The following is a 55,220-nucleotide window of genomic DNA, read 5'->3' on the forward strand; positions in this document are numbered from 1 at the left end:
TCTCCTACAGCCAGTCGTACGTGCAGACGCTGGTCATCCTGGGCATGCTGATCTCGCTCATCATGCTGGTCGTCGGCTCGAACATCGCCCGCGCCTTCGCCCTGGTCGGCGCCCTGTCGGTGGTGCGTTTCCGCAACGCCATCAAGGAGACCCGCGACGTCGGGTTCATCTTCCTGGTGATGGGCGTCGGCATGGCCGTCGGCACCCGCTTCTACCTGCTGGCCATCGTCGCCGCCGTGGCCATCTCGCTGATCATCATGGCCATGAGCCGGTTCAACTGGTTCGCGCTGAACGTTCAGCGCCAGGTGGTCAAGGTGCAGGTGCCGTCGGACGAGGACTTCACCGCCCAGATCCAGGACGTGCTGATCCGGCACACCGACGAGTTCGAGCTGGTCAGCATGGAGTCGATCCGGGCCGGCGCGCTCACGGAGCTGATGTACACGGTCAAGATCAAGAAGGGCAGCGAGCCCGGCGAACTGATCGCCGCGCTGCGCGAGCGCAACCACGGTCAGTCGGTCACCGTCCTGACCGGGTACGACCAGACCGACCTGTAGGCGGTCATGACGTCTCTCAAGCATCGCATCCCGGTCAAACTCCGGCACAACTGGAAGCTGGTCGCGCTGTGCGCGGCGTTCCTGGCGGTGTGCTGGGGGGTGTTCGGCAGCGGGACGATCCGCCCGTACGTCACCAGCGCCCAGGTCAACGAGGCCGAGGTCCCCATCACGAACCTGACAGGGACGAAGGACCTGTTCGACACCTCGGTGGCGCACGACGTGAAGATCACCTTCACCGACGCGGCGTACGAGGACATGCTGACGGAGTACTTCAAGGACGGCGAGAAGAACTACGTCGAAGCCGACCTGACCATCGACGGCACCCGTATCCCCAGCGTGGGCGTCCGGCTCAAGGGCAACTCGACGCTGGGGTCGCTGACCTGGAAGGGGAAGTCCAAGCAGCGCTCCATGCCCGGTGGCGGCCAGCGGCCCGAAGGGATGCCGGAGGGCTTCCAGCCCCCCGAAGGCTTCCAACCTCCCGGCAATGGGCAGGCTCAGAACGGGCAGGCTCAGAACGGGCAGGCTCAGAACGGGCAGCAGCAGGGGCAGGGAGGCCCGCCCGGCGGCGGCATGTTCGGTGCGGAGCTGAAGGCCGAAGAGCCGGAGAACCTGCCGTGGCTGATCAGCTTCGACGAGTTCGTGGAGGGACGCCGCTACCAGGGCCACAGCCAGGTGGCCGTGCGACCGGCCGCGATGGGCTCGACGACGATGCTGAACGAGGCGCTGGGCATCTCGCTGGTCGGCGCCGCCGACGAGCCGACCCAGAGCGCCGCCTACAGCTCCTTCACCGTCAACGGCCGTTCCTCGAAGCCGCGCCTGGTGGTGGAGTACCTGGACGAGGGGTACGCGGAAAGCCTCGGCGACGGCGTCCTGTACAAGTCGCTGGCCTCGGGCTCCTTCACCTACAAGGGCGAGGACCAGACCGAGTACACCACCGACCTCAAACAGATCAACAAGGTCGGCGGCAAGGACCTGCAACCGGTCATCGACCTGGTCAAATGGGTGAACGAGGCGTCCGACGCCGAGTTCGCGGAAGGCCTGGCCGACCGCCTGGACGTGGAGTCGTTCGCCCGCTACCTGGCCTTGCAGCACATCATGGTCAACTTCGACGACATGGCCGGGCCCGGTAAGAACTACTACCTCTGGTACGACCAGGACACCAAGAAGTTCAAGGTCATCACCTGGGACCTCAACCTCGCCTTCAGCGGCGACGCCACGAGCGGCGTCAACGACACGATCGGCATGGGCGGCATGGGCGGCTTCGGCGGCCGAGGGCGGGGCCAGCAGAACCAGCAGGGACAGACCCAGCAGACGCAGCCCCAGCAGCAGACGCAGCAGCCTCAGGGCGACACCCCGCCCGAGGCCGGTGACCGGGGAGGCCCAGGGGGTGGTGGCATGATGCGCATGAGCCACCCCTTGAAGGAGAAGTTCCTCAAGAACGCCACCTTCAAGAAGATGTACGAGGAGCAGTACCGCGCCCTGTACACCAAGCTCCTGGCCAACGGCACCGCCACCGGCCTGCTGGACGACCTCGTCGCCGCCTACAAGCTGAACGACAAGGCCGACACCGCCAAGGTCGAGGCCGAGGCGAAGACGCTCCGTACGTTCCTGCAGACCCGGACCAAGACGCTGGGCTCGGACAAGGCGATCAGCGGCGCCTGATGCTCACGCGGTGATGGGTTCCGCAGGGACCCATCACCGCTGGTGGAGAGAGACCATGGGACTACATCGCCTGACCGGCGTCACCATCGGCGTGCCGAACCTCGCGGCGACCGCCCGCTACTACACCGACTTCGGCCTGACTCCCCTCGCCGGCCTGCCCGGTGACCGCAGGACCTTCTCGACCGTGGACGGAGGAGAGCAGCTCACTCTGGTCACCACGTCCCGCCGCCGCCTGCTGGAGCTGGGCATCGGCGTGGACCACGAGAGCGACCTGGACCACATCGCGGCCTCCCTGACGCGACTGGACCTCGCGTTCCACCGTGAGGAGGCCGCGCTCACGGCGCTCGCGCCGGGCGTGGGCGTCGAGGTACGGCTGTCGATCGCGAAGCGATCGATACCGGACCCGGCCCCCGTTCCCGCCTACAACGCGCCCGGGGTGAACGCCCGTGCTGACGAGCGCGCACCGGCGCTTCTTCGCGAGTCCCCCGTACGCCCGCGCAAGCTCGGCAACGTGACCATCGGCTCCCCCGTCCACGAGGCCGGCGTGCGGTTCTTCGTCGAGGGGCTCGGCTTCAGGGTGAGCGACCGCGTCCCCGGCATGACGACCTTCCTGCGCTGTTCGGCCGATCACCACAACCTGACGATCCAGAAAACCCCCGTGGCCATGCTCCACCACACGTCCTGGCAGGTGGACGACGTGGACGAGATCGGCCGCGGCGCGACGGCGATGCTGGCCGGGGACCCGGCCAGGCACGTGTGGGGGCTCGGCCGCCATCACATCGGATCCAGCTTCTTCTGGTACCTGAAGGATCCGGCGGGCAATTTCACCGAGTACTACGCGGACATGGACCGCATCGCCGACGACCGACGCTGGACGCCGCGGGACTGGACCGGCGCCCGCGGGCTGTACAGCTGGGGGCCGCCGACACCTGCCTGCTTCCTCAGCCCGGACGACCTCGCCGAGCTGCTGAGCACGGCGGACGCCGTCAGTGGTTGAACCCGGCTCCTCTTCGTCGACGGCTCCGGCCGGCAGGGCGTCTACGACCGTCTGACGGCCGACGGCTACCGGGTGGCCGTCGTGCAGAACCCCACCCAGTCCCTGGCCGGCGACGTGGCCGCCCTGGCGTACATCGCGGCTTTCGCCCCCGACAAGAGAGAGTCGGTCAACACCCTCATCGCCGACCCGCCGCCCGGCGCGACGCTCTCGCCGGCGCACCGGACGCCGTAATCAGGCACGAGTCAGGGCCGGCGCACCCGGACCCCGGCCGGATCCCAGCGATGACGGCACCGACCACCCATGTCCAGACGCTTGCCGGCCTTGAGGGCGTTACTCCCATTTGCGCCAGTACGTCGTCTCCAGCACGCCGACGACCGAGCCACCCCGTGATAGCGGGTGCGGGCATCCCGATGTTCTCCGGGGAGTTCCGGCCGACAACGACCTCGCCATGCTCGTCGTGCGCGCCCCCGAAGAACACCCGCGGGTCAAGAGCGCCCCGCCGAGCCCGGCCGGCTCACGATGCGTACCGGACGATGACTCGTTCGGAACGGCCCTGGCCGGGTAGGGCTTGAATGATCGTGGCCATCGGGGGAGGTCACTGTGGAGGCTGTCGGCGCTTCGAGTGACAGCGGGCTGCCGTTCGAGATGCTGGATCCCGCGCCGGTAGGGGTGGCGGTGACGCGGGGCCCGGAGCACCGGCTGATCTACAGCAACGCCATGTACCGGTCGGTGGTCAGCGCTCCCCGGGGCGGGATGCCGGTGGAGGAGGCGTTCGCGTCCTTCGTGCTGCCGCACTACCGCGCGCGCTTCGACCGCGTGTACGCCACGGGCGAGCCGGTCATCAGCGCGGCCGAGCCGGCGGTGCCGATACCCCGGGTCCGAGCGCCGGGGGAGCAGTTCTTCACCTTCAGCCTGTCGCGGGTCACCTTCCCCCACGGCGAGCACGGCGTGCTGGTGATGCTGATGGACGTGAGCGAGCAGACCTGCGCCGCGCGCCAGCTGTCGGCCGTCGCCGAGGAGCGCCGCCGCTTCCTGCGGCGCTACGAGAGCCTGATGCGGCTCAGCGCCGACGTCTTCTGGGTGACCAGCAGGGACGGGTACGTCTCTGAGCCGAGTCCGAGCTGGGAGCGGGTGACCGGGCAGCCGTGGGAGGAGTACCGGGGGCAGGGCTGGCTGCGGATGGTTCACCCGGACGACCGCCGGGCCACGATCGAATCCTGGTCACGGGCCGTCGGCAGGGCCACGGAGCTGTGGGAGCACGTCTACCGGCTGTGCACCCGCGACGGCTACCGGCATTTCCAGCTCCGCGCGGTGCCGGTCTGCGAGCACGGGGAGGTGGTGGAGTGGGTGGGCAGCTGCACCGACGTCGAGCAGCAGTGGCGGGAGCAGCGCCGCCAGCGGCTGCTGGACCGGGCCGCCCACGCCACGGCGCAGCTGGGGAGCCTGGAGGTGATGCTGGGCGCGCTGGCGGACGTGATCGTGCCGGAGCTGGCCGACGGCTGCGGTGTCTATCTCGTCACCGACCTGACCGGCGAGCAGCACGGTGGCGCGCCGTTCGTCGTGGAGCGGGTGGCCACCGCCGCGCGTCCCGGCGTGCGGCGGCTGCCGCCCTACAGCGAGGAGCAGCTTCCCGCCGGCAACGCCTTCGTCACGGCCGCACGACGCCGGCGGCCCGTGCGGAAGACGTTCCCCGCCGGCTCTCCCCCGCCGCACGTCGCTCCCGCCGGCACGCTGCCCTGGCTGACGGCCAACGGCGCCAACGGCATGCTGATCCTGCCGGTGGTGGTGGACGGCGCGGTGCCGGCCGTGGTCAACGTGGTGACGTGCGGGGACCGTCCGCCGGTCAGCCAGGACGACATCTCCCTGCTGAGACGCATGTTCGAGCACGCCCACGACGCCCTGAGCAGGGCCATCCGCTTCCAGCGCGCGCAACAGATCGCGCTCGCCCTGCAGTACAGCCTGCTCGCCGAGCCGCCGCGGCTGCCCGGCCTGCGGATCGTCGCCCGCTACCGGGCCAGCCCTGCCGCGGCGGAGGTGGGCGGCGACTGGTACGACTCGTTCGTGCTGCCCGACGGCGTGCCCGCGCTGGTCATCGGGGACGTGTCCGGCCACGACCTGAACGCCGCCGTCGCGATGAGCCAGTTGCGCAACATGCTGCGCGCGCTGGCGATGGACCGCCGCGAACCGCCGGGCGACATCCTGGCCCGGTTGAACGTGGCGATGGGGTCGCTGTCGGGCGAGGTCACCGCCACCTGCGTGTACGCCCGCGTGGAGGGGTTCGACGGCGGCTATCGGCTGAACTACGCCACGGCCGGTCACCCGCCTGCGCTGCTGGTCACCCAGGATGGCCGGAGCCGCTTCCTGGAGGACGCCGTCAGCCCGCTGCTCGGTTTCCCGCATGAGGAGGCACGCCCGTCGAAGACGGAGCCGCTGCCGCCGGGCAGCACGGTCCTGCTGTACACCGACGGCCTCGTCGAGCGGCCGGGCGAGCACCTCGACCTCGGCTTGCAGCGGCTGCGCCGTCTGGCGGAGCAGCTCGCGGACGAGCCCGTGGACAAGTTCTGCGACCAACTGCTCAGTGCCATGCCCATCACCGGCTTGGACGACATCGCCGTCATGGCGCTGCGGCTGCCCGTTCAGGGTTGAGACCCGCACCAGACCTCATACGGATCCTGCGGGCCGATCGCACCGCTTCCGGCCCCGGGGGCCGGAGGCTCACGAAGGCGTCACGGAGATCCGCGGGGCGGGAGAAGGCGTGGAAGGCTGCGGCCGGGATTCGCTCAGCAGGAGGCCGGGGGCGACGATGATGAGCAGGTCGGCGGTGTGGCCGGGGGCGGCGGCGAAGGCGTGGGGCGTCATCGGGGGGCACCGCGCCTCCACGTCACCCGCCGCCAGCGTCGCGATCTCCGTCCCCCACAGGACGCGGGCCTTGCCCTCCAGCACGTAGAACAGCTCGGTCGAGGTGGCGTCGTGGTGCGGCACGGCGCCGTCCGCCCCCTCGGCGAGGGTCATCCTGATGGTGCTCAGCGCGCCGCCGGTGTCGCTGGAGTCGAGCAGCAGGCGGCCCGTGGCGGTGGGTGAGACGATGGTCTCGGCGCCGGCCTCGCGGACGACGGCCTTGTCTGCGATCAAGGACATGTCAGGCTCCCTTCGAGCGCGGACGACACCAGCCGCTCCGCGTAGGCGCGGCCGACCGGCGCGCCCGTGATCATCACTCGGTAGTAGAGGGCGCCGGCCACCTGGTCGAACAGCGCCTCGGCGTCCAGGTCGGCGCGCAGGCGCGCTCGTTCGATGAGGGCGAGCGCGAGGGCGTTGCGCTTGGCGTACTGCTCGCGGGTCAGCCGGCCGATGTCCTCGTGCCTGGCCGTGGCGGCCACCAGCTCGCCGGCCACTCCCGCCGACGGGCCCGCACGGCCGCCCGCCGCGCGCATGCGGTTGAGTGCGGCGGCGATCTTCTCCAGATAGTTGACGAGGTCGGCGCGGATGTCGCCGGTATCGGTGATCTCGTCGTCCTCCTGCAGCTCCGGGTGGCCGGCATGACCGGCCGAAAGTACTGGCGGGGACAGCGCTTTCGGTCGATGCCGCCGGCGGGCACGGCTCCGCAGACTTGGATCTCGTGTCAGAGAGAAGACAGCGCAGGCTGCCGGTGATCGGCCTGGCGCACCTGTTCCTGATCTGGCCGGGTGACGTGCTCGCCATCTACGCGGTCCGGGCTGGTGTCCCTGCTGCCGTCGCCCTGGCCGCCAAGGCGGGCGGTTGCCGGGATGCTGATCGGCGGGGTGTGCGTGCTGCTGCTCCTGCTCAGGACGCCGCCGGTCCGCTGGAGTGGCTGTGGCGCTGGGCCACATGGGGGGCGCCGCCCGGTCCTGCGGCACGCGGTGTACGCCGGTGACGGTTCGCGTTCGAAGCTTCGCGCTTAGAAAGGAAGAGATCTGATGACGCTCGGCCACCAGCCGACCGATGACCCACCCCGTACGAGCAGGCGCTCGCGAACGTTGACCGCGGTCGTGGCCGCGGGGATGCTCGCCCTCACCTGCGCCGCGCCGGTGCACGCCTCCAGCGCGCCTGCCGTCCCCGAACTGCGCTGGAGCCCGTGCCACGAGGGGTTCCAGTGTGCGACGGCAAAGCTGCCGCTGGACTACCGGCAGCCGGACGGCAAGAAGATCGATATCGCCGTCGTCCGGCGTCCGGCGACCGATCCCACCCACCGGATCGGCACCCTCTTCGTCAACGGCGGCGGCCCCTCCGCGCAGATCGACCCCACCGTCGCGCAGTACGCGACCCTTCCCGCCGATTGGCGGGCGAGATTCGACGTCGTCACCTTCGATCCGCGCGGGTTCGGTTACAGCACCCCGGTGCAGTGTTTTCCGGACACCGCCGCCGAGGACCGACTCCTGGCCGATCTGCCCGTCCCCTTCCCGGCCGGCGCGAAGGAGATCGCGGCGACGCGAGAGATCTGGGCCCGGTTCGACCGGGAATGCGTCCAGCACGCCGACCTTGACCTGCTCGCCCACAACAGCACCGCGAACGCGGCCCGCGACATGGACCTGCTGCGGCAGGCCACCGGTGATCGCGTGCTGAACTACCTGGGATTGTCGTACGGCACCGTGCTCGGCACGATCTACGCCAACCTCTTCCCCGGCAAGGTCGGGCGGATGATCCTGGACAGCACCATCGACCCGGTCCGGTACACGACCGCCCAGGACGATCTGCCGACGTACCTGCGGCTGGGGAGCGACCGAGCGTCCGCGTCGGCCCTCAATTCCTTCCTCGACCTGTGCGGGAAGGCGTCCACCGCCGCGTGCGCGTTCTCCGCGGGCACACCGGCCAGAACGAGAGCGAAGTTCGACACCTTGCTGGCGCGGTTGCGCCGGCAGGGGGTGACCGTCGAAGGCCCGCTGGGCACCTGCGGGTACGCGTGCGCGCTCGCCGCCGTGCCGCTCCGCCGGGTGGCCCAGTGGCCGGCCGGAGCGAGCCAGTTGCAGCAACTGTGGACGGCCACGGCCAAGGTGGGCGCCGCGACCGCCGGACCGGCCCCGAAGGCCGAGCCGGAGCCTGGTGCCGGGCCCAGCTACTACACGGGTCAGGAGCAGACTCTCGCCGTCCTCTGCTCCGACAGCCCGAACCCTCGTGACCCGCGGGCGTACGAGGCCGGGGCGCGACTGGCCCGAGCCCGGTCGGGCCCGATCGGGCTGACCTGGGCCTGGCCGACCGCGCCGTGCGCAGGATGGCCGCGGAGCCAGGACCGCTACGAGGGGCCGTGGAACGCCCGTACGGCCAATCCCATCATGCTCGTCGGCATCACCGGCGACCCCGCCACCCCGTACCAGAACTCGGTCGCGCTGTCGCACCGCCTGGCCGACGCCCGGCTGCTGACGGTCGACGGCTACGGGCACACCGCGCTCGCGAACCGGAGCGCGTGCGCTTCGGCGTACGAGACCGACTACCTGCTGACCGGCGCGCTGCCACCGGCGGGCACCGTCTGCAAGCAGGACGATGCGCCGTTCCCCGAACCTGCGGCGCGCTGACCCTGCCATGGCTTCAGCGGTGAGCTGGATGCTCTACGCGCCGCACCTGCGAGGGCAACAGCGGCTCGACCGCGTCGCGGGCGACGAGCCGCAGCTCTCCTGGACACGCTTCCGTCGTGCCAGAACAACCCACCTACGCTGATCTTTGTGAGGACGCGCCGAATGACGACATGGATTCGCATCATCTTAAGCCGCGGCAGCCGGACGGCCCCGGCCGCCATCTCGCTGCTCGCAGTGCTCGCGCTCGTACCGGCGTCCGCGAACGCCGCCACGAGTGGCGGGCAGAGCGCGGCCGATCCTGCGACCGCGACGTACAAGATCTGGCACTGGAACATGGCCGGGCATCATCAGCACCTGGGCTCGACGACGAACGGCATCATCCAGGCGATCGCCGGCTCGATCAGCTATCGCCAGCCGGACTTCGTATCGATCAACGAGATCTGCCGCAACCAGTACAGCGCCGTGATCGACGCCCTGCAGAACATGGGCTGGCCGCAGAGTCCCACGAACTTCGCCCGCTACGAGCCGATGACGGCGGCGGGCGATTCCGGCTACTGCGCCGGGCACGGGATCGGCATCGCGATCTTCAGCCGCTACGCGCTGGGCGACACGTTGCGGGAGACCCTGCCCTACGACGGGTCGGGCAAGCAGCGCAAACTCCTCTGCGCGCCCGTCGCGGCGCGCCCCTGGACCAGGTTCTGCACCACCCACCTGACGACCGTCGCCGCCAGCAGGTCCGGCCAGCTCGCCGCCGTACACGAAGTCCTGGAGTCCTACCGCTCCCGCGGGGACGTCCCGATCGTCGCGGGCGACTTCAACGTGCAGCCGCACTCGCCGCTGCTGAACATCTGGTACGACGCCTCGGTGGACACCGCCGCCAACCGCGGCAACGTCGGCCACTACCACGAGCTCGACGACGGCGAGACCGTGTGCCCAGGCTGGGGCGAGCAGACCACCGAGAGCAACCAGCTGGGCGCCTGCGGCCAGTCGGGGAAGGTCGACCTGATCTTCGCCCCCGCCGACCGGCTGGTCAGTTACCGAGCGGACGCCCACCCCATCGGGCACGTCTGCGGCGCCAACCGCGACAAACCCTGCTCCGACCACCGCATCGTCGACGCCACCGTCTCGGTCGTGGCCGGGCAGTGACGCCCGAGCCGGCTGAGCTTCCGAAGGCGATCGCGTGGCCACCCGGCCCGTCAGCTCGTGGGAACGCGCCGGCTCCTGGACCCCGGCTTCCAGTGTTCGCACCGGCGACCCCGAGACATGAAACCGACTCACCGATCAACGCATGTGCCGGACGGCTCGTGCTCAGGATGTGAAAAGTGTCAGTGCTCCCTCCCAACCGTCCCTCGCGGCCCCCTGTACCGGCCATCTGGTGGAAGATCTACCTGACGCTCGCGGCGGCCTCTCTCGTCGTGGCGATCTACGCGGCGATCGTGGAACAGCCGAAGGCCATGACGGCTCTGGCCACGGCCTCCGCCGGCTTCCTCGTCATGTTCATCCGGGCCTACGTCCGCCGGAGCCGCTGAGGCCGCTGCCAGGCATCAAAGGCACTGATCAAGCGGTGGCCGTCGTCGCGGTGCGCCGTCGTTTCCCAGCGGCATGTCGGTGGAAGCCCGGCACGGCCCATACGCCTACAGATATCGACCCATCGGCCAGTGCGTCTTGGACATATCACCCCTGGTCCTCCTAGCGTTCGTCGGGTGACGGAGCGACGCGCGATCGACGACTCAACCACGATCAGGGAACTCCATACGAACGAGGAGTTCCAGCAGGTCGACGAGTTGTTCGAGCGGATCTGGGAGTTCGAGCCGGACGGCCGGCCGCTCAGCCCCGGGCTGATGCGGGCGCTGACCCACGCGGGCAACTACGTCTCCGGCGCCTTCGACGGCGACCTGATGGTCGGGGCGTCGGTGGGCTTCTTCGGACGGGACTCGACCCTGCACTCGAACACCACGGGCGCGACGGCAGGACGGGGCATCGGCTTCGAGCTGAAGCTGCACCAGCGGCTGTGGGCGCTGGAGCGCGGAATCTCCCGGATCACCTGGACCTACGACCCGCTGGTCCGCCGCAACGCGCACTTCAACCTGGCCAAGCTGGGCGCGCGGCCGACGGAGTACCTGCCGGACTTCTACGGGGTGATGCCCGATGCCATCAACCAGGGTGACGAGTCCGATCGGGTCCTGGCCGTGTGGCCGCTGACCGATCCGCGGGTCGAGGCGGCGGTCCGGCGGGTGCCGTACCTGCCGGCGGTGCCGGAGGACGCCGTGGTCGGGCTGGGCGACGACGGCGAGCGCCCGGTCGAGGGCCGTACCGACGGACGGGTGGTGCTGGTCGCGGTCCCCGAGGACATCGAGCGGCTGCGCGGGGCGGACGCCGGCGCCGCCAAGGCGTGGCGGCACGCCGTGCGCGACGTGCTGGGCGGCCTCATGGCTGAGGGCGCCACGGTGACCGGCTTTCATCGCAGGACGTACTACGTGATGGAGCGGAACACATGAAGATCGGCTGCAGGACCGTACTCGATATCCTCGACGATCATGAATGAGGGCACCAGGGACGAGATCCGTTCCACTGTGGAGGCATTGCGCGGCGAGCGCTTCGACGGCAGGAGCGATGTTGAGCGGGAGCTCCTCGATCGGGGCGCGCCGATCGTCGCCGAACTCCTTGACCTCGCGGCGGACGAGGGCGCGCTTCCGGACATCTTCAAGGACTGGTTCAAGGAGATCGGCGGAGCGGCCGACGAGTTGCTGCGCGTCCGCCGCGACGGGCCGGGACGGCTGCGGCGGTACGCGCTGGAGGCTCTGGCGAGCCTCGGCGCCGCGCACCGCCTCGACCCCCGCGACCGCGCGGCCGTCGAGCGGCTGGTCCGGCTCCGGCTCAGCGACGCCGGCGATGGCGAGCCCCGCCGGCCGAGGTACTGGCCCGGCTTCTGGGTGACCGTACGCGGCGACGATCTCAAGGCGATCACAGCCGAACTGGGCCTGCACCACCTGACCCGCGCGACCGTCCCGATGGGCGTACACGCCGCCGTGATGGAGGAGCACTTCATCACCATGACCGATGCGGCGGGCAAGCCGCAGTACGCCACGCCTACTACAACGACGCGTACGACAGTGACGACGGCTTCTGGTACGTCGCCCGCGACGGCCGCCGCCACCGCGGGCCGTTCTCCTTCGAGGATGAGGAGGACGAGAAGGTGGACCCCGACACCGCCGCCGCGTACTTGAGCGTCACGCCCGACGCCTTGATGCTGGCCGACGACCTCTCGGACGGCTGGCTCGCCACCACTCACCCCGAGGTGACCCCCTGGCACTTCAGGGGCGCTCTGCCGATCTGACATCACCGTGGCGGCGGCCCACCCGGAGCGCCAGCCGACACGCGCTGCTACGAGTTCTTCCAGACGAGACTGATCGGGGCAGGCGCCGGCTGGAGACGGCTCCGCGGGCGGCCCTGTCGTCCTGCGTGCTTCCAGGCCAGGATGTTCCGGCTCTCCACCTCGGGTAGTACCAGGAGCTCTGCTTTCCCATCAGTGCGAGGAGCGGCATGCACCATCCGTGGACCTCTCTCACGCGGTCAGGGCTGGCCGCCGCCTTCGGCACCGCGGCACGCCTGCGCCGCGGGCGACCGCTCCACGCCTCCGGAATCGTTCTCGACGCGCACCTGCGCCTGCATGGGACGCCGCAACCGTGGGGGACACCGTTCCTCGATCAGCGGATGGACCTGCACGGCGTCGCCCGCCTGTCCCGATCCGTCGGCGTGCCGTGGCCGCTGCCGGACGTCCTCGGCATCGCGCTGCGCTGGCAACAGGACGCCACCACTGCCGAGCTACTGCTGGCCACGACGGGACACACCACGCTCGGCAGGCGTGTGCTGCGGCCCGCGACCCGGTGGACGGGCATGTACTCCAGTCTGTTCCCGTACCAGAGGGGCGAGCGGCGGCTGCTGCTGGGCGCGCTGCTGCACACGCCGGCGGCCCTGCCCGCCACCCTGGAGGCTCTCGCCGCGGCCGTCGAGGACGGCCCGCTCGTGCTCGAACTTCTCGCCGCCGCCCCGTCAGGGCCGTGGCAGTTGCTCGGCCAGGTCCACCTGACCGGCCCGGCGACGGCGGATGCGGACCATCCGACGAGGTTCGATCCTCTCCGGCGTCCCATACCAGGGCTGCGCCCGGCGAGCTGGCTGAACGAGGTCCGCGACGCGGCTTACGTGGCCGCACAACAGGTACCCGGCCAGCCGGAGAGAACGCATCGGCTCCTTGCACCGCGTGAGCCCGCGCTCCAGCGGTAGTCCGGTCGTGGCAGGTGGGCCTTCGTTGGCTTCTGGCTGCTCGCCGGTGGTGATCCACTCGGCCGGCAGCCGGGCGCGGCCCACCCAGGCGTCGGTCCGCTCGCCCCGCAACAGCGGATGGACGGAGGCGATGATGGCCTCCAGGCGGGCGGGCACCTCCGGCGCGTCCGCCGTTCCGTCTCACCTGCGAAGCGCACCGCACCCACTGACACGCGTCAGCCCTACCTGGGGCGCATTCCCTAGCATGCTGCCATGACGATCTCTGGACGCGCTCAGTACCGGACACGTGTCCTGCACGACGAGTCGCGCCGCGACCTCCGCGACCCGAGCCGCCCCCGCCCCATCCGCCTCTACCAGTGGGAACCGCAGCCACGACCGGCGACGCCCGCTCCACTGATCATCGTGTCGCACGGCACCGGAGGCTCAGGAAGCGCCATGGAGTGGCTGGTGGGCCCGCTGGTGACGGCGGGCTTTCGAGTCGTCGCTCTCGACCACCACGGCAACGACTTCATCGACGGCTATGAGCCCGAGGGCTTCCTCTTCGGCTGGGAGCGCCCCCGGGACATCTCGTTCACCCTGGACGCCCTAGCCAAGGAGGAGATGCTGGGTCCGGTGGGCGCCGCCGGCTTCTCCTTCGGCGGCTATGCCGTCGCCGCGCTGGCCGGCGCGCGGGTCGACTCGCAGAAGGTGGCCGCTGTCTTGGCCGAGACCATCCCGTTGCCGGAGATCCCGGAGTTCCCCGGAGTCCTCGCGGCGCTTCGGAAGAAGGTCGCGCAGGACGAGCTGCTGATCCATATAGACAGGTCAGGAGCCGACCTGACCGATGCCCGGATCCGCGCTGTCTTTCAGGTCGCACCCGGGTGGGGGCCTCTCGTGACGTCCAGCAGCTTGGCGTCCATCCAGATCCCTGTGGAGATCATCTGGGGCGGCGCCGACACGATCGCACCCTTCCACGAGATCAATTGCTACTTGGCGGGCATCCCCGCGGCGACGGGCCGTTCGGCCGGGCCTGAGGTCCGCCACGAGGACTTCTTCGACCCCGCAGCGACCAACACGAAAGCTCGCGACCATGTGGCTCGACAAGCAGCCACCTTCTTCACGCGGCATCTCGGCCACCCTTGCCAGGTCGACCGCCCACGGGGACACCAGTGACCGCTCACCTATGGACGAAATTCTCTCCGAGGCCGGCATCAAGACCATGATCACCGGCATCCGCATGCCGCACACTTCCACAACCCAGCACCGAGCCCTCGCCTCTACAGTGACTTGAGGACGCGGACGCGGTCGGCGGTGGCGCGTTGAGCGACGTCGGCCTTGAAGGCGATCGAATCGAACTCGTGCGGCGCTCCGGGATGCAGGTGAAACTCGACCGGGACGCCCGCGCGGCTGAGTTCGGCCGCGTACGCGAGGTCCTCATCGCGGAAGACGTCGAGCTGACCCACCTCGATGTAGGCAGGCGGAAGGCCGGTGGCGTCCTCGAGCCGGGCCGGAGCGGCGGTGGGCGGGACACCGGGTCCGCCGGCAGCCGCGCCGAGCAGCGCCGGCCACGCGGTGCGGCTGTCGTCGTAGGACCACAACGCGTACGGCTCGATGTAGGGGTCAGGGGTGGGGGGACGGTCGTCGAGCATCGGCATGATCAAAATCTGGTGGGCGATCTTGGGGCCGCCGCGCTCGCGGGTCAGGATCGCCAGCGCCGCCGCCAGGCCGCCGCCGGCGCTGTCGCCCATCACCGCGATCCGGTCGCGGTCGACGCCCAGTTCGGGAGCGCGGTCGTGCAGCCAGCGCAGCGCGGCGTAGGCGTCCTCCAGTGGCGTCGGGAACGGGAACTCGGGCGCGCGGCGGTACTCCACCGACAACATCGGCACGCCTGAGGCCGCCACGTACCGGGCGACCGGGCCGTCGAACAGGTCGATGTGGCCGAAGATGTATCCGCCGCCGTGGAAGAAGAGCACGGCCGAGCCCGGCTTCGCGCCGTCCTTGGCGTACCAGCGCACTGTGATCCGCGCGCCATCGGCGGCGGTCACGGTGTGGTCGGTCATCGTGACATCGGACGGCATGGGCTGGCCGTTGCTCGCGGCACCGATGATCGGTTCCCAGAAGGCGCGGCGCCCCTCGACATCGCCCAATTCCGGTCGTACGGCATCGGCCATGGGGGCCAGCGCTTCGGCGATCTCGGGGTCCAAAGACAAAGACATGATTGCTTCTCCTGTGAGCGGGTCAGGCGGTGGGCGCGAGGACGACGGTCTTGCCCGGCAGCTCGCCCGCGCCTGCCTGGGCGTGGAGTGCGGGCAGGTCGGCCAGCGCCACCCGCTGGGCGACCTCGACGCGCAACTCGCCGGTGCTGACACGAGCGACCAGGTCGGCGAGCTGGTCGGCGTCGCTGCGGACGAACAGGTCGATGCCACGCACACCGCGCTCCTCGTCGGACGGGGCGGGCATCCAGACCGTGGTGTTGACCAGGGTGCCGCCGTCACGGACCAGCGTGACCAGCGCGGCCAGCCGTTCCGGGGCGACCGGCGCGAGGTTGAGCACGAGATCGACCGGCTCGGTCACCGCGTCCGTCACGTCGGTGGTGGTGTGGTCGATCACCTCGTCGGCGCCGACGGCCTTGACCCGCTCGGCGCTGCGCGGGCTCGCCGTGGCGATCACGTGGGCACGGACCTCCTTGGCCAGCTGCACCGCGTATCCGCCGACCGCTCCCCCGGCGCCGTTGATCAGCACCCGCTGACCGGCGGTCAGCTTGCCGTGGTCGAACAGCGCCTGCCACGCGGTCAGGCCCACCAGCGGCAACGCCGCCGCGTCGGCCAGCGGGATGTTCTTGGGCGCGCCCGTCAAGATCTCCACCGGCGCGATCACATACTCCGCCGCCGCGCCGGGTTCCGTCATCGGCAGGAAGCCGACGACCTGGTCGCCGACCGCGACGTCGTCCACGCCGTCACCGAGCGCCTCGACCGTGCCGGCGACGTCGATACCCGGGGTGTGGGGAAGCTCGACCGGGATCGGGCCCTGCATGTAGCCCGCGCGGATGTTGCCGTCGACGCCGTTGAACGACGTCGCGGCGACGCGAATCCGGACCTGACCGGCTCCGGGGGCGGGCTGGGCCACGTCCTCGTACCGCAGGACCTCAGGACCGCCGAACTCGTGAAAACGTACTGCCTTCATTGCCGAACCTGCCTCTGTGAGTGCCGTCAAGTGCTTCGAACTTGAAGCGATTCCGGCCGCAGAGGTAACCCTGCGGCCCGCTTCGAGTTGCGAAGACCTCCAGTTCCGCGTCACCAGAGCCGCCCGGAGGCAGCCACTGGATCCACGGTCGCTGGAGACGTCACTTAATCTCGCAGGATCCCGCGCGGTTAGCCTGGGCCAGGCTGGCCCACCTTGATGATGGACGGTTCCCCGCCGTCGGAGACGATCTCAGCCAGGCGCGCCGCATCGGCCGAGCCCGGCGCCGCGGTGAGCATCAGAGCCGCCAGATCGTCGCCCGGAATGGCGAGCAGGCTGCCGACGAGCGTGACGGAGCCGCCGTCCGGATGAACGAACGCGGCACTGCTCTCATAAGCCGCCACCGGTCGCGGCGCCCGCCACAACGTGTCGAACAGGCGGCTCCGGCTCCGCATCTCGTCCACCAGCGCGGCCAGCGACGCGTCGGCAGGGTAGCGCAACAACGCGCTCGTCAGGCGGGCGACCAGGACCGCCTGATGGTCGGTCGCGTCATCCGCAGACTGCTTGAAACCACTGAACGGGTCGCAGAACGTACGCCAGGCGATGTTCCACTCCCACGGGTCCCCGGTGAGCTCCCAATGCCCCAGAGCCATGAACGCGCTGTTCACGGCGACGAGATTCATCGCCGCGTCGGAGACGAACATCGGAGTGTCGGTGAACCGCTCCAGCAGCCGCATCGCACCCGGACCGACCTCGTTCGGCACCTGCCCGTCCGCGGCGGCGTACCCGGCCAGCGCGCAGAGGCGCTCGTAGTCCGCCCGTCCGATCCGCAACGCCCGGGCGATGGCGTTCACCACCCCGGCCGACGGATGGCTGCGCCCCTGCTCCAACCGGCGTACGTAGTCCGCGGACATCCCCGCGAGCTCCCCGAGTTCCTCCCGCCGCAACCCTCGCACCCGCCGACGACCGACCGGCAACCCGACAGCCGCAGGCGCCGTACTCTCCCGCAACTGGCGCACCGCGGCACCAAACTCGTGACGTTCCACCGCCCCATTGTGCCCCCGGCTCTCCAACTCCAGCCGCGCGATCTCGCCGACCGCAACAGGCGACGTCCGCACTGAGCCCTGAACCGGGCCAGCCCGCTACGGGCGCTACCCGATCCAGTCGACGCCGGCATCGACGTCTCCCGACTCGGCGGTTTCGTGCATGAGTACCCCAGGTCGCAAGATAATCGACAAACACCTGGGGCGGCCCGCCAGCCGGATTCTGCACGCCACCCATCGTCACCGACGTCCCAAGCCCCGGCGATCCAAAAGCAAAACAATTACGCTCAGCGTCAGCTCCCCTGCATCCAGGCGGCGGCGTACCAGCATTCGAGGGACCATCGGAGCATCTCACTTCCCATCTGGCGCAAGGGAGTTCTGCATGCTGTCGGAGGCAGCCACCGGGATCGCTGACGCGATCACGTCCTTCATCTCACTCCTGCAGGCAGTCGGCGACGAACGAGCCCTGCGGCAAACACCTGAATCGGCGACCCCTTGAGTACCCCACTCCATGGTCACGGGCGGCGGATGCTGCTGACAGGAGCCGCGTCCCTGGCAGCGTTCTGTCTCACCGGTCGCTCACTGGCCGAAGCGATCACCTACACGCGCCGGACGTCCCCCGCGCCTCCCGCAACGTCGAAGGGCGCCTACGAACGGCTGATGGAGGGAAACAAACGCTGGGTTACCAACACCCTCCAGCATCCAGATCGCGACCCCACCCGCCGGGAACTGCTGGCCACCAGCCAACGGCCCTATGGAGCGGTGCTGTCCTGCATCGATTCCCGGGTACCGCCCGAGCTGGTCTTCGACACCGGGCTGGGTGATCTGTTCGTCATGCGCAGCGGCGGGGTGACCGTGGCACCCGTCATCACCGCCTCCGTCGCGTACGGACCGATGATCAGCGGAACTCCGCTGATCATCGTGCTCGGTCACCAGCGGTGCGGCGCCATCTCCGCCGCCTACAACGCCTGCGTGATGACAAGCCGCTGCCGGGCTGTCTGCACGCGATCGCGGAGGCCCTGCGCCCGGCTTACGAACTGAGCACACGGCGCGACAGCACCGACCCGACCGAGGCGATGGCGAAAACCCAGGTGGAACTTATCGCGGACGACCTGCGTACCAATCAGGACCTGGCACCGCTGGCCAGCCAGGGCAACCTGGCCGTGGTCAGCGCCTATTACCATCTCCATACAGGCCAGGTCGAGATTCTGAACGGCGCACCCGCCTGAGTGAGATCCCCGCCTAGGCCGGCGGTCCCCTCGGCGAGACGGTCCCGGGGCGAGGCGGTAGCCGTCGTCCGGTGATGGTCAGCAGCATGTCCTTGACCGGCGTGTCGGTGGGTTCACCCTCGCCAGGCGGCCAGGGAGACGACCGGGTGGAAGTGCGTGCCGGGCACTGGAGCGAGCACCGTGATGAGTACCGCCAGGCCCGCCGCGGTGGCCAGGCTGTTGGCCGGCAGTTGCACGCCGACGTCGCGCGACAGGCCGGCCGCCATGACGCCGGAGCCGACCACCATCGTCACGAGGGCGGCGGTGCCGGTGAACTCGGCCAGCGCCCGCCGCGCCAGGCTCACCTCAGCCGGGCGCACCTCAGCCGGGCTCACCTCAGCCGAACTCTCCGCGGCCGGGCTCACCTCAGCCCGGGTCACCGCGGCCGAACTCACCGCGGCCGAACTCACCGCGGCCCGGTTCACCGCGGCCCGACTCACCCCAGCCGGGGCTCATCGAAGGTCCGCAGTCAGCGTTTCGGGCAGGGCGAGCACCCCCGTCAGGCGCTTGAGCGTGGCCGGGACGATCCAGTAGTAGACCCAGGTGCCACGCCGCTGACTGTCGATCAGAGCGGCCTCGCGCAGCACCTTCAGGTGATGGGAGATGGTCGGCGCGGTGACCGCGAACGCGCCGGTCAGCTCACACACGCACACCCCCTCACCGGCCACCCTGCCGCCGTCGTGCGCGCCGATCAGCGACAGCAGCCGCACCCGGATCGGATCACCGAGGGCCTTGAACACCCGCGCCAGCTCGGCCGCCTCCGCCTCGCCGACCGGCTCGGCGACCAACGGCGCGCAGCATCCGGAGGTGAGCACCGGCAATTCCTGCTTCGACATACCTCTAATTTGACAGATTCCTAAGCAGAGGCGCAAACTCAGGATTGCTTAGACATCCATCGAAACAACGATCGGAGATCGTCATGTCCCGCGTCCAGCTCGCCCTCCGTGTCGCCGACCTGGAGGGCTCGATCGCCTTCTACTCCAAGCTGTTCGGCGCCGAGCCGGCCAAGCTGCGCCCCGGCTACGCCAACTTCGCCATCACCGAGCCGCCGCTCAAGCTGGTGCTCATCGAGGGCGAGGAGGGCGAGCCCACCCGCATGGACCACCTCGGCGTCGAGGTCGAAGACACCGCCCAGGTCACCGCCGCCGCCCAGCGACTCACCGAAGCCGGGCTGGCCACCTTCGAGGAGAACGACACCACCTGCTGCTATGCCCTGCAGGACAAGGTGTGGGTGCACGGCCCCGGCAACGAGCCCTGGGAGGTGTACGTGGTCAAGGCCGACGCCGGCACCCTGGCCAAGCAGACCGGCTCCACCTGTTGCGCCACACCCGAAACGACCAACGACACCACGGCCGCGGCCGGCCAGGACGAGCAGGCCCAGAAGTCGGCCTGCTGCTGACAGGCCTTTGCCCGGCATGGGCGGGGGCGCGCCCGCGCCCATGCGACCTACCGCAGCGGACGGGCGGAATGGGAGCGGCGTGCCGCGGAAGCGTTCCGTGGCGGTGTCGGTGCGAGGGGTCTGCCGTGGCGGGTGTGAGCACCCCTGGCAGCTCGGACCCACCACAGCCAAAGCGGCCCGGGATCACCACCGGAAGACAGGTGACCGACCTGTAGCCGGATCACCGTGCCCTCCATGATGGGCAGGGTCGCCGGGGAAGTCCTGCCAGGCGGCCTGATGCCTCGGGATCGGGTGTAGCCGGTCCAGGCCATCGCGGTCGCGGGTGGTGTCGGTGACCGTCGTGGCGTCGGGTTCATCCCAGGTAAGGGGATCTCCGAAGACGAACTCGGCGCCGTGCTCGGGGTGACGGCCGCTGTAGGTATGGGCCCGGTCGAACTCCTCGCGGGAGGGAGCCGGGCGGCGCAGCGCATCCGGCCGGGAACCTCTTCGGGCAGGCCGGCCATGCGGGGCATGTCATGGCCGGCGTCCAGGACGATGAGGATGGCGGGGTCGCCGGCGCGGTGGTGACCCACGGCGATCAGGCGCTCCACGACCTGACGCAACTGGGTGGCGCCGACCGGCGCTCGGCTCCAGCCGGATGGCGTGCAGCAGCGCAGTCCGGGAGGCGCGGCCGGTTTCAGGGCGGCCACGATGCAGTACGGCCAGCCGGGGATCATCTGCCGGCTGGTCTTCGCGCTGCGACCGTAGGTGTGACAGCACGAAGCGCGGCGTCCGGCCGCAGCCACGGGCTGACATCGGCGGCCAGCACGATCCGCCCGTCGGCAGCGCGCGGTAAGCGTCTTGACCGGCCCCTTCGGTGCACAACACCGCCTCGAACAGTTCGTCCGCTCGCGCGGCTGACGCCTGCCATCGAAGTGAGCAAGTCAGAGCCCACTCCCCCATTTGATGATCATTGCGAGGGAGTCAGGTAGTCGCCGTGCTCGAGGTCTTCGAGCAGTGTGGGATGTGTGGGCGACCAGCCGAGCAACTCCCGGGTGCAGGAACTGGAGACGGGCCCGTCGAAGCCGTAGGCGATCGCCATGAACGGGCTGACGAAGTGCGTGGCGGCCTCCTCGGGGGTCAGCGAGACGGTCGGCAGGTCCAGGCGCCGGGCGATCGTCTCTGCGACGCTTCTCAAGGTGACGCCGCTCTCCGCCACTCCGTGCAGCACGCTGCCCGCGGGCGCCTTCTCCAGCGCCAGGCGGAACAGGACGGCCGCGTCGAGCCGGTGCACCGCGGGCCACCGGTTGGCGCCGTCTCCCACATAGGCGGAGACGCCGGTCTTGCGCGCGGTGGCGATGAGCATGGGGATGAAACCATGGTCTTCGGGGCCGTGGACGGTAGGGGCCAGGCGTACCACGCCGGCGCGGACTCCCCGGGTGGCGAAGTCCAGGCCCGCTCGCTCTCCGGCGATGCGGAAGGCGGCGATCCCGGTCGCGTCGGGCTCGTCCCGCTCGGTGCTCTCCCGGCCGGCGGGCATGACGAGGGTGCCGGAGGTGACGATGAGCGGCTTGCCCGAGTGTTCCAGCGGGCGGCCGAGCGTCTCGATGGCGGTCCGGTCGCGCCTCATCATGTCGTGGAGGTCGGAGAAATCGCCGCCGTAGGCCATGTGCAGGACTGCGTCGGCGGCTTCGGCGCCGCTGCGCAGACTGTCGAGATCGTCCAGGGAGCCGCGGTGTGGTGTGGCGCCCAGCGACTTGAGCCGGGCGGCCGCGGCGTCCGAGCGGGCCAGAGCTGTGACGGTGTGGCCGGCCGCGAGGAGCTCGGCGACGACTGCGGGGCCGGTCTGGCCGGATCCGCCGGTGACGAAGACATGCATGGAACGCTTCCCTTAACGTCAGTGACTGGCACTACGTAGCGCCAGTGGCTGACTGTACGTAGCGTCAGTCACTGGCGTCAAGTAGCGCCACTGACTGACATATGCGGTATCCTGCGGAGCGTGCCACGCAGCGGAGCAGAAGCGCGCCGCCGCCTTCAGCAGGCGGCCTTGGAGCTGTATCGGGAACGCGGATTCGACCGGACCACCACGGCCGAGATCGCCGCCCGGGCCGGCGTCAACGAGCGCACGTTCTTCCGGCATTTCCCCGACAAGCGCGAGGTGCTCTTCGACGGCGAGTCCCATCTGCGCGCGTCCCTGACGCAGGCGGTGGCCGAGGCGCCCGACGGTCTCCAGCCGCTCGACCTGCTGCTCTTCGCCTTCCGCAAGGTCGAGCACATCCTTGAGGACAACCGCCCCTTCGCCGAACCACGACTGCGAGTCATCGCGGCGACGCCGGCACTCCGCGAGCGGGACCTGGCCAAGACCGCCGCGATCACCGAAACCGTGGCGGAGGCGCTGCGACAGCGCGGTGTCGCCGACCGGCAGGCCGGCCTGGCCGCCCACGTCGGGTGGGCCGCCTTCCACCACGCGGCCCAAGCCTGGATCGACGACCCCGCGCAGAGCCTGGACGCGCACCTCCTGCGAGCCTTCGACGACCTGCGCGCCCTCTGCCTGACCACCCCGGCCGGCGACCGAAGCCGATAAGACCCGAGCCGATGACCAGGGCCCGCGCCCGTGGCCGCGACGCCCGTACCGCCGCCGGGGTCCTTACCCGCGTGGTTCGCCCTGCCGTCGGGTGGCGTGCAGGGAGCCGAGGAGATCGAGGGCTTGCGCGCTGGGGCTGCCCGGCTCCGCGTGGTAGATCACGAGCTGCTGGCCGGGCGCGTCGCGTACGTCGAAAGCCTGGTAGGTGAGCGTGAGCGGGCCGACCTCGGGGTGCAGGAAGCGCTTGGCGTCCTGGGTCTTGCCCCGGACGGTGTGCGCGTTCCAGAGGCGGGCGAACTCGGCGCTGCCATCGGTGAGGGCGCGGACGAGGTCGGCCAGGCGCGGGTCGTCCGGGTCGAAGCCGGCGGCCTGGCGCAGGTTGGCGACGGTGGCCTGGGCCGCCCGGTCCCAGTCGGTGTAGAAGGCGCGGCCTGCGGGGTCGAGGAAGGTCATGCGGGCCAGGTTGTCCGCCGGATCGAAGGGGGCGTACAGGGCGTCTGCGAGCGCGTTGGTGGCCAGGATGTCCATGGTCCGGTTCATCACGTACGCGGGGATGTGCGGGTAGCCGTCCATCAACTGGCGCAGCGCGGGGCTGACCTGACCGGGGACGTGGGCCCGGGACGAATCGCCCGGCACCGTCCCCGCCAGCCGGAACAGGTGCGCCCGGGCGTCGTCGTCGAGGCGCAGCGCACGGCTGAGGGCGTCGAGCACCTGGGGCGAGGGGTTGCGCTCGCGTCCTTGTTCCAGGCGAGTGTAGTAGTCGGCGTTCACTCCGGCCAGGACGGCGACCTCCTCACGGCGCAGCCCGGCGACCCGGCGGGCCCCGTAGCTCGGCATGCCGACGTCCTCCGGCCGCACGGCGGCGCGGCGTGCGCGCAGGAACTCTCCCAGGTGGTTGCCGTCCATGCGCCCAAGCTATCGGGAGGCCGCGTGTGCTGCCTGGGTGCGCCGCACCCAGGCGGCACACGACCTGGTCAGTGCCCGCTGACCTGCGCAAACTTGGTGGAGCGGGGCTGAACGTGCTCCCCGCGACGCAAGAGGACGACAACGCGCATTCGGGGGATCTCCCATGACAGGACGACGACTCGCCGGCAAGGTGGCGCTGATCACCGGCGCGACCGGAGGCATCGGCGCGGCCACCGCCGGGCTCTTCGCGGACGAAGGGGCCCGCCTGGTGATCACCGACGTGGCCGAGGGGCCGCTGCGGGATCTGACAGGCAAGCTGAAGGCGCGCGGCGTGGAGGTCGCCGCCGCCCGTCTCGACGTCTCCTCCGCATCGGAGTGGGACGCGGTGATCGGTCTCGTACGCGAGCGCTTCGGAACGTTGAACGTGCTGGTGAACCTGGCCGGCATCGTGGACTGGCCGGGCGTCGAGGACACCCGGGAGGACGTCTGGGACCGCGTCATCGCCGTGAACCAGAAGGGCACCTGGCTCGGCATGAAGGCGGCGATGCCGCTGCTGCGCGCGAGCGGCAACGCCTCGGTGATCAACACCTCCTCGGTGCTCGGGCTCGTGGGCAGCGGCTCGGCCGCCGCGTATCAGGCGTCCAAGGGTGCGGTGCGGCTGCTGAGCAAGACGGCCGCGGTCGAGTACGCGCGGCAGGGCGTACGGGTCAACTCCGTGCATCCCGGGGTCATCGCGACACCGATGATCCAGGAGCTCCTGGACGAGCAGGGCGACCGGCAGCCGGACGTTCAGCGCACCCCGATGCGCCGGGCAGGCCGCGCCGAGGAGGTCGCACCCGTTTACCTCTTCCTCGCCGGTGACGAGTCCTCGTTCGTCACCGGCTCCGAGTTCGTGGTGGACGGCGGGCTCACCGCGTACTGAGCAGCCGGACACCACACCACCCAGGAGACGATAAGTCATGACATCAGCGAATCCGTCGGCCGAGTTCGCCGGGAGGGTCGCCCTCGTCACCGGGGCCGCGCGCGGCGTGGGCGGGGAGACCGTCCGGCTGCTGCACCGCCGCGGCGCCCGGATCGTCGCCGTCGACCAGCGGGCGGAGGTGGGGAAGCTGCCCGGGGAGTTTCCCGGCGTGCGTCCCCTGGTCGGCGACGTCACGGACGAGGCGACGGCCGAGCGGGCGGTGCGGGAGGCCGTCGAGGTGTTTCGGCGGTCTGGACATCCTGGTCAACAACGCGGGCCGCACCCTCAACAAGCCGATCACGGACACCACCGCGCAGGACTGGGATGCCGTGATGGCGGTCAACGCGCGCGGCTCGTTCTTCTTCGCCCGCGAGGCCTTCCGCGCGATGCGCGAGCGCGGCGGCGGCGCCATCGTGAGCACCGGCTCCTACGTGTGTACCGCCGGCATGCCCGACGGCGTCGCCTACGCCGCGTCCAAGGGCGCCTTGGCCCAGCTCACCAAGGTCGTCGCCGTCGGGGGCGGCCCGCTGGGCATCCGGGCCAACCTCGTGGCCGCAGGCGTGATCGAGACCGACTTCCTCGACACCTTCCGCTCCGACAACCGCGCCTACCTGGCCTCCTTCGCCGGCGCGCAGCCGCTCGGCCGGGTGGCTCAGCCCGAGGAGATCGCCGAGGCGCTCTGCTTCCTCGCCTCACCCCGCGCCGGCTTCATCACCGGCGCCGGATCACGCTCGTGGTCGGCGCGGTCCTGGTTGGGGTTCGACGGCCAGTAGTCCAGGGGGGCCTTCTCCGTATGAGCTACACCGTGACTTGTCGCCCTGAAGTCGGCGGGCGTTGCGCGGTCACCCCGGCCGCCGGTCAGCCTTCTGGGTGCCCGTCGTAGACGCGGATCTTGTATTCGGTCGTCTCCAGGGCGAGAGTGAGCTCGCGGATCTGCCGCACGATGCGGTCACGCTGGTCGAGCATGATGCGCCGGCGTTCCGGGACGGTGCTCGGGCCCTGCTCGACGAGGGCGATGTAGCGCTTAAGGTCCTGCATGGTCATTCCCGACAGCCGCATCCTGGTGAGGAAGATGAGGCGGCGCAGGTCGAACGCCGAGTATTCGCGGTAACCGGAGGCGTTGCGTGCCGGCCGTACGAGTCCCTCCTGCTCGTAGTAGCGGAGGGTGTGGGGGGACAGGCCGAGCAGGCGGGCAGCCTCGGCGACGCTCTTGGGCGTCGCCGAGGTCTCGATCGCGGTGTCGTCGAGGAGTTCGTGCAGCGCATCGATGACCGACGCGGACGGTTCGTCGCCGGCGGCGAGGATGCGCTCGATCAGGTCTTCGGTGGCCATGTTCGACAGGGTACGGAACTCAGAACGCGCGTAGCGCCGGCGGCATGCCGGGAAAGTCAGCCGTCTGGCTCACGTGGGCCCACTTCTCCACGTCGCTGAGCGCGTTCCTGTAGCTGCGGGTGAGATTGCGCACGGCCTCGGCGCCGAGCGGAAGCCTGAGCGGCGCGTCGGGTGTGTCGAGCATGTCGCGGATGGCCGAGGCGGCGCGTGCCGGGTCGCCCTCCTGGATGCCGTCGGCCTCGGCCATGTTCGCGCGGACGGCGCCGAGCACCTCGTCATAGATCGGGCGCTGGTCCACGACGTTGAGTACCTCAGCGGCGTTGAAGGCGGTACGGAAGCGGCTGGGCTCGGCGATGAGGACACGAACGCCGAAGGGCGCGACCTCGCCCGCCAGCGCCTCCGACCAGCCTTCGAGTGCGAACTTGCCGGCTGAGTAACTGCCGACGGCGGGGAAGGACATCCGCCCGCCCTGACTGCTCATCTGCACGATCGCACCGGAACGACGCGCACGCATGTGCGGCAGCACCGCGCGCACGTAGGCGGCCGGGCCGAAGAGGTGCTGTTCGAGCATGTCGCGCAACTGCGCGTCCGTGACCTCCTCCGCAGCGCCCACCTGCCCGGCTCCGGCATTGTTGACGAGTACGTCGACGTGCCCGAATGCGTCGAGGGCGCGCCGTACGACCGCCGCGGCCGCGTCCGTGTCGCGCACGTCGTGCTCGACCGGCAGCAACCGGTCGCCGTACTGAGCCTGGAGCGCGTCGAACCGGTCGGCCCGCCGCGCCGTGCCGAGCACCTGCTCGCCCGCGGCCAGCGCCGCCTCGGCCAACGCCAGGCCGAGACCGGAGCTCGCACCGGTGATGATCCAGGTCTTGGTCCCGTTTGTCGTGGTCATGACGGCGAAGATAGGCCTTCGAGCGCACTCGAAGGCAAGCAGGGTCTTGTGGCTGATCTTCAGAACTGGGCCCGCCCTCACGCGCCTGATAAGATCACAACGCTCTGGCCTGCAGAAGAGGCCGAGAATCCAAGATGACCGCCCCGGCGGGCGCCCGCCGATCAGGCTTCGAAGCGCCGTGTAGGGTCCACGCTCGACATGGACTGTGGACGCTTGTTACCGGAGAAGCCGGTGCGAGCGTCGATGACCTTGAGCTTCAGGGTGCTGCCGTCGAAGAGGGTCTCGTCGACCACCGTGTCCTGGCCCGCCGTCACGGCGAAAGTGTCGGCCGCCAAAGGTGGGTCGCTCCGGTCTCGGTGTTGACGGCTCCGATCTCATCCGCCGCTGCCCCCGATGCCGCGGCCAGCCCGACGACGAGGCCGAGCAGGCTGATCACGATGAGCGACCGCCGGATCATCCTCGGAAGGGATGAGTGGCCGGCGGCGTTCCGATCACATGCAGTATCAAAAACCTCCCGGTAAAGCCTGAGGACTTCACAGCAATAAGCGGCCGTCAGCCGCGAAGGCTGACGGCTGCGGCAGACCTGGATGATCAGGTCAGAATTCAGCGGTGCAGTCCTGGAAGCCGTCCCACCAGAAGCAGGCCTTCACCCGATAGCTCCAGGAAAGCATCGTGGTCCAGTTCGTCTCCCCGGCGTAACCAGCGATGGTCTTACGGGCGATGCGACACCAATTGTCACCGCACCCATGAATCTCCGCCCGGCCGTAGTTGCCGTTGATGCCGTTGTAGTACCTGGCCCAGACAGCCTGACAGGTGGGCGAATAGCGGAGTTCGAGCTTGATTCCCCCGCGGTCCGGCCAGATGGTGTCGAGAGTCTGGGTCGATGAGCCGTTGCATCCCATGGCTTGCGGATCGAGGCCGTTGCAGCCTTCCCAACTGCAACCGGCGGCGGACGCCGCTGCTGGGGTGCCGGACATCGGGCCGAGGCCGATGGCCAGCAGTGACAGAGCCGAACCTGGTATCGCTCGCCATCGCATTGCTGTTTCCCCTCGTCGCGCTGCGGTACTCGAGATCACTGGGGGACCATCGCCGCTTGCCCGGGGTTACCGCGGATCGTCATGGCCGCCTTCCAGCATTAGCGCACGACCGGTGAAGGTGAGCACAGACCTTTACGTTCTGCCGAAAAAGCGCTGGTCCGCCGAGGGGCGATGCGGCGGCTCAGTGACAACGTTCGCGGTCAATCAATTACGGCCACGACCGTACCTTCCCGCAAGAACGCTGTTCCCTAGGTCGGCATTGGCCGCGCGAATAAGATGGCCGCGGGGCACGCGCAGCCATCTCCAACGGGGGCCGGCAATGGGGACCTTACGCATCTATTTCACCGCGGATGATCTGGGGCGGGTCACGCTGGCCGCGGCGCCGGATCCGCTCTGGGAGGTGGTGCTCAGCCGCTTTCGGCTCCGGGAACGTCCGAGACCGGCTTTTCGATTATGGGTGGGCGATCTCAGGAGCCGGCCGGAGCGGGTCGCGCGAATGCGGGAAGGCGCGCAGTTGCTCGACGTGCTGGCGCCGATGAGCCCCTACTGGCCCGACTTCCTCACTCCTCCTGAAGCGTCGAACGGCCTGGACAGCGGGCTGGAGTCGTTCCTGTCCACGCCTCGCGACCGGCTGAGCGACGAGTTGGCGCGGCTGGCGCTGCACCGTCGCCTGCCGGGCTGGGTCAGCAGCGTCGCCGCCGGTGACGCAGGGATGATGATCCGGGTGGCGGCGGCGATGCGCGCGTATCACGACGCCGCAATCGCACCGTACCACTCGCTCATCGGAACGGCCGTCGCCGCGGACCGCGCCCAGCGGGCTCGCGACCTGCTGGAGGGAGGTACGGAGGGACTGTTCGACGGCATGGCGCCGCTCATGCGGTGGCGCTACCCGGCGCTGGACGTGACCTTCGGCCACGACTGCGAGCTGCACCTGCTGGGGCGGGGACTGAGGCTGGTGCCGTCGTACTTCTGCCAGCGCGTCCCTGTCACGCTGGCCGATCCGGGGTTGCCTCCCGTGCTCATCTATCCCATCGGCCAGAAGTACCGCTGGGAGCGGGCGGTGGACGGGCGGAGCGTGGAGGCGTTGCTGGGCAGGACCAGGGCGGCCGTGCTGCGCAACCTGTCCACGAGCGCCACCACCAGCGAGCTCGCCCGTACCCTGGAGATCTCCCCCGCCTCCGCCAGCCGGCACGCGACGGTGCTGCGGGACGCAGGGCTGATCGTCACGGCACGGGACGGCCCGGCAGTGCTGCACACGATCACACCTCTGGGAAAGGCGCTGCTCGACGGCCGGATCCTGGACCGTACGACCTGAGCTGCCGCGGATCAGTCTGCCTGGGCCTGCTGGAGCCTCCGGGCGCGGGCGCGCCGTCCGGGCGTCGCCGGGTCGGCAGCTGCTCCGGCCTTTCCCCGTGTTCCGGGACGGAACTCCACCTGCGGGGGTGGGCACGGTCATGAACGCGGTGTGGGCGTCTGGACGGGCCACGAACGGCTGCTGACCGGGGTCCTCCTGGTGATCGAACGCCTCGGGAGGCGTACCGATGAGGTCACAGCCGAGGGCGGTGGCCCCGTCCCGGGCGGGAGCCGGCCATGGCCTCCAGCCGGGCGATCCGGTCGGCGATCGGTGGGTGGGTGGAGAAGAGTCTCCCGATGCCTGCGCCGCGGAACGGGTTGGCGATCAGGAGGTGCGAGGTCGAGGAGAGGCGGCCGGTCTCCGGCAGCGGTAGTTGCCGGGTGCCCGCGTCGATCTTCCGTAGCGCGCTGGCCAGCCCGATCGGGTCACGGGTCAGCCGGGCGCCGGACTCGTCGGCCTGATACTCGCGCGCCCGGGAGATCGCCATCTGGATGATCGCGGCCGCCAACGGCCCGAGGATCATCAGCAGGAGGGCCCCGAGGAGGCCTGGGCCCTCGTCGTCGTCTCCCCCGCCGAAGAAGCCGGCCATGTAGGCCAGGTAGGTGATCATCGTGGCCAGGGCTCCCGCCACGGAGGAGATCAGAATGTCGCGGTTGTAGACGTGCGACAGTTCGTGCCCGAGGACCGCGCGCAGCTCGCGTTCGTTCAGCAACCGGGTGATCCCGTGGGTCACGCACACCGCGGCATGACGGGGGTTGCGCCCGGTGGCGAACGCGTTCGGCTGCAGGACCGGCGAGACGTACAGCCGGGGCATGGGCTGGCGCGCCTCCTCCGCCAGTTCGCGGACCATCTGGTGCAGCGCGGGCCAGTCACCGGGGCCGACGGGCTGTGCGTGCATCGCCGACAGTGCGATCTTGTCGGAGAAGAAGTAGGCGACGCCGTTGCTGATGAGCGCGACCAGGACGGCGATCTGGATTCCGGTGCTGCCGCCGAGCCACCACCCCACCAGGATGATCAGAGCGGACAGAGCGCCGAGCAGCACCGCGGTACGCAAGCCGTTGTGACGCATGGCGTCCTCCTTTCTCGTCATAGCAGCAGGTCGAAGAGACGGATCGTGCGGGTCCACTGCTCGCTCGCCGGGTTCTTGCGGTCAGGCTCCATGGCTCTGATGGCCCTGGCGAGCGCCACGGAGAGTCCACCCGCCACGGCCGGCAGCCGGGCCTCGGTCTCTTCGCTGAGCGACAGGTCCAGCGGAGGCAGCGCCGTGAGCTCCGCCAGGATCGACGCCAGGTCCAGTTCCTCGTCCAGGTCCCGGAAGTCGTGCATGCTCTCCTGCAGTCCCTTGGTGATGGGCAGGTCCCAGGGCTGGATGAGGTCCCGCCCGTTCGACTTCGCGGCGGCCTCGGCGACGACGAGCATGTCGTGCAGCTTCTGGTTGACGAAGTCGCTGTATCGCTTGAGGTCGGACTTGTCCACGTCGAGTCCTGCGGCGGCGCGGAAGAAGTGCTCGAACCTGGAAACCGCGATCACTGGCATCGCAATCACCGTCCTTGCTGTCGATGCTCTGTCATGGTGAATCGTTCGTGCAGCAGGCGTACGGCCATGGCGCCCTCCCCGACCGCGGATGCGACCCGTTTGACCGACCCGCTGCGGACGTCTCCGACGGCGAACACGCCGGGCCGCCCGGTCTCCAGGGGAAGGGCCTCCCCGTGCGACGAGCCGGCGCCCGTGGTGACGAAGCCCCGGTCGTCCAGCGCGACGGCGCCCGCCAGCCAGCCGGTGTGCGGATCCGCGCCGATGAACACGAACATCGCGTTGGTCTCGATCTCGACGGGGTGCCCCGTCTGGTTGTTCTGGGCGCGGACGGCCCGCAGGGAGCCGTCCCCGAGGAGTTCGCGCACCTCGGTGTGGAACATGACCTCGATGCCGGGCGTCCGGTCGATCGCGTCGATGAGGTAGCGGGACATGCTCTCGCTGAGGTCTCCGCCGCGGACGAGCATGCGCACCGACGAGGCGTTCCTTGCCAGGTAAAGTGCCGCCTGGCCCGCGGAGTTGCCGCCGCCGACGACGACCACCGGCGCCTGCCGGCACATGCGCAGCTCGAACGGCGTCGCCGCGTAGTAGACGCCGCAGCCTTCGTACTTCTCCAGGTCGGGAACGTTGAGTTTGCGGTAGCGAGCGCCGGTGGCGATGAGCACGGCGTGGCCCCGCACGGCGGGCCCGCCCTCGATGAGCACGCTGTGGTGTCCGTTGTCGGACTCCAGTCCGCTCGCCTCGGCCGGTACGGTCAGCCGGGCGCCGAACTTGGCGGCCTGGATGACGGCGCGTTCGGCGAGTTCGGCGCCCGAGATGCCCGACGGGAAGCCGAGATAGTTGTCGATGCGGGAGGAGGTGCTCGCCTGGCCGCCCGCGGCGACCGCGTCGAGCACGACCGTGGTCAGGCCCTCCGAGGCCGCGTACACGCTGGCGGCCAGCCCTGCGGGGCCCGCGCCTACGACGATCAGGTCGCACACGCCGTTGCCGGGCCGCGGCGCGGGCAGGCCGATGGTCTTGGCCAGCGTGGCGGCGGTCGGGTTGCGCAGCACCTGGTCTCCGTGCCAGATCACGACCGGCGTCTCCTGCGGGGAGATGCCGAGCCGGCGCAGCAGCGCCTCCGCCTCCTCGTCGTCCTCCAGGTCGATCCACCGGTGCGGGAGCCTGTTGCGGGCGGCGAACTCGCGCAGCCGGCGGGCGTCGGGCGAGTAGCGGGAGCCGATGATGCGGAACCCGGCGTCCATCCCGATCAGCAGGGTACGGCGGGTCAGGTAGGCCCGCAGGACGAGGTCCCCGAACTCCGGGTCACCGGCCACCAGCGTGCACACCTGGTCGGCCCCGACGGCGAGGATCTCACCGGCCTCCCGCACGACCGCGGTCAGGAACCCGACCTGGCGGGTGAGCAGGCCCAGCTCGCCGAGGAAACGGCCTGGGCCGTGGACGGCGATCGTGCGCTCCTGCGCGCTGCCGTATCCCTCGACCGTGGCCGCCTTGCCGCGCAGGATCACGATGAACTCACGGGCGGGCTCGCCCTCCCGGTAGAGGATCTCGCCGGGCGACACGGACCTGCGCTCGCCGCACCGCGACAGGTCCGCGATGCGCCGTTCGTCCAGCCGGGGATAGGCCCCGTACAGGTCCGGCGTCTCGGGCAGGGTGGCCGTCGGCCGCGTCATGACGGCGTCCTCAGCGTGTCCTCGACCCATGCGCGCAACTGGGCCGCCGGGGCCGCGCCGACGCGTTGAGCCACGACGCGGCCCTCGTTGAGCATCATGAGCGCCGGAATGCCGGTGATCGTGAAGCGCTGCGAGAGGGCCGGGGACCGGTCCACGTCGACCTTGACGAGCTTCACGCGTCCCGCCAGCTCCTGGGCGACCTGTTCGAGGGCGGGCGTGACCATCCGGCACGGCCCGCACCACTCCGCCCAGAAATCGACGAGCACCGGCAGGTCGGCCCGTTCGGCGACCTCCGCGAAGGTGTCGTCGCCGGCGTCGGTGATCCACGGCAGCGGCTGGTGGCAGTTGCCGCAGCGGGGCGTTCCCGAGGAGGCCTCCGGCAGTTTGTTCGGCCTCCCGCAGTGGGCGCAGCGCACGGTGTGCATGTCAGCTCCCCGGGGCGTAGAAGGTGACGTTCAGCTCGCCCTTGTCGGCGCCGACCACGATGGCCGAGCCGTCGGGGACGTCTCCGGCGAGCAGGGCCCGGCCGATCCTGGTCTCGACCTCCCGAGCGATGAAGCGGCGCAGCGGCCGGGCGCCGTAGACCGGGTCGTATCCCTGGTTGGCGATGAGCTTGCGGGCCTCCTCGGTGATCTCCAGGGTAAGCCGCCGGTCGGCCAGCCGCTGCCTGATGTCGGTGAACATCAGGTCGACGATCCGTTCGATCTCCGCCTCGGTCAGCGGCTTGAACAGCACGACGTCGTCGATCCTGTTGAGGAACTCGGGCCGGAAGTGCCGGCGCAGCTCTGCCATCACGCCGTCGTGAGCCTCGGGCTTGATCTCGCCGTCGGAGGTGATCCCGTCGAGCAGGTGCTGGGAGCCGATGTTCGACGTCATGATGATCACGGTGTTGCGGAAGTCGACCGTGCGGCCCTGCGCGTCGGTCAGCCGGCCATCGTCCAGGACCTGCAGCAGCGTGTTGAAGACGTCCGCGTGGGCCTTCTCGATCTCGTCGAAGAGCACCACCGAGTACGGCTTGCGCCGCACCGCCTCCGTGAGCTGCCCGCCCTCCTCGTAGCCGACGTAGCCAGGAGGAGCGCCGACGAGGCGGCTGACCGTGTGCCGTTCCTGATACTCGCTCATGTCGATGCGGACCATGTTGTCCTCGGTGTCGAACAGGGCCTCCGCGAGGGACCTGGCCAGCTCGGTCTTGCCGACGCCGGTCGGCCCGAGGAAGAGGAACGACCCGATGGGACGTCTGGGGTCCTTGATGCCCGAGCGGGCGCGGATGATGGCGTCGGCCACCAGCCGCACGGCCTCCTCCTGTCCGACGACGCGCTCGTGCAGGATCTGGTCGAGCTTGAGCAGCTTGTCCCGTTCGGCCTCCTGCAGCCGGGCCACCGGGATGCCGGTCCAGCGGGAGACGATGTCCGCGATCTCCCTTTCGGTCACCACTTCGCGCAGCAGCCGGTTACCGCTCTGCCGGGTGCCCAGCCGCTCCTCCTCCGCCTGCAGGCGGCGCTCCAGCTCGGGCAGCCTGCCGTGGCGCAGCTCGGCGGCGCGGTTGAGGTCGTAGTCGCGTTCGGCCTGCTCGGCTTCGCGCCGCACGGCCTCGATCTCCTGCCGCAGGCCTTGGACCTTGCGGAGGGCGGAGCGCTCGGCCTCCCACTGGGTCCGCATCGCCTCGGCCTCGGTCCGCGCGGCGGCCAGTTCCTCGCGCAGCTCGGTGAGGCGCTCCCGGCTGGCCGGGTCGTCCTCCTTGGCCAGCGCGGCCTCCTCGATCTCCAGCCGCCGTACCCGCCTGGTCAGGGCGTCCAGCTCGGCCGGCATGGAGTCGATCTCCGTCCGGATCATCGCGCACGCCTCGTCCACCAGGTCGATCGCCTTGTCCGGCAGGAACCGGTCGGAGATGTAGCGGTGGCTCAGCGTCACGGCGGCGACGAGCGCGCTGTCCTGGATCTTCACCCCGTGGAAGACCTCCAGGCGTTCCCGCAGGCCGCGCAGGATGGAGATGGTGTCCTCGATCGAGGGCTCGTCGATCAGCACCGGCTGGAACCTGCGCTCCAGGGCGGCGTCCTTCTCGATGTGCTTGCGGTACTCGTCCACCGTGGTCGCGCCGATCATGTGCAGCTCGCCGCGGGCCAGCATGGGCTTGAGCATGTTGCCGGCGTCCATGGCGCCCTCGGTCGCCCCGGCTCCGACCACCGTGTGGAGCTCGTCCACGAACAGCAGGATCCGTCCCTCCGCCGCCTTCACCTCGTTCAGCACGGCCTGGAGGCGTTCCTCGAACTCCCCGCGGTACTTGGCGCCGGCCACGAGCGCGCCCATGTCCAGGCTGAAGACGGTCTTGTCGCGCAGTCCCTCCGGGACGTCGCCGCTGACGATGCGCTGGGCCAGCCCCTCGACGACCGCCGTCTTGCCGACTCCGGGATCGCCGATCAGGACCGGGTTGTTCTTGGTCTTGCGGGAGAGGATCTGGATCACCCGCCGGATCTCGCCGTCCCGGCCGATCACCGGGTCGAGCCTGTCCGCCCGGGCGTCGGCGACCAGGTCGCGCCCGTACTTCTCCAGCGCCTCGTAGGCCACCTCCGGCATGGCCGAGGTGACGCGCTGGTTGCCCCGCACGGCGGTGAGCGCCTCCAGGAATCGATCCCTGCTCAGGCCCTGGCCGTGCATGAGACGTCCGGACGCGGTCGTGGATCCCTCCTCGATGAGGGCCAGCAGCAGGTGCTCGACGGAGACGTACTCGTCCTTGAGCCGGCGTGCCTCCCGGTCGGCGGCGTCGAGCAGCCGCGACAGGCGCTGGGTGAGGAACACCTGGCCGGGCGCGGCGCCCGGGCCACTGACCTTGGGCCGACGCGACAGCTCGTTCTCCAGGTCGGCGTGCAGGCGCCGCGGATCGGCGCCGGCCTGCTCCAGCAGTCTGGGCGCCAGCCCCTCGGGCTGGTCGAGCAGGGCCAGCAGGAGGTGTTCGCCGTCGACCTCGGTATGACCGAAGCGCAAGGCTTTGGTCTGCGCGTCGTGCAGGGCTTCCTGCGACTTCTGCGTCATCCTGTTCGGGTCCACTCCAGCCCCCTAGCGTGGTCGTGGGAAGTCGCGCAGGGCGGCCTCCAGCTCCCCGATCCGGTCGAGGAGGTCGATCACCACGCCGATCGCGGCGTAGTTGATGGACAGTCCTTCGTGCAACCGCTGGATGCGGGCCGCCGCCACCACCTGGGCGGGCGTGAAGCACAGCTCCCCCCTGGCGTTCCTGACCGGCTCCAGCAGGCCGAGCGTCACCAGGCGGCGCACGACCTGCGGGTGCAGGCCCGTGACCCGCGCGTAGGCGTCCAGGTCGAGCCGGACCTGGCGAACGAGCGCGTAGCTCATGAGCGCCTCCTGGGGTCGAAGTCCGACACGGCGGCGAGCTGCTCGAACAGGCGCCGCTCCTCGTCGGTGAGCCTGGGCGGCACCATGATCCGGGACTCGGCGTAGAAGTCGCCCGCGGCGCCGCGCGGATGGGGCATGCCGCGGCCTTTCAGGCGCAGGCGGCGGCCGGTGGACGTGCCCGGCGGCACCTTCACCTTCGCCTCGCCGCCCGGCGTGTCGACGGAGACCGTGGCGCCGAGCGCCGCCTCCCAGGGAGCCAGGGGCAGCGGAGCGTAGATGTCGCGGCCCTCCACCCGGTAGCGGGGATGGCCGGCGAGCCGCACGATCAGGTGGAGGTCGCCCCGCTGGGCTCCCTCACTGCCGTGCCCGCCCTGGCCGGCGAGCCTGATCCGCTGCCCGTTGGTGACGCCGGGCGGGATCGTGACGTCCAGCCGCCTGCCTCCGGGCAGCGTGATGCTGCGGCGTCCGCCGTGATACGCCTCCTCCACGCTCAGCGTCAGCTCCGCCTCCTGGTCGGCGCCGGGCACCGGTCCCCACTGCCGTCTGCCCCGGCCGCCGAACATGCCGCCGAGCAGGTCCTCCAGGTCGATGCCCTCGTCCGTGCCGAAGCCTTCCGCGCCGGTCGAGCGCCACCGGCCGCCCCCGGCGCCGGCCCCTGCGCCGGCCCGCGCACCCGCGCCCGCGCGGCTGCGTGCGCGGGCCCAGTCCGCGGGATCGACGTCGGGCGGCACCTGACGGAAATCGTGCCCGAACGCGTCGTAGCGGCGGCGCGTCTCGGGGTCGGAGAGCACGCTGTAGGCCTCCGAGATCTCCTTGAACCTGTCCTCGGCGCCGGGATCCTTGTTGACGTCGGGGTGGTGGGCGCGCACGAGCTTGCGGTAGGCCCGCTGGATCTCGTCGGCGTCGGCGTTCCGGCCGACGCCGAGCACCTCGTAGAAGTCCCGGCGTTCGGCCATCACTCCACCTTCTTCGCGACGGCCACGACGGCCGGCCTGAGCTGCCGCTCGCCGTCGCCGTAGCCGGGCCTGAGCACCTCCACCACGGTGCCAGGATCGACGTCTTCCCGTTCGACTGTCGTCACCGCCTCGTGGCGGGCGGGGTCGAAGGGCACACCGGTCTCGTCGTGGCGGGGGTAGCCGAGCTTGTCGAGCAGGGTGACCGCCTGGTCGCGTACCGCTCGCACCCCTTCGAGCACAGCGTCCCCGCCACCGTCGCCGCGGACCGCGTGGCTCAGCGCGAGCTCCAGGTTGTCCAGAACGGGCAACCACGCGGCCGTCACCTTGGACCGCTCCTCGGCCCTGATCCGCTCGGCGTCGCGCGCGATGCGCTTGCGCAGGTTGTCCAGCTCCGCGGCCGCCCGCAGCCACCGGTCCTCCAGCTCGGCCAGCTTCGCGTCGGTCTCCGCGGGCGCCTGTTCGCCCCGCGTGGTGGGCACGCCGCCCTGGTCCTGGATGTGCTCGTTCATGTCACTGGGGCTCCGAGGTCGTGAATTCGGCGTCGATCACGTCCTCGTCGCTGCCGCCGGGGGCGTTTTCCGTCCTGCCCTGCGGCGGCACGCTCGGCCCGCCGCCAGCGGCGGCCCCGAGTCCGTGATAGACCTGCTGCAGCTCTCCGCTGAGCGCGCGCAGCCGGTCCACCGGCACCTCTTCCTTGATCGCCTGCCTGGCGTCCTGCACGAGCTGTTCCGCACGCGCCTTCTCGTGCACGGGTACGGCGTCGCCCAGCTCCTCCAGGCGGCGTTCCACCTGGTAGGCGACCGAGTCCAGCTCGTTGCGCGCGTCGATGGTCTCCCGGAGCCTGAGGTCCTCCGTACGGTGCTGCTCGGCGTCGGCGACCATCCGCTCGATCTCTGACTTGTCCAGGTTGGAGCTCTCGCTGATGGTGATCCGCTGCTCGGCACCGGTGTCCTTGTCCCGGGCCGAGACGTTGAGTATGCCGTTGGCGTCGATGTCGAAGGTGACCTCGATCTGTGGCACCCCCCGCGGCGCAGGCCGGATGTTCTCCAGCCGGAAGCGCCCGAGCACCCGGTTGTCGGCGGCGCGCTCCCGCTCCCCTTGCAGGATGACGATGTCGACGGCGTTCTGGTTGTCCTCGGCCGTGCTGAAGACCTCGGTGCGGCGCGCCGGGATCGTCGTGTTGCGCTCGATGACCTTGGTCATCAGGCCGCCGAGGGTCTCCACGCCCAGCGACAGGGGCGTGACGTCGAGCAGGACGACGTCCTGCACCTCGCCCTTGATGATCCCGGCCTGGACCGCCGCGCCGATGGCGACGACCTCGTCCGGGTTCACCGTCATGTTGGGGTCCTTGCCGTCGGTCAGCCGGCGCACGAGGTTCTGCACGGCGGGCATCCTGGTCGACCCGCCGACGAGAATCACCTCGTCGATGTCCGCGGGCCTGAGCTTGGCGTCCTGTATCGCCTGCTTGACGGGAGTGACGCAGCGCTCGACCAGGTCGGCCGTGATCTGCTCGAACGTGGAACGCATGAGCGTGGTGTTGAGGTGCTTGGGCCCCGAGGCGTCCGCCGTGACGAACGGCAGGCTGATCGTGGTCTGGGTGACCTCGGAGAGCTCGACCTTGGCCTTCTCCGCCGCCTCGAACAGGCGCTGCAGAGCCTGCGGGTCGTTGCGCAGGTCGATGCCCTGGTCCCGCTGGAACTCGTCGGCCAGGTGGTCGACGATCCGGCGGTCGAAGTCGTCACCGCCGAGATGCCCGTCCCCGGAGGTGGCGCGGACCTCGACCACGCCCTCGCCGATGTCCAGGATGCTGACGTCGAACGTGCCACCGCCCAGGTCGAAGACCAGCACGGTCTCATTGGACTTCTTGTCCAGCCCGTACGCGAGCGCCGCCGCCGTCGGCTCGTTGATGATCCGCAGGACCTCGAGCCCCGCGATGCGCCCCGCGTCCTTGGTCGCCTGGCGCTGGGCGTCGTTGAAGTACGCGGGAACGGTGATGACCGCCTCGGTCACCTTCTCGCCCAGGTACTTCGCCGCGTCCGCGACCAGCTTGCGCAGGACGAGCGCGGAGACCTCCTCCGGCGCGTACTGCTTGTCGCCGACCTGGAAGCGCACGGCTCCCTGAGGCCCCTCCACGACGTCGAAGGAGACGGCGTGCTGCTCGCTCTCGATCTCCTCGTAGCGGCGGCCGATGAAACGTTTGGCGGAATAGATCGTTCCCTTCGGGTTCAGGATGGCCTGACGGCGGGCCAGCTGGCCGACCAGCCGTTCGCCCTGATCGGTGAACGCCACCACGGACGGCGTCGTCCGGGAGCCTTCGACGTTGGGTATCACCGTGGGGTGACCGTCCACCGTGGCGGCGATCACCGAGTTGGTGGTACCGAGATCGATGCCGACTGCCTTCGCCATTTCTCGCTCCCCCTTCGGTTCCTATCCGGTCATTCCTCGGAGCAGTTCATGTGCCTTGGCCGCGTGCTCTGACGGCACGAGGACCTCGTACTTGTCGGCGACGAGGGTGCTCTCGGAGACGAAGTCCCGCTGACCGCGCAGCATCAGGTGCGAGATCAGGCCGAAGACCGCTCCCGCCACCGCACCCCACAGCAGCCCCCACAACATCAGGGGCAACCCGAAGGCGACGGTGGTGGAGAAGATCGCCAGGAACAAGCCGATGAGGAGCCCGAACCAGGCTCCGCTAGCCGCACCCCAGCCGGCCGCCCGCAGATGGGTCATCCGCGCGATGACCCGCTCCAGCGAGTGCAGGCCGGAGCCGACGATGAGCGTCCCGCCTACGGTGAACCCGTTGTCGGACAGGTGGTCGACGACCTTTTGCGCCTCCTCGTAGCTGCCGTAGCTTCCGATCAGTTCACGGTCGGTCATGATGGGGCCTGACGGCGCGATGGACACGGCTTCCCCTTTCCTCCTCAGGCTGAGAACCCTGAGAACACGGTTGATGACGTCCTCTCCCTTGGTTTCGAGCGTTCCGGACGCTTCAGAGGGCCACATCCCCCAGCCGGGTAGTCATCGCCGCGGCCCCGTGCCGGCGTCGGCTCAGACGCGCCCTCCGCCGGGTGGCTGACCGAGGCCGTCCCGGGTCTGCTCCGCCGCCAGCCGCGCGAGCTCGACCCTGGATCTGATGCTCAGCTTGCGGAAGACCTGCCGCAGGTGGAACGCGACCGTGTGCACGCTGATGAACATCTGCTCGGCGATCTGCGGGTTGGTCATGCCGTCCGCGGCGAGCAACGAGACGGTGTGCTCGGTCTCGGTCAGGCTGTCCCAGCCGGATACCGGGCGTTCGGCGTAGCTCCAGTGCCGGTGGCGCACCCCCACGCCGCGCAGCCTCCGGCGGATGCGTGCGGCGTCCCTCACTGCGCCGATGCCGTCGTACGTGTTCAGGGCGCGCTCCAGGCTTTCCGCGGCCTCCACGCGGAGGCCCGCGGCGGCGAGCACCTTGCCGAGGTCCTCCTCGGCGGAGGCCCGCGCCCACACGTCCTCGGCCCGGCGGGCGGCCAGGGCGAGCGCTTCGCGATCCCCGTCGAGCAGGCCCCTGGCATGCGCGGCGGCGGCGTCCAACGCAGGAAACTCATGGTTGGCCCCGCCGAGTGCCTCTGCGGCGGCGACGACGGACTCGGCCGCCGCCCGGTCGCCCGCGCTCAGGGCGACCCGGGCCATCCACGGGCCTGCCGCGGGTTCGATGGCGAGCAGCAGCGGGCGGGGCAGGTCGGCGAGCAGGCTCATCGCACCGCGCGGCCCGTCGCGGGCCTCCGCGACCTGCGCGGCCAGCAGGGCGTGCCGCAAGCGGGCCTCGGCCGCTCCTCCGGGCTGGTCCCCGAGATGATGCGCCGCTCCCTGCAGGTCGCCGCGCCGCAGCGCGACGGCGGCGAGCACCGCGCAGGCCGCCGCGACCGACAGTGGCGTGTTGAGCGCGCCGGCCAGGTCCAGGGCCCGCCTCGCCTCGGTGACCGCGTCGTCGAAACGGCCCGCGAGCAGCTCCAGGCGGGCCTCCACCGCCGAGGCGTCCGCGGCCCAGGCCAGATGACCATGGTCGAACATGTCCTTACGAGCCTGGCGCAGCATCGCCCGCGCCTCGTCCAGCCGGTGGACGTCGACGAGCACGCCCGCCGCGATCAGGCGGGCCTCGTAGCGGCGTTCCTTCGCAGAGCCGGGCCCGACCGGCCGGTCGGCGCTCTCCGCCAGGGCCAGCGCGCCGGCGAGCCTGCCCTCGTGCCGCTCCGCGGTGGCCAGGGCGACCAGCGCGGCGCTCCTCGCCCCTGGACCGTAGCGGTCCTTGGCGTCGATGACCTCCTGCGCGTACGCCCGCGCGGTGCCGCCGTCCCGCAGGCGGGTCGTGGCGTACAGCCGGACCAGGGTCGCCCGCTCGCGTACGTGATCGGGCAGACCCGGGACCGCCAGCACCGTCCCTGCCTCGTGGATCGCCTCGTCTCCCCTGCCCGTCAGGTACAACGTGTCCGCCAGCAGGCAGCGCAGTTCGGCCGAACCGTACACGGAGCCGTGCTCGGCCAGGCGGCCCCGCACCATCTCCTCGGCCTCGTGCAGCCGCCCGCTGGCGATCGCCGCGTCCACGGCGGTGGAGGCCGGGCCGGTGAGCAGGCGAGCCGGCGCCACCCCCACGGAGCCCATGAGAACGCCGGACTGGTCGAGCAGGGCCTGCCGCACCAAGGGAGGAATGGCCGCGGCGACGATGCCCGCGACCAGGTCGTGCCGGAAGATGAGGCCGTGCTCGGTCACGATCAGGATGCCCGCGGCCGTGGCCTCCTCCGTGACCGGAAGCAACGCGGCCGGCGTGGTGTCGAGCAGCGACGCGGCGTGCTCCAGCGACAGCGAGCGGCCGAGCACGGCCATCGTCTCCACCAGGCTCCTGGCGTTCGTGCTCAGGGTGTCGATCCAGCCCCGCACCACGATCCGCAGCCGGCCGGGCACGCGGTCCCGCGCCGCGTCCCGCGGCAGCCCCTCATCGCGCAGCCCCGCGAACAACTCGGTGATCAGCAGCGGATTGCCGCCGGCCGTCGCCGCCAGCGCCCGCGTCGCCGGATCGGCCGACCTCCCGAGAGTGTCCTCGGTCAGCGCGACGACCGCGGCCGGCGCCAGCGGCGCGAGCGCCACCCTGTCGGCCCCCTCCCGCTCCAGGATGTCGAACAGCGACACGGCCTGGCACCCGCTCGGCGCGGTCGAGCGGAACATCAGCCAGCTGATGGGCCGGTCGGCCATCACGTCGTGCAGGGTGTGCACCATCCTCAGCGTCGCCGGGTCCGCCCGTTGCAGGTCGTCGAGCGCGGCCAGCACCGGGCCGGGGGCCAGCCGCTCGAAACCCAGCCGCAACCGCTCCAGGACCAGCGGGGCGGAGCGGGCGGAGCCGTCGTCGCCTCCCAGTTCGGACCGCAGGCCGAATGCCTCCAGCAACATGCTGCACGGAGCAAGCTCGCCCAGCTCCTCCACCCTGCCGTGCACGACCCCGATCCCACGTACGGACGCCTCGGCGACGGCTTCGGCCAGTAACCGGCTCTTCCCCGACCCCGGCTCACCGTCCACCAGGAGCGTCCCGCCCCCACCTCGCCGCAACGTCTGCAGCAGGCCCTCGACGTGACGCCACTCCCGATCGCGTCCCCACATGAGTCCTCCCACGGAGCGCCTGCCACGAAAGGAAACGGGGAATCCCATTGCCGACAAGATCTTTCGCTCCCGGCGGGGACGACTACCCGGCTGGGGGATGTGAATCGCGCCCGCCTCGCCGAGGCTCGATTGCGGGGTGTGCCCGCCGAGGTCGGAGAGGGTGAAAGAGATGGTGGAAACCGGTTATGCGCCGTTCAACCGTACGGTGGACAAGACGAACCGCGTGCTGCGGGAGATCGAGGAGGCGCACGGCTGGACGCCGGAGCGCCGCAACCAGTCCTACGCCGCCTTGCGCGCCGTGTTGCACGCGCTGCGCGACCGGCTGAGCGTGGACGAGAGCGCCCACCTCGCCGCCCAGTTGCCGCTGCTGATCCGCGGAATCTACTACGACGGGTGGCGCCCGAGCATCGTGCCCGTCAAGACCCACCGCGAGGAATTCCTCGCCCGCGTCTGCGGTGAGCTGGCCTTCGAGCTTGAGGAGAGCGAGGAGGAGCTGGTAAAGGAGGTTTTGCACGCGTTGAGGCGGCACATTAGCGATGGCGAGTGGGAGGACGTGAGATCCGCCATGCCGAAGGACCTGGCCTCGATCCTGCCCTGAGATTTCACCCGCCGGACTCCGGGATCCACGAGCCGTGGAAGCCGGCCGGTACGCCGCGGGGCAGCTCCACCGACGCCACAGGGCCACCCTCCACGCGGGACGCGTCCAGCACCAGGAGCTGTGAGGCGGAGCCGTCGCGGCGGGTGGCGACCGCCATCAGCCAGCCGTCGTCCTCCCTGCGCGGGCCCGGGGCCGCCGGTACGAACACCGCCTCCCCGACCATCGTGTCGCCGTCCGGTTCGTGCGTGGCGCAGGTGCCGGTGACGTCGTCGTACTTGACGATCGCGCAGCGGTCGCGGCTGCGGGGCTCGTTGCCAGTGACGGTGTAAAGGTAGCGGGAGCGGCGGCCGGTCAGGTCGTCGTCGATCGTGGGGAACTCCACCACCCGGTCGTCGAGCTGCTGCTCGGTGGCGCGGCCGGTGGCCGGGTCGAGGATCCAGCGGTGCAGGGAGGAGCGGCCGACCGCCGGGGCGCCAAGGCCGGCACTGGTCTGCGGCGGCAAGGGGCCGAAGCCACGGCCGGTGCCGGTCGGTGGGGGCAGGGGGCCGAAGCCACGGCCGGTGCCGGCCGGTGGAGGCAGGGGGCCGAAGGTGCGTTCGGCGTCCGCCCGGGACAGGCGTGGGGAGAAGCCGCGTGCGGCGTCCGCACGGGACAGCATCGCCCAGAGCGCGGTCCACTCGGCGGGCGGGTAGCGGACGGCGTCCAGAACCACCCGGCCGCCGGCGTCCTCGTGGGCGTTGCCGACGTGGAAGACCCAGCACGGCTCGATCTCGAACCACGTCACCTCGGCCCCGGGACGATCGTGGCGCATCAGGCCGAGCCGGGCGCCGTGCGCCTCGTCCCAGCCGTACGGGATGCCCTGGGCGGCCAGGGAGAGCTGGAACGTCATGGGCAGGTCGAGCCAGACGACGTGGTGCTCGGTGACGGCGAAGTCGTGCATCATCGTGCCCGCCCGCACCGGCACCTCCCGGCTGTGGACCAGCTCGCCCTTGGCGTCCAGCCGGTGGTAGGTGAGGAACGGCGGCACGAAGCCGTAGCCGAAGAAGTGCAGCTCGCCGGTGTCCGGGTCGGTCTTGGGGTGAGCGGTCATGGCGGTGGTGAGCCGGCCGCCGAAGTCGCAGGGGCCGACGGTGGCGAGGCCGGGCGTCACCTCGTACGGCAGGCCCACCTCGACGAGGGCGTAGACGCGGCCGGCGTGCGCCATCACGTGGGTGTTGGCCGAGGTGGCCGTCAGGTCGATCCGGCCGTCGGGGGTGACGAACGGCTTGTCGTGGAAGGCGCCGGTCCGCACCCACCGGTTGCGGTACCACTCGGCGCGCCCGCCGCGCAGCCGTACCCCGTGCAGCATGCCGGGACCGGCCTGGAGGTGGCCGCCGCGCCGGCCGGGCAGGGGGTTGGGGCCGTTGCGGAGGTAGCGGCCGTCCAGCTCGGGCGGGAGCGTGCCGGTCACGGGCAGGTCCACGGCGTCGATCTCGTCGGGCACCGCTTGGAGGTGGCCGGGGAGGCCGTACTGTGCGACGGTCTGCGGGTCGATCACGACGCCTCCAGCGAGGTTCCGGAGACGGGCGAGCACGACGCCTCCAGCGGGGTTCTGGAGAGCGTCATCAGCGGCGCCTCCAGCGAGGTACCGAGAGCGTCACCATAGGACGGGGCGGCGGCGCCGCATAGGCGCGCCGTGGCCACATTGCCGCTCGGCGGCGCCGGCCCGGATCGCCGTGAGGGAGCGCTGGTCAAGGCCTCGGCAAGCCGGGGCGTGCGCTCGGCGGTTCAGCTAGGTTCGCCGCCTGGTCTTGCTTATCGTGGGCGCCTGTTGCCCAGGAAAGGCGGACTTAGCATGGTCTATCGGCAATCTGCGCGGCCCGTACGGGGAAGGGGCGAGCCCGCATGAGCCGGTCGCGGTACTCCCGCGTGGCGGGGGTGGCGGTACACCTGCCGGAAGACAGCCTGACGACACCGCGGCTGGAGGACCTGCTCGCCGAACGCAACCCCGGCGTCCAGGTGCCGCGCGGCCTGATCGAGCGGCACAGCGGCGTGCGGCGCCGCCACGTCGCGCCGCCGGAGAGCATGGCGTCGGACCTGGCGGTGGCGGCGGCCAGGCGGCTGCTGCGGCAGACCGGGCACGCGCCGCCGTCCCTCGACCTGATCATCTACGCCGGCGTGTCGGGCGACGCCGTCGAGCCGGCGACCGGCCACATGGTGGCGGCCAAGCTGGGCGCGAACTGCCCCGTCTTCGACGTCCGGGACGCGTGCAACAGCGTCCTGCGGGCGATCCACCTCGCCGACGCGCTCATCACCGGCGGCTACCACCGCACGGTCCTCATCGCGTGCGGCGAGGTCGTCACCGCGGGCATCCAGTGGCGGCTGGAGTCGCAGGAGGACTTCGAGCCGGCGATCCCGTCCTACACGGTCTCCGACTCGGGCACGGCGCTGCTGCTGGAGTCCAGCGCAACGCCCGGGGTGCTCGGGGACCGGTTCGGGGCGAACTCCGCGTACTGGGAGTCCTCGATCATGCCGTTCGTACGCGACCCGCTCGGCGGGTTCGGCGCCGGGCCCTTCGCGATCGACCCGGTGTCGCTGGCCATCGGGGTGCAGAAGCTGGACCTGAGCGTGCTGCGGCAGCCGCTGGCCGAGCGGGGGCTCGGCTGGGAGGACATGGCGGTGGTGTGCGTGCACCAGCCGTCGCTGGCGGCGCTGCACTGGTTGTGCGAGCTGATCGAGCTGCCGCCGGGCAAGGCCGAGGTGACGATCGCCGATCACGGCAACCTGGCCGCCTCGACGCTGCCGATGCAGTTGCGGTCGGCGGAGGAGGCGGGGCGGCTCAAGCGGGGCGACCTGGTCGCGCTGGTGGGGGTGGCGAGCGGGCTCAGCTCGGGCACGGTGCTGCTGCGCTGGTAAAGGGCCTGTCGGGGACGGGCCATGAGGAGGAGTGTCCATGCCGGTCGGCATCCGTCATCGCAGCCCCCGCGCCGTTCCCCCTGCCGGGCCCGGCCCGTGGCAGGACGGTCTCGCCGCGGGCTCCGGCGTCCTCGACCGGCTCGGGCGGGCGGTGGCGGGACCGGCCGGATGGGTCGTCATCGCGTGCTGGCTGCTCCTGACCGGCGCGGCGCTGACGGTGCTGCCCGGCCTCGCGCAGCGGCTGGCCCCGCCCTCGCTGGAAGTGCCCGGCTCGCCGTCCGCGACGGCCGCGGCGATGGTGGCGCGCGGCTTCCCTGAGCTGGGCGGCGAGCAGATGATGCTGGCGTTCGGCTCGTCCACCGTGAACGCGGACGAGCCGCGCCACCAGCGGGCGGTCGCCGCCACGGTGGAGGCGCTCGCCGCCCGTCCGGACGTCGGCGCGCTGCTGCCGCTGCCCGAGACCGACGGCATGCACCCCCGCCACGCGTACGTGCTGGCCGGCGTGCACGGCGACGAGCGGGCCCGGCAGCGGAACCTGCCCGCCCAGCTCGCGACCGCCCGCCAGGCCGCCCGGGACGCGTCGGGCGGCGCGGTCACCGTGACCATCCTGGGGGTGAGCCGGGCCTTCGCGCAGCTCGCGCACGCCGACCTGGCGGATCTGCGGTCGATGGAGGCGATGACCGTCCCGGTGGCGGCGGTGCTGCTGGTGCTGGGTCTGGGCGCGGTGGGGGCGGCGGCGCTGCCGCTGGTGGTGGGCGGTGCGGCGATCCTGACGGGGGTGGGCGCGCTCGCGGTGGCGGCGGCGCTGGCGCCGGTCGACTCGACCATGCTGACCTACACCGTCACCATGTCGCTGGGGCTGGGGCTCGACTACACGCTGCTGATCCTGCTGCGTTACCGTCAGGGCCGCCGCGCCGGGCTGACGGCGCGGCTCGCTGCCGGGCGCGCCGCCGCCACGGCGGGCGGCACGGTGTTGTGGTGCGGGGCCGCGATCGTCGTCACGTCCTGCGCGCTGCTGGTCGTGGACGTGCCGTGGGCGCACTCCCTCGCGCTGGCCGGCATGCTGGCCGCCCTCGTCACCCTGGCCGCCGCCCTGACGCTGGGCCCGGCGCTGCTGTCCCGCCTGGACCGGTGGCTGGGGTTCGGCACACTGCCGTGGCGCAGGGCCGGGGCGGCGGACGGACGAGCGGCGTGGCTGCACCGCAGGGCCGAGGCCGAGGGTGGGCGGGCGGCGTGGTTGCGGGCAGCCGAGCACATGATGAGGAGGCCAGGCCGGTACGCCGTGGCCGCCGTCGCCGTGCTGGCCCTGGCCGCCGTGCCGGTGCTGCACCTGCGGATGGGCCTGCACTACGACCGCCCGGCGCTGGCGGGCACCGACATCGGCGCCGGGATGGCCGTGCTGGAACGCGACGGGGTGGCCGGGCTGACCACCGTGGCGCTGCCGCACCCCAACAGTGCCCCGCCCGTGGACACCTTCGCCTTCCAGCAGGCGCTCAGGGCCGATCCGAGGGTGTCCATGGCCACCGTGATGGACAACGGCAGGGACCTGACCGTGATGCTCATCGCCGACCGGTGCCCCCCGGACGGGGCCGCCGCGACCGCCTTCCAGCGGGACCTGCGCACGATGGGCGCGCGCCTGCTGCCCGCAGGACAGCCGATGCCGGCCGTCGGACCGGCGGCGCGGCTCGGCGACCTGGCGGCCGGGGCGCTGGACGGGTTGTGGCAGGTGCTGGCGGTGGTGCTGCTGGCGTCGTTCGGGTTGCTGCTGCTGACGTTCCGCAGCCTGCTGATCCCGCTCAAGGCGGTCGCCATGAACCTGTTGTCCGTCTGCGCCGCCTTCGGACTGCTCACCGTCGTCTTCCAGGACCTGGGGCCGCAGGGCGCCGACGTCAACGCGTTGCTGCCGCTGATCGTGTTCACCATCGTCTTCGGGCTGTCCCTGGACTACGAGGTGTTCCTCGTGCACCGCATCGCCGAGCACTACCGCCGCAGCGGCGACAACACCGCCGCCGTGGTGCACGGGCTGCGGTGCACGGCGCGTCCGATCACGCTGGCGGCGGCCATCATGGCGGTCACGTTCGGGGGGCTGATGCTGACGCGGCGGCTGGACTTCCAGCAGGGCGGGTTCGCGGTGGCGGCGGCGATCGTGCTGGACGCCACGATCATCCGGATGGTGCTGGTGCCGAGCCTGATGCGGTTGCTGGGGCGGTGGAACTGGTGGCTGCCCGGGTTCAGCGCCTCAGGAAGGCGGTGATCGCCGGCACGAGGCTGTCGTGGGCGTCCTCCAGCACGTAGTGCCCGGCGCCGGGAAAGGCGTGCACCTGGGCGTGCGGCAGGCGCCGCCGCCACTCGCGCAGCATGAGCGGGTCGAAGACGGGATCGCGCAGCCCCCACCCGATCAGGACGGGCCGGTCGGCGAAGGCGGCCACCGTCTCCCCCGCCCGCACCAGCAGCGGCCACGACGGGTCGCCGGGGCCGAGCGGGATGTCGTGGACGAACCGCTGGACGGCCAGCCGGTGCTCCCTCCCGTCGTCCGGCGCCAGGAAGGCGGCCCGCACGTCCGGCGGGAGCCGGTCGCGCAGCCCGAACGGCGGCAGCGTGGCCAGCCGGGCGAACGCGTGGTGGCGCAGGAACAGCCGCTCGCCCAGCCGCGTCTCCCGCAGCAGCCACAGCGGCAGCCGCAGGGCCGGGCGCACCCGCGGGCCGTGCGGGTCGGGGAAGGCGGCGGTGTTGAGCACGACCAGCCGGGACACCCGGCCGGGGTGGCGGGCGGCCCAGGCCATGCCGATGGGGCCGCCCCAGTCGTGCATGACGAGCGTCCAGCCGTTCTCGGGGGCGGCGCGTTCGGTGATGAGGTGGCCGGTGAGGGCGTCGAGGTCGTCCACGCGGGCGGCCAGGGTGAAGGGGTGGCGGCCGGCGGCGGGCTTGTCGGACAGGCCCATGCCCAGGTGGTCGGGGGCGATGCAGCGGTGCTCGCCGCGCAGCGCCAGGACGAGGCGTCGCCACAGGTAGCTCCAGGACGGGTTGCCGTGCAGCATGAGCACGGGCGCGCCGTCGCCCTCGTCCAGGTAGTGCAGGCGCAGGGCGTCGTGGGTGAACCAGCGCGACTCGAAGGGGTAGCCGGGCAGGTGCATCAGGCCTCAGACGTGCGGGCGGACGGGCGACGCTCCGGCGTCAGGAGCTCAGGCGTGCGGGCGGCGGCGTGGTCGGGGTTGGCGGACAGGTGCGTGGCGAGCCTGGCCAGCCCCTCCGCCGTGCCGACGCGCGGCTCGTAGCCGAGGTCGCGGCGGGCGGCGGAGATGTCGAACCAGTGGGACGTGGTGGCCTGCGCGACCGCCATCCGGGTGATCGGCGGCTGCGCCCGGACGCGGGCCAGCCGGTAGCCGTGCTCGACGGCCGCGGCCCCCAGCCGGGCCAGCCGGGCGGGCACGTGCCGGGTCACCGGAGGCAGGCCCGCCGCGCCCAGGAGGCCGTTGACCCAGTCGGTGAGCGTGACCGGCTCGTCCTGGGTGATGAAGTAGGCGCGCCCGGCGGGCGGTGAGCCGGGGGTGAGCGCGTCCAGGGCCAGCAGGTGGGCCTCCGCGGCGTTGTCGACGTACACGGTGTCGATGCGCTTGCCGGGCGCGCGCGGCAGGACGAGCCGGCCGCGGCGGGCCCGCGCGGCGAAGTGGGGCAGGAAGTGCGGGTCGCCCGGCCCCCAGATGAGGTGCGGGCGCAGCGCGACCGTGGCCAGCCGGTCGCCGTCGGCGGCCAGCACCATGCGTTCGGCGATCGCCTTACTGGCCGGGTACGGGGCGGGGAAGCGGCGGGCGTACGGGGCCGACTCGTCCACGCCCTCCAGGTCGCGGCCGTCGTGGACGACGCTCGGCGAGGAGGTGTGCACCAGGCGGGTGACGCCCGCACGCCGGCAGGCGTCGATCACGTTCGCGGTGCCCTCCACGTTGATCGAGCGGTAGGCGTGCGCCGGGCCCCACACGCCGGCCAGGGCGGCGCAGTGCACGACCGCGTCGCAGCCGGACACGGCGGCCCTCACGCCGTCGCGGTCCCGCAGGTCGGTGGTGTGCTGGACGACGCCGAGGCCGGCCAGTGCCGGGTGGTGGCGGCGGTTCAGTGCCGAGACCTGCTCGCCCCGTGCCGTCAGAAGCCGGCAGATGGCCTGGCCGAGGAATCCGCTGCCGCCGGTGACCATGACCTTCATCGTTCCTCCAGGCCGAGCTTGCGGGCGGCCCAGCGGGCCAGGAGCGGGCGGCGGATCTTGCTGGCGTGCCGGACGTCCGTGGGGAGGCACGGGTGCGCCAGAACCCCGGCGCCGCCCGCGCCGTCCGTGGCGGCGAGCGCCCGTACCCGTTCAAGGGTCTCGCGGCGTGAGGCGCCCGGCTCGCACTCCACGCACAGGACGGGACGCCGGCCGCCGGGCGGGCCCACGCCCACCAGCGCGCTGCGCCGCACGCCCGGCAGCGCGTTCACGATCGGCTCGACCTGGTCGGTGTACAGCTCGCCGCCGGCGGTACGCACCCGCTCGCTCTTGCGCCCCGCGAACCACAGCCGCCCCTGCTCGTCCAGCAGGCCCAGGTCGCCCATGCGGTGGACGGGCTCGCCGTGGTCGTCGATGCGGGCCAGGGCGCTCTCGTACGGGCGGGCGAGGTACGGGTCGCCGACCGCCGGGCCCGCCACGGTGATCTCGCCCACGGTGCCCGGCGGCACGAGCAGGTCGTCCGACCAGTGCGGGATCGCCTCGTCGGTGATGCGGATGACGCGGACCTTGTTGCCCGGCAGGACGCCGCCCAGGCAGGTGCCCGCGCCGCGCGCGGTGGCCTCGGCGGTGGCGGTCAGCTCGGCGGCGTCCGCCATGCTGACCAGCAGGCATTCGGTGGATCCGTAGATCGAGCGCACGTCGGCGTGCGGGGGCAGGCAGCGCCGGGCGCGGCGCAGCACCGGGAACGGGAGGGGCGCGCCGGCGGTGAGCACCACCTCGACGGTGTCCAGGATCCGGTCGTGCCGCAGGCAGTGGCGGGCCAGCCGGTCCAGCAGGGCGGGCGCGGCGAACAGGGCGCGGACGTGGTGGGCGGTGATCGAGCGGGCCATGGCGGCCGGGTCGGTGCGTTCGGGGCGGCTGGGGGTGCGGCGCGGGATGATCGCCTGGCAGCCCATCGACGGGGCCGCCACGGCGAACGGGGGGAAGGTCGAGTACAGCGTGGTGCCGGGTTCCAGTGCGCCGAGGTGGGCCAGCAGCTCGGTCTGCCCGGCCAGTTGGCGGTGGCGGTAGGGGACGCCCTTGGGCGCGCCGGTGGAGCCCGAGGTGAAGACGATGAGCGCCGGTCCGTCGCCGTCCGGCGCCGGCTGGGCCGGGTGGCGGGTGCGGGCCAGCCACAGGGAGCGGGTGGCGAGGGTGACGGTGGTGCGCACGCTGTCCCGCGCCCAGCCCAGCAGGACGCGCGCCAGGTGGGCGCGCGGGACCGCGACGAACGCCTCGGGGGCGGCCTCCGCGAGGCACGCGCCGACCGCCCGCGCCCCGAGCCCGGGATCGATCAGCACCGGTACGGCCCGCAGCCGCAGCAGCGCCAGGACCACGGCGACCAGGTCACGGCCGGGCGGGACCAGGACGGCGGCCCGCGTCCCCGGCGTGACGCCGGCGCGCGCCAGCCTGGTCGCCGCCCCCGTGATGAGGTCGTCGAGCTGGGCGTAGGTCAGGGTCTCGGTGTGGCGGCGCCGTTCGACGCGGCAGGCGACCGTGTCGGGGTGGGCGCGCGCCCAGTGCTCGGTCATGGCCACGACGTCGAAGAGCGGGGTGGTCACACCGCATCACCTCTCACAGCTCGTAAGCGGGGGGCTCAGCAGGGCGCGGCCTCCAGGACGCGCAGGTCCCTGGGCACCTGGAAGCCGAGGATCTGGGTCTCGGGCGCCGCCGCGGCGACGCCCGGGGTGGCGGCGGGCGCCCCGGCCTCCGTCCCTCCGGCGGGGCCCGGCCTGAAGAAGTTCGTGAAGGCCTGGGCCAGCCCCTGCACAGGCACGGTGACACAGACGCGTTCCGGATCCGGCCCCGCCGCGGCACCTCCCGGCACGTCGGCGGAGGCAGAGGCGGTGGTGGCGAGAAGAGCGGCGGCGAGAAGAGCGAGAGCGGAGATACGCACAGCGAGAGTCCTTGGTCAGTATGGCGAGAAGATCAGCGTGGCGTTGTGGCCGCCGAAGCCGAACGAGTTGGACATCACCGGCCCCGGCGGCATGGGCCGTACCCGGCGGACGACGTCGACGTCGCAGCGCGGGTCCAGGTGGTCGAGGTTGGCGGTCGGCGGGATGGCTCGTTCGTTCATGGACAGGACGGCGGCCACGGCCTCGATGGCGCCCGCGGCGGCGATGGCGTGCCCCGTGACCCCCTTGATCGAGGTGACGGGCACGCGGGCGGGGCCGAACACCTGGCTGATCGCCTGGGCTTCCGCCACGTCGTTGAGCGGCGTACCGGTGCCGTGCGCGTTGACGTACGCGATCTCGTCCGGTGCGAGGCGGGCGTCGGCGAGTGCGGCGCGCATGCAGCGGGCGGCGCCTTCGCCGTGCGGCGGCGGGGCGGTGAGGTGGTGGGCGTCGGAGGTGGAGGCGTAGCCGGTGAGCTCGGCGTGGATGCGGGCGTCGCGGCGCAGGGCGTGTTCGAGGTTCTCCAGGACGAGGAACGCGGCGCCCTCGGCCAGCACGAAGCCGTCGCGGGCGCGGTCGAACGGCCGGCTGGCGCGTTCCGGCTCGTCGTTGCGCAGTGACAGCGCCTGGCAGCGGTGGAAGGCGAGCAGCACGGTCGGGGTGACGCAGGCCTCCGCTCCCCCGGCGATGACCAGGTCGGCGGAGCCGTCGCGCAGGAGGCGGGCGGCCTCGCCGATCGCGTGCGAGCCGGAGGCGCAGGCCGTCTCCACCGACAGGCTCGGGCCCTGGATCCGGTGGTGGATGCCGATGGCCGCCGCCGCGGAGTTGTGCATGATCATGGGCACGTGCAGCGGGCCCGGGTTGCCGCGTTCCGGGTGCCGGCCGGTGAGCATGACGGTCTCGTCGGTCGTCCTGCCGCCGAACCCGGTGCCGGTGACGACCGCGCGCCGGTGCGGCGGCGTCCTGGGCGGGCCCTCACCGTCGCGAGCGCCGGCGTCGGCGAGCGCGTCGGTGGCGGCGCAGAGCGCGAGCTGGGCGACGCGGTCGAGCCGGGACGCCTGCTTGGGCGTCAGGTACGCCGAGGTGTCCAGGTCGCCGATCTGGCAGGCGAAGCCGACGCCCAGCCCCTCGGTGCCGAACGAGGTGATCGTCCGGGCGGTGGAGCGGCCGGCCAGCAGCGCGTTCCACAGCTCCTTGGGGCAGGCGCCCGCCGGCGTGCGCACGCCCATCCCCGTCACGGCGACCCGGACGCGGGAATCCCTCACGCGGACTCGCTCAGCAGCAGCCGGGCCTTGGCGTAGACGTCGCCGACCGTCCGGACGTCGGCGAGGGTCTCGCGGGGCAGCGGCCCCCACGTGTCCTCCAGGGCGACGTGCAGCTCGGCCAGGTCCAGGCTGTCGGCCTCCAGGTCCTCGCGCAGCAGCGCGTCCTCGGTGACCCGGCTCGGATCGACCTTGAGGATCTTCGCGCAACGCTCGCGCACCACGGTCACGATGTCGTCGTCGCTCACGTCGGGCTCCTTCCTGCCAGCGCGTCGAAACGCGGCTCGTGTCACCCAGCGTCGCCGATGGGGCGATAGATGATCACTTGTGGCACGTCGTCCGCCGTTAAGGAGTTGATCAAGTTTTGCCGCGAAGCGGTTCGCCCGCGCCGCCGCAGATCATGCTCGCTTCTGTCGTGGGCGCGCCTGGGAGGGATCAGCCGCGCACCGATCACGGCACGTACGAGGAGATGACATGCCCGTTCACCCGCTCATGCCCGTAGCCGCGGCCACGGCCCTGGGGGCCGTCCTTGCCGCCGCGCCCGCCCCCGCGACCGCCTCCGCGACCGTTCAGCAGACGCTGCTCACCTGCCAGGTCGCCACCACCTCGGAACGTCCGATCACCTTCTCCCCGCCGGTCAAGCTGCTGCCGCGCACGGTGACGGCGCAGGCGGGCATCGTGCTGACCGGCTGCACGTCCACCTCGCCGTCGGCCGCCCACCTGCGCTCGGGCATCATGAACGTGCACAGCACCGGCCGCGCCTCCTGCGCCGGCGTGCGGGACGTCCGCGGCAAGGGCACCATCACCTGGTACGGGGCCGACGGCAGGCAGACGGGCGTGTCCACCGTGCGGCCGTCCGTGCAGAAGGTGGCCGGTTACAACCCGGGCGACATGCTGCTCGGCGGGCGGGTCACCAAGGGGGCGCTGGCCGGCTCCAACCTGGCCGGCACCGCCACCCCCACCTCCGACGTGCGCGCCTGCGCCACCAAGGGGCTGAACGCCGTCCACGGCACCGGGAAGATCACCTTCATGACCTGACGTAGGCGCGCTCGATGAAGGGGCGTTCGCTGAAGTGGTAGAAGAGGTAGATGCCGAGCTGGAAGGCCGCCGCGAAGGCGAGGCCTTCCAGTGAGCGTGACCAGACGGCCCAGCCGTAGGCGTGCAGGTTGCCCGCGCCGTACATGGGGTTGCGCAGATACCGGTACGGGCCGGCGACGACCAGCCCGTCCGCGTCCTTGAGCGGGCGGCCCGCGAACATGTCGCGGCAGTAGTAGGTGTCCAGGCCGACGGTGCAGGCCGCCCAGACCTTCGCGAACGTGCCCGCCGCCATGAGCGCCGCCCCGATGACGTACGCCGCCCAGGACGGGATCGCGGCCGGCAGGCTGTCGCCGTAGGCGTAGATGACGACGGCCTGGGCGAAGCTCTGGTTCATGAACAGCAGGCCGAGGGCCACCTCGTAGACGGCGTAGGCGCGGTCCTCGCCGAAGCGGGCGATGAGGGCGGTGCGGCCGGGGCCGCCCAGCGTCAGGCTCAGCCCGCCGTAGTACAGCAGCCAGACCGCGGTGGCGTAGGCGGTCGCCACGGCCGGGGTCGTCAGCACCGGGGTGAGCAGGTAGTACAGGGCCGCCGTCGCGGTGAACAGGAGCAGGCGGGCGGGGCGGTAGCGGGTGCCGCGGTCCAGGCGCAGGCCGGAGATGCCGAGCAGGACGACGGGCAGCCGCCAGGTGATGGGCCGTGCGGCGGTGATGGTGTGCATGTGCGGGGTCTTCCGGTCGCTGGACGGGTGGTGCCGGGTCAGCAGGGGGCGGCTTGCAGGACGAGCATGTTCTCCGGCACGACGGGGCCGGACGGCGCCTGCCCGACTTGTGATGGGGCCGCGAGACTGGCCAGGAAGGCGTTGAACGCCTGGGCCATCGCCCCCACGGGCACGCTGATGCACAACTTGCCCGTATCACCGCCTGGCGCGGCGGCCAGGGCGGTGACCGGGTCGGGGGTGTCGGCGGCGGCGGGCGCGGCGAGCAGGACGGTGCAGAGGGCGGCGGCGAGAGCGCGGAGGCGCACGGTGACTCCTTGGTCGAGGCGGCGACGGATCAGGGGTGATCTGTCACTCAGCGTCGCCGATGCGGCGTTAGGTGATTACTTGTGGCGCGACGTACGCCGTCAAGGAATTGATGAAGTTTGCCCCGCCCGTGACGATCCATCCGCACCCGCCGGGCCGGCACCGTCACGCGGGGATGACCGATGATTTTCCGCGCCCGTCCG

Annotated in this window: 60 protein-coding genes and 1 pseudogene; 26 read left to right on the forward strand and 35 right to left on the reverse strand. The window is 71.3% G+C overall.

Translation table 11 applies throughout. The features are described 5' to 3' along the window. The 5 genes from ABD331_RS36930 to ABD331_RS36950 all read left to right on the forward strand — a co-directional run. A partial coding sequence (locus ABD331_RS36930; RefSeq protein WP_344485653.1) for a DUF4956 domain-containing protein occupies window positions 1-554 on the forward strand: 554 nt, incomplete at its 5' end. Between the two features lie 6 nt (window positions 555-560). Then, the gene (locus ABD331_RS36935; protein ID WP_344485657.1) at window positions 561-2,216 is read left to right on the forward strand and encodes a CotH kinase family protein; all 1,656 of its coding nucleotides are present in this window, start codon (window positions 561-563) and stop codon (window positions 2,214-2,216) included. Window positions 2,217-2,271: 55 nt separating this feature from the next. Next, the gene (locus ABD331_RS36940) at window positions 2,272-3,213 is read left to right on the forward strand and encodes a VOC family protein (protein ID WP_344485660.1); all 942 of its coding nucleotides are present in this window, start codon (window positions 2,272-2,274) and stop codon (window positions 3,211-3,213) included. 81 nt (window positions 3,214-3,294) lie between these two features. Continuing rightward, entirely contained in the window at window positions 3,295-3,444 is a 150-nt protein-coding gene (locus ABD331_RS36945; protein WP_344485663.1) for a hypothetical protein, read from the forward strand. Between the two features lie 369 nt (window positions 3,445-3,813). Then, on the forward strand, window positions 3,814-5,859 hold the full coding sequence (locus ABD331_RS36950; RefSeq protein WP_344485666.1) for a SpoIIE family protein phosphatase: 2,046 nt from the start codon (window positions 3,814-3,816) through the stop codon (window positions 5,857-5,859). Window positions 5,860-5,928: 69 nt separating this feature from the next. Here the strand turns inward: ABD331_RS36950 and ABD331_RS36955 are convergent, their stop codons facing one another. Both ABD331_RS36955 and ABD331_RS36960 read right to left on the reverse strand, forming a co-directional pair. After that, on the reverse strand, window positions 5,929-6,351 hold the full coding sequence (locus ABD331_RS36955; protein WP_344485669.1) for a cupin domain-containing protein: 423 nt from the start codon (window positions 6,349-6,351) through the stop codon (window positions 5,929-5,931). After that, on the reverse strand, window positions 6,342-6,836 hold the full coding sequence (locus ABD331_RS36960) for a TetR-like C-terminal domain-containing protein (RefSeq protein ID WP_344486130.1): 495 nt from the start codon (window positions 6,834-6,836) through the stop codon (window positions 6,342-6,344). Before ABD331_RS36960 ends, ABD331_RS36955 begins: the two co-directional genes overlap by 10 nt. On the opposite strand from ABD331_RS36960, the gene ABD331_RS36965 reads away from it, so the two are divergent. From ABD331_RS36965 to ABD331_RS37005, 9 genes are all read left to right on the forward strand, one after another. Next, window positions 6,830-7,105 (forward strand): hypothetical protein, encoded by a 276-nt coding sequence (locus ABD331_RS36965; RefSeq protein ID WP_344486138.1) that lies wholly within the window; start codon window positions 6,830-6,832, stop codon window positions 7,103-7,105. The two genes, ABD331_RS36960 and ABD331_RS36965, sit on opposite strands and share 7 nt — an antisense overlap. 43 nt (window positions 7,106-7,148) lie before the next feature. Then, window positions 7,149-8,741: an alpha/beta hydrolase gene (locus ABD331_RS36970; RefSeq protein ID WP_344485672.1), complete on the forward strand. Its 1,593-nt coding sequence runs from the start codon at window positions 7,149-7,151 to the stop codon at window positions 8,739-8,741. Between the two features lie 162 nt (window positions 8,742-8,903). Further along, window positions 8,904-9,887, forward strand: a complete 984-nt coding sequence (locus tag ABD331_RS36975; RefSeq protein WP_344485674.1) for an endonuclease/exonuclease/phosphatase family protein — start codon at window positions 8,904-8,906, stop codon at window positions 9,885-9,887. A 176-nt stretch (window positions 9,888-10,063) separates the two neighbouring features. Continuing rightward, on the forward strand, window positions 10,064-10,270 hold the full coding sequence (locus ABD331_RS36980) for a hypothetical protein (RefSeq protein WP_344485676.1): 207 nt from the start codon (window positions 10,064-10,066) through the stop codon (window positions 10,268-10,270). A gap of 174 nt (window positions 10,271-10,444) precedes the next feature. Next, complete coding sequence (locus ABD331_RS36985; protein WP_344485678.1) at window positions 10,445-11,239, forward strand: GNAT family N-acetyltransferase; 795 nt, start codon at window positions 10,445-10,447, stop codon at window positions 11,237-11,239. 39 nt (window positions 11,240-11,278) lie between these two features. Beyond that, window positions 11,279-11,968: a hypothetical protein gene (locus ABD331_RS36990; protein WP_344485680.1), complete on the forward strand. Its 690-nt coding sequence runs from the start codon at window positions 11,279-11,281 to the stop codon at window positions 11,966-11,968. Then, a complete protein-coding gene (locus ABD331_RS36995; RefSeq protein ID WP_344485683.1) occupies window positions 11,938-12,078 on the forward strand; it encodes a hypothetical protein in 141 nt (46 codons plus the stop codon). The genes ABD331_RS36990 and ABD331_RS36995 overlap by 31 nt, the downstream gene beginning before the upstream one ends. A gap of 206 nt (window positions 12,079-12,284) precedes the next feature. Then, window positions 12,285-13,025, forward strand: a complete 741-nt coding sequence (locus tag ABD331_RS37000) for a hypothetical protein (protein ID WP_344485686.1) — start codon at window positions 12,285-12,287, stop codon at window positions 13,023-13,025. A 252-nt stretch (window positions 13,026-13,277) separates the two neighbouring features. Then, window positions 13,278-14,177 (forward strand): alpha/beta hydrolase family protein, encoded by a 900-nt coding sequence (locus ABD331_RS37005; protein WP_344485689.1) that lies wholly within the window; start codon window positions 13,278-13,280, stop codon window positions 14,175-14,177. 104 nt (window positions 14,178-14,281) lie between these two features. On the opposite strand, the gene ABD331_RS37010 is transcribed toward ABD331_RS37005, so the two are convergent. The 3 genes from ABD331_RS37010 to ABD331_RS37020 form a co-directional block, all read right to left on the reverse strand. Beyond that, on the reverse strand, window positions 14,282-15,208 hold the full coding sequence (locus ABD331_RS37010) for an alpha/beta hydrolase (RefSeq protein WP_344485692.1): 927 nt from the start codon (window positions 15,206-15,208) through the stop codon (window positions 14,282-14,284). A gap of 34 nt (window positions 15,209-15,242) precedes the next feature. Next, window positions 15,243-16,187 carry an NADP-dependent oxidoreductase gene (locus ABD331_RS37015; protein ID WP_344485694.1) on the reverse strand — a complete coding sequence of 315 codons (945 nt, stop codon included), beginning with the start codon at window positions 16,185-16,187 and terminating at the stop codon, window positions 15,243-15,245. Window positions 16,188-16,375: 188 nt separating this feature from the next. Next, complete coding sequence (locus tag ABD331_RS37020) at window positions 16,376-17,230, reverse strand: helix-turn-helix domain-containing protein (RefSeq protein WP_344485697.1); 855 nt, start codon at window positions 17,228-17,230, stop codon at window positions 16,376-16,378. 525 nt (window positions 17,231-17,755) lie between these two features. On the opposite strand from ABD331_RS37020, the gene ABD331_RS37025 reads away from it, so the two are divergent. Then, window positions 17,756-18,268: a carbonic anhydrase gene (locus tag ABD331_RS37025; RefSeq protein ID WP_344485700.1), complete on the forward strand. Its 513-nt coding sequence runs from the start codon at window positions 17,756-17,758 to the stop codon at window positions 18,266-18,268. Between the two features lie 35 nt (window positions 18,269-18,303). Next, on the forward strand, window positions 18,304-18,456 hold the full coding sequence (locus ABD331_RS37030) for a hypothetical protein (RefSeq protein ID WP_344485703.1): 153 nt from the start codon (window positions 18,304-18,306) through the stop codon (window positions 18,454-18,456). Window positions 18,457-18,569: 113 nt separating this feature from the next. On the opposite strand, the gene ABD331_RS37035 is transcribed toward ABD331_RS37030, so the two are convergent. Beyond that, window positions 18,570-18,830 carry an aquaporin gene (locus ABD331_RS37035; RefSeq protein WP_344485706.1) on the reverse strand — a complete coding sequence of 87 codons (261 nt, stop codon included), beginning with the start codon at window positions 18,828-18,830 and terminating at the stop codon, window positions 18,570-18,572. Between the two features lie 117 nt (window positions 18,831-18,947). Continuing rightward, a complete protein-coding gene (locus ABD331_RS37040) occupies window positions 18,948-19,331 on the reverse strand; it encodes an ArsR/SmtB family transcription factor (protein ID WP_344485709.1) in 384 nt (127 codons plus the stop codon). A gap of 83 nt (window positions 19,332-19,414) precedes the next feature. On the opposite strand from ABD331_RS37040, the gene ABD331_RS37045 reads away from it, so the two are divergent. Beyond that, window positions 19,415-19,894, forward strand: a complete 480-nt coding sequence (locus ABD331_RS37045) for an ArsI/CadI family heavy metal resistance metalloenzyme (protein WP_344485711.1) — start codon at window positions 19,415-19,417, stop codon at window positions 19,892-19,894. A 47-nt stretch (window positions 19,895-19,941) separates the two neighbouring features. Here ABD331_RS37045 and ABD331_RS61075 read toward each other — a convergent pair whose 3' ends face one another. Next, window positions 19,942-20,679: a transposase gene (locus tag ABD331_RS61075; RefSeq protein WP_425566135.1), complete on the reverse strand. Its 738-nt coding sequence runs from the start codon at window positions 20,677-20,679 to the stop codon at window positions 19,942-19,944. Window positions 20,680-20,843: 164 nt separating this feature from the next. Then, window positions 20,844-21,752 (reverse strand): SDR family oxidoreductase, encoded by a 909-nt coding sequence (locus tag ABD331_RS37050; protein WP_344485714.1) that lies wholly within the window; start codon window positions 21,750-21,752, stop codon window positions 20,844-20,846. 120 nt (window positions 21,753-21,872) lie between these two features. Between ABD331_RS37050 and ABD331_RS37055 the strand changes: the two genes are divergently transcribed. After that, complete coding sequence (locus ABD331_RS37055; protein WP_344485717.1) at window positions 21,873-22,457, forward strand: TetR family transcriptional regulator; 585 nt, start codon at window positions 21,873-21,875, stop codon at window positions 22,455-22,457. A 63-nt stretch (window positions 22,458-22,520) separates the two neighbouring features. Here ABD331_RS37055 and ABD331_RS37060 read toward each other — a convergent pair whose 3' ends face one another. Then, window positions 22,521-23,363, reverse strand: a complete 843-nt coding sequence (locus ABD331_RS37060) for a helix-turn-helix transcriptional regulator (RefSeq protein WP_344485720.1) — start codon at window positions 23,361-23,363, stop codon at window positions 22,521-22,523. Window positions 23,364-23,526: 163 nt separating this feature from the next. Here ABD331_RS37060 and ABD331_RS37065 point away from each other — a divergent pair, with 163 nt between their 5' ends. From ABD331_RS37065 to ABD331_RS37075, 3 genes and pseudogenes are all read left to right on the forward strand, one after another. Beyond that, window positions 23,527-24,285 carry an SDR family NAD(P)-dependent oxidoreductase gene (locus ABD331_RS37065; RefSeq protein WP_344485723.1) on the forward strand — a complete coding sequence of 253 codons (759 nt, stop codon included), beginning with the start codon at window positions 23,527-23,529 and terminating at the stop codon, window positions 24,283-24,285. 37 nt (window positions 24,286-24,322) lie between these two features. Next, a pseudogene (locus ABD331_RS61080) lies at window positions 24,323-24,505 on the forward strand (SDR family NAD(P)-dependent oxidoreductase); the annotation flags it as partial. Window positions 24,506-24,620: 115 nt separating this feature from the next. Then, a complete protein-coding gene (locus tag ABD331_RS37075; RefSeq protein ID WP_344486132.1) occupies window positions 24,621-25,097 on the forward strand; it encodes an SDR family NAD(P)-dependent oxidoreductase in 477 nt (158 codons plus the stop codon). Window positions 25,098-25,182: 85 nt separating this feature from the next. On the opposite strand, the gene ABD331_RS37080 is transcribed toward ABD331_RS37075, so the two are convergent. From ABD331_RS37080 to ABD331_RS37100, 5 genes are all read right to left on the reverse strand, one after another. Then, window positions 25,183-25,656 carry a MerR family transcriptional regulator gene (locus ABD331_RS37080; protein ID WP_344485730.1) on the reverse strand — a complete coding sequence of 158 codons (474 nt, stop codon included), beginning with the start codon at window positions 25,654-25,656 and terminating at the stop codon, window positions 25,183-25,185. A gap of 19 nt (window positions 25,657-25,675) precedes the next feature. Beyond that, window positions 25,676-26,548, reverse strand: coding sequence for an SDR family NAD(P)-dependent oxidoreductase (locus ABD331_RS37085; RefSeq protein ID WP_344485733.1), 873 nt, complete (start codon window positions 26,546-26,548; stop codon window positions 25,676-25,678). Window positions 26,549-26,709: 161 nt separating this feature from the next. After that, window positions 26,710-26,862 (reverse strand): hypothetical protein, encoded by a 153-nt coding sequence (locus tag ABD331_RS37090; protein WP_344485737.1) that lies wholly within the window; start codon window positions 26,860-26,862, stop codon window positions 26,710-26,712. Further along, window positions 26,859-26,984, reverse strand: coding sequence for a hypothetical protein (locus tag ABD331_RS37095; protein ID WP_344485740.1), 126 nt, complete (start codon window positions 26,982-26,984; stop codon window positions 26,859-26,861). Before ABD331_RS37095 ends, ABD331_RS37090 begins: the two co-directional genes overlap by 4 nt. Before the next feature lie 160 nt (window positions 26,985-27,144). Beyond that, window positions 27,145-27,525 carry a DUF2690 domain-containing protein gene (locus ABD331_RS37100; protein ID WP_344485743.1) on the reverse strand — a complete coding sequence of 127 codons (381 nt, stop codon included), beginning with the start codon at window positions 27,523-27,525 and terminating at the stop codon, window positions 27,145-27,147. 556 nt (window positions 27,526-28,081) lie between these two features. Between ABD331_RS37100 and ABD331_RS37105 the strand changes: the two genes are divergently transcribed. Continuing rightward, on the forward strand, window positions 28,082-28,900 hold the full coding sequence (locus ABD331_RS37105; protein ID WP_344485746.1) for a winged helix-turn-helix domain-containing protein: 819 nt from the start codon (window positions 28,082-28,084) through the stop codon (window positions 28,898-28,900). A gap of 232 nt (window positions 28,901-29,132) precedes the next feature. On the opposite strand, the gene htpX is transcribed toward ABD331_RS37105, so the two are convergent. The 11 genes from htpX to ABD331_RS37160 form a co-directional block, all read right to left on the reverse strand. Then, window positions 29,133-30,008, reverse strand: coding sequence for a zinc metalloprotease HtpX (gene htpX / locus ABD331_RS37110; protein WP_344485749.1), 876 nt, complete (start codon window positions 30,006-30,008; stop codon window positions 29,133-29,135). Window positions 30,009-30,025: 17 nt separating this feature from the next. Next, window positions 30,026-30,475, reverse strand: coding sequence for a DUF1931 family protein (locus ABD331_RS37115; protein ID WP_344485752.1), 450 nt, complete (start codon window positions 30,473-30,475; stop codon window positions 30,026-30,028). Between the two features lie 5 nt (window positions 30,476-30,480). Further along, window positions 30,481-32,145: an FAD-dependent oxidoreductase gene (locus ABD331_RS37120; RefSeq protein ID WP_344485755.1), complete on the reverse strand. Its 1,665-nt coding sequence runs from the start codon at window positions 32,143-32,145 to the stop codon at window positions 30,481-30,483. Next, window positions 32,142-32,570, reverse strand: coding sequence for a thioredoxin (trxA, locus tag ABD331_RS37125; RefSeq protein ID WP_344485758.1), 429 nt, complete (start codon window positions 32,568-32,570; stop codon window positions 32,142-32,144). The genes ABD331_RS37120 and trxA overlap by 4 nt, the downstream gene beginning before the upstream one ends. A 1-nt stretch (window position 32,571) precedes the next feature. Continuing rightward, window positions 32,572-35,175 carry an ATP-dependent chaperone ClpB gene (clpB, locus tag ABD331_RS37130; protein ID WP_425566139.1) on the reverse strand — a complete coding sequence of 868 codons (2,604 nt, stop codon included), beginning with the start codon at window positions 35,173-35,175 and terminating at the stop codon, window positions 32,572-32,574. Window positions 35,176-35,199: 24 nt separating this feature from the next. Next, window positions 35,200-35,493 (reverse strand): chaperone modulator CbpM, encoded by a 294-nt coding sequence (locus ABD331_RS37135; RefSeq protein WP_344485764.1) that lies wholly within the window; start codon window positions 35,491-35,493, stop codon window positions 35,200-35,202. Further along, window positions 35,490-36,449: a DnaJ C-terminal domain-containing protein gene (locus tag ABD331_RS37140; protein ID WP_344485767.1), complete on the reverse strand. Its 960-nt coding sequence runs from the start codon at window positions 36,447-36,449 to the stop codon at window positions 35,490-35,492. Before ABD331_RS37140 ends, ABD331_RS37135 begins: the two co-directional genes overlap by 4 nt. After that, window positions 36,449-36,958, reverse strand: a complete 510-nt coding sequence (locus tag ABD331_RS37145; RefSeq protein WP_344485770.1) for a nucleotide exchange factor GrpE — start codon at window positions 36,956-36,958, stop codon at window positions 36,449-36,451. The genes ABD331_RS37140 and ABD331_RS37145 overlap by 1 nt, the downstream gene beginning before the upstream one ends. 1 nt (window position 36,959) lies before the next feature. Further along, window positions 36,960-38,855, reverse strand: a complete 1,896-nt coding sequence (dnaK, locus tag ABD331_RS37150) for a molecular chaperone DnaK (protein WP_344485773.1) — start codon at window positions 38,853-38,855, stop codon at window positions 36,960-36,962. Between the two features lie 21 nt (window positions 38,856-38,876). Beyond that, the gene (locus ABD331_RS37155; RefSeq protein ID WP_344485776.1) at window positions 38,877-39,350 is read right to left on the reverse strand and encodes a YflT domain-containing protein; all 474 of its coding nucleotides are present in this window, start codon (window positions 39,348-39,350) and stop codon (window positions 38,877-38,879) included. Window positions 39,351-39,494: 144 nt separating this feature from the next. Continuing rightward, the gene (locus ABD331_RS37160) at window positions 39,495-42,074 is read right to left on the reverse strand and encodes an AAA family ATPase (protein WP_344485779.1); all 2,580 of its coding nucleotides are present in this window, start codon (window positions 42,072-42,074) and stop codon (window positions 39,495-39,497) included. A gap of 169 nt (window positions 42,075-42,243) precedes the next feature. On the opposite strand from ABD331_RS37160, the gene ABD331_RS37165 reads away from it, so the two are divergent. After that, window positions 42,244-42,672 (forward strand): DUF2267 domain-containing protein, encoded by a 429-nt coding sequence (locus ABD331_RS37165; RefSeq protein ID WP_344485782.1) that lies wholly within the window; start codon window positions 42,244-42,246, stop codon window positions 42,670-42,672. A 4-nt stretch (window positions 42,673-42,676) separates the two neighbouring features. Here the strand turns inward: ABD331_RS37165 and ABD331_RS37170 are convergent, their stop codons facing one another. Further along, window positions 42,677-44,209, reverse strand: coding sequence for a carotenoid oxygenase family protein (locus ABD331_RS37170; protein ID WP_344485785.1), 1,533 nt, complete (start codon window positions 44,207-44,209; stop codon window positions 42,677-42,679). A gap of 347 nt (window positions 44,210-44,556) precedes the next feature. Between ABD331_RS37170 and ABD331_RS37175 the strand changes: the two genes are divergently transcribed. Together ABD331_RS37175 and ABD331_RS37180 are read left to right on the forward strand one after the other, a co-directional pair. Then, entirely contained in the window at window positions 44,557-45,567 is a 1,011-nt protein-coding gene (locus tag ABD331_RS37175; RefSeq protein WP_344485788.1) for a 3-oxoacyl-ACP synthase III family protein, read from the forward strand. 37 nt (window positions 45,568-45,604) lie between these two features. Further along, window positions 45,605-47,821, forward strand: a complete 2,217-nt coding sequence (locus tag ABD331_RS37180) for an MMPL family transporter (protein ID WP_344485791.1) — start codon at window positions 45,605-45,607, stop codon at window positions 47,819-47,821. On the opposite strand, the gene ABD331_RS37185 is transcribed toward ABD331_RS37180, so the two are convergent. The 6 genes from ABD331_RS37185 to ABD331_RS37210 are packed head-to-tail and all read right to left on the reverse strand — an operon-like array spanning window position 47,799 to window position 53,206. Then, on the reverse strand, window positions 47,799-48,701 hold the full coding sequence (locus ABD331_RS37185; protein WP_344485794.1) for an alpha/beta fold hydrolase: 903 nt from the start codon (window positions 48,699-48,701) through the stop codon (window positions 47,799-47,801). The two genes, ABD331_RS37180 and ABD331_RS37185, sit on opposite strands and share 23 nt — an antisense overlap. After that, window positions 48,701-49,765 (reverse strand): NAD-dependent epimerase/dehydratase family protein, encoded by a 1,065-nt coding sequence (locus ABD331_RS37190; RefSeq protein ID WP_344485797.1) that lies wholly within the window; start codon window positions 49,763-49,765, stop codon window positions 48,701-48,703. The genes ABD331_RS37185 and ABD331_RS37190 overlap by 1 nt, the downstream gene beginning before the upstream one ends. Continuing rightward, entirely contained in the window at window positions 49,762-51,363 is a 1,602-nt protein-coding gene (locus tag ABD331_RS37195; RefSeq protein WP_344485800.1) for a fatty acid CoA ligase family protein, read from the reverse strand. Before ABD331_RS37195 ends, ABD331_RS37190 begins: the two co-directional genes overlap by 4 nt. 35 nt (window positions 51,364-51,398) lie before the next feature. Continuing rightward, on the reverse strand, window positions 51,399-51,698 hold the full coding sequence (locus ABD331_RS37200) for a hypothetical protein (RefSeq protein WP_344485803.1): 300 nt from the start codon (window positions 51,696-51,698) through the stop codon (window positions 51,399-51,401). Between the two features lie 15 nt (window positions 51,699-51,713). After that, window positions 51,714-52,961: a beta-ketoacyl-[acyl-carrier-protein] synthase family protein gene (locus ABD331_RS37205; protein WP_344485806.1), complete on the reverse strand. Its 1,248-nt coding sequence runs from the start codon at window positions 52,959-52,961 to the stop codon at window positions 51,714-51,716. Then, window positions 52,958-53,206, reverse strand: a complete 249-nt coding sequence (locus ABD331_RS37210) for an acyl carrier protein (RefSeq protein WP_262380178.1) — start codon at window positions 53,204-53,206, stop codon at window positions 52,958-52,960. The genes ABD331_RS37205 and ABD331_RS37210 overlap by 4 nt, the downstream gene beginning before the upstream one ends. Before the next feature lie 226 nt (window positions 53,207-53,432). On the opposite strand from ABD331_RS37210, the gene ABD331_RS37215 reads away from it, so the two are divergent. Continuing rightward, complete coding sequence (locus tag ABD331_RS37215) at window positions 53,433-53,996, forward strand: hypothetical protein (protein WP_344485812.1); 564 nt, start codon at window positions 53,433-53,435, stop codon at window positions 53,994-53,996. Here ABD331_RS37215 and ABD331_RS37220 read toward each other — a convergent pair. Further along, entirely contained in the window at window positions 53,986-54,714 is a 729-nt protein-coding gene (locus ABD331_RS37220) for a PEMT/PEM2 family methyltransferase (protein ID WP_344485815.1), read from the reverse strand. The two genes, ABD331_RS37215 and ABD331_RS37220, sit on opposite strands and share 11 nt — an antisense overlap. A gap of 38 nt (window positions 54,715-54,752) precedes the next feature. Continuing rightward, the gene (locus tag ABD331_RS37225) at window positions 54,753-55,019 is read right to left on the reverse strand and encodes a hypothetical protein (RefSeq protein ID WP_344485818.1); all 267 of its coding nucleotides are present in this window, start codon (window positions 55,017-55,019) and stop codon (window positions 54,753-54,755) included. Window positions 55,020-55,220: the final 201 nt, after the last annotated feature.

The sequence above is a fragment of the Nonomuraea monospora genome, assembly GCF_039531895.1.
Classification (GTDB): domain Bacteria; phylum Actinomycetota; class Actinomycetes; order Streptosporangiales; family Streptosporangiaceae; genus Nonomuraea; species Nonomuraea monospora.

Coding starts and splice junctions, on each gene's coding strand:
- ABD331_RS37190 (WP_344485797.1), bottom strand. CDS start 49,765: ATGAAGGTCATGGTCACCGGCGGCAGCGGATTCCTCGGCCAGGCCATC.
- ABD331_RS37185 (WP_344485794.1), bottom strand. CDS start 48,701: ATGCACCTGCCCGGCTACCCCTTCGAGTCGCGCTGGTTCACCCACGAC.
- ABD331_RS36935 (WP_344485657.1), top strand. CDS start 561: ATGACGTCTCTCAAGCATCGCATCCCGGTCAAACTCCGGCACAACTGG.
- ABD331_RS36990 (WP_344485680.1), top strand. CDS start 11,279: ATGAATGAGGGCACCAGGGACGAGATCCGTTCCACTGTGGAGGCATTG.
- ABD331_RS37065 (WP_344485723.1), top strand. CDS start 23,527: ATGACAGGACGACGACTCGCCGGCAAGGTGGCGCTGATCACCGGCGCG.
- ABD331_RS37105 (WP_344485746.1), top strand. CDS start 28,082: ATGCGGGAAGGCGCGCAGTTGCTCGACGTGCTGGCGCCGATGAGCCCC.
- ABD331_RS37160 (WP_344485779.1), bottom strand. CDS start 42,074: ATGTGGGGACGCGATCGGGAGTGGCGTCACGTCGAGGGCCTGCTGCAG.
- ABD331_RS37180 (WP_344485791.1), top strand. CDS start 45,605: ATGCCGGTCGGCATCCGTCATCGCAGCCCCCGCGCCGTTCCCCCTGCC.
- ABD331_RS37175 (WP_344485788.1), top strand. CDS start 44,557: ATGAGCCGGTCGCGGTACTCCCGCGTGGCGGGGGTGGCGGTACACCTG.
- ABD331_RS37030 (WP_344485703.1), top strand. CDS start 18,304: ATGGCGAAAACCCAGGTGGAACTTATCGCGGACGACCTGCGTACCAAT.
- clpB (WP_425566139.1), bottom strand. CDS start 35,175: ATGACGCAGAAGTCGCAGGAAGCCCTGCACGACGCGCAGACCAAAGCC.
- ABD331_RS37050 (WP_344485714.1), bottom strand. CDS start 21,752: ATGCATGTCTTCGTCACCGGCGGATCCGGCCAGACCGGCCCCGCAGTC.
- ABD331_RS37005 (WP_344485689.1), top strand. CDS start 13,278: ATGACGATCTCTGGACGCGCTCAGTACCGGACACGTGTCCTGCACGAC.
- ABD331_RS36940 (WP_344485660.1), top strand. CDS start 2,272: ATGGGACTACATCGCCTGACCGGCGTCACCATCGGCGTGCCGAACCTC.
- ABD331_RS37040 (WP_344485709.1), bottom strand. CDS start 19,331: ATGTCGAAGCAGGAATTGCCGGTGCTCACCTCCGGATGCTGCGCGCCG.
- htpX (WP_344485749.1), bottom strand. CDS start 30,008: ATGCGTCACAACGGCTTGCGTACCGCGGTGCTGCTCGGCGCTCTGTCC.
- ABD331_RS37145 (WP_344485770.1), bottom strand. CDS start 36,958: ATGAACGAGCACATCCAGGACCAGGGCGGCGTGCCCACCACGCGGGGC.
- ABD331_RS37215 (WP_344485812.1), top strand. CDS start 53,433: ATGCCCGTTCACCCGCTCATGCCCGTAGCCGCGGCCACGGCCCTGGGG.
- ABD331_RS37165 (WP_344485782.1), top strand. CDS start 42,244: ATGGTGGAAACCGGTTATGCGCCGTTCAACCGTACGGTGGACAAGACG.
- ABD331_RS37135 (WP_344485764.1), bottom strand. CDS start 35,493: ATGAGCTACGCGCTCGTTCGCCAGGTCCGGCTCGACCTGGACGCCTAC.
- ABD331_RS37120 (WP_344485755.1), bottom strand. CDS start 32,145: ATGACGCGGCCGACGGCCACCCTGCCCGAGACGCCGGACCTGTACGGG.
- ABD331_RS37085 (WP_344485733.1), bottom strand. CDS start 26,548: ATGACCACGACAAACGGGACCAAGACCTGGATCATCACCGGTGCGAGC.
- dnaK (WP_344485773.1), bottom strand. CDS start 38,855: ATGGCGAAGGCAGTCGGCATCGATCTCGGTACCACCAACTCGGTGATC.
- ABD331_RS36955 (WP_344485669.1), bottom strand. CDS start 6,351: ATGTCCTTGATCGCAGACAAGGCCGTCGTCCGCGAGGCCGGCGCCGAG.
- ABD331_RS37045 (WP_344485711.1), top strand. CDS start 19,415: ATGTCCCGCGTCCAGCTCGCCCTCCGTGTCGCCGACCTGGAGGGCTCG.
- ABD331_RS37080 (WP_344485730.1), bottom strand. CDS start 25,656: ATGGCCACCGAAGACCTGATCGAGCGCATCCTCGCCGCCGGCGACGAA.
- trxA (WP_344485758.1), bottom strand. CDS start 32,570: ATGCACACCGTGCGCTGCGCCCACTGCGGGAGGCCGAACAAACTGCCG.
- ABD331_RS37015 (WP_344485694.1), bottom strand. CDS start 16,187: ATGAAGGCAGTACGTTTTCACGAGTTCGGCGGTCCTGAGGTCCTGCGG.
- ABD331_RS37220 (WP_344485815.1), bottom strand. CDS start 54,714: ATGCACACCATCACCGCCGCACGGCCCATCACCTGGCGGCTGCCCGTC.
- ABD331_RS37060 (WP_344485720.1), bottom strand. CDS start 23,363: ATGGACGGCAACCACCTGGGAGAGTTCCTGCGCGCACGCCGCGCCGCC.
- ABD331_RS37115 (WP_344485752.1), bottom strand. CDS start 30,475: ATGCCAGTGATCGCGGTTTCCAGGTTCGAGCACTTCTTCCGCGCCGCC.
- ABD331_RS37000 (WP_344485686.1), top strand. CDS start 12,285: ATGCACCATCCGTGGACCTCTCTCACGCGGTCAGGGCTGGCCGCCGCC.
- ABD331_RS37140 (WP_344485767.1), bottom strand. CDS start 36,449: ATGGCCGAACGCCGGGACTTCTACGAGGTGCTCGGCGTCGGCCGGAAC.
- ABD331_RS37025 (WP_344485700.1), top strand. CDS start 17,756: ATGCTGCTGACAGGAGCCGCGTCCCTGGCAGCGTTCTGTCTCACCGGT.
- ABD331_RS37100 (WP_344485743.1), bottom strand. CDS start 27,525: ATGTCCGGCACCCCAGCAGCGGCGTCCGCCGCCGGTTGCAGTTGGGAA.
- ABD331_RS36975 (WP_344485674.1), top strand. CDS start 8,904: ATGACGACATGGATTCGCATCATCTTAAGCCGCGGCAGCCGGACGGCC.
- ABD331_RS36970 (WP_344485672.1), top strand. CDS start 7,149: ATGACGCTCGGCCACCAGCCGACCGATGACCCACCCCGTACGAGCAGG.